Origin of the sequence: Qipengyuania algicida (assembly GCF_009828025.1) — a bacterium.
GTDB classification, from domain to species: Bacteria; Pseudomonadota; Alphaproteobacteria; order Sphingomonadales; family Sphingomonadaceae; genus Qipengyuania; species Qipengyuania algicida.
This window is the reverse complement of record NZ_WTYA01000010.1, coordinates 107,501-157,774: the sequence shown is the minus strand read 5'-3', so window position 1 is coordinate 157,774 and position 50,274 is coordinate 107,501. Positions and strand designations below refer to the sequence as shown.

41 protein-coding genes, 1 tRNA gene, 2 rRNA genes, 2 pseudogenes and 1 riboswitch (1 of these 47 running past the window's edge) are annotated in these 50,274 nt (G+C 57.0%); of the genes and pseudogenes, 13 read left to right on the top strand and 33 right to left on the bottom strand.

What is annotated here, in order from left to right; translation table 11 throughout:
* The 10 genes and pseudogenes from GRI58_RS13020 to GRI58_RS12975 form a co-directional block, all read right to left on the bottom strand.
* Positions 1 to 464: hypothetical protein (locus GRI58_RS13020; RefSeq protein ID WP_160754025.1), on the bottom strand; the 464-nt coding region annotated here is incomplete at its 3' end.
* Positions 465 to 566: 102 nt separating this feature from the next.
* Entirely contained in the window at positions 567 to 1,283 is a 717-nt protein-coding gene (locus GRI58_RS13015) for a FadR/GntR family transcriptional regulator (protein ID WP_160754024.1), read from the bottom strand.
* Between the two features lie 11 nt (positions 1,284 to 1,294).
* The gene (locus tag GRI58_RS13010) at positions 1,295 to 2,041 is read right to left on the bottom strand and encodes a helix-turn-helix transcriptional regulator (RefSeq protein ID WP_160754023.1); all 747 of its coding nucleotides are present in this window, start codon (positions 2,039 to 2,041) and stop codon (positions 1,295 to 1,297) included.
* Between the two features lie 112 nt (positions 2,042 to 2,153).
* Positions 2,154 to 3,533: an MFS transporter gene (locus GRI58_RS13005; RefSeq protein WP_237452299.1), complete on the bottom strand. Its 1,380-nt coding sequence runs from the start codon at positions 3,531 to 3,533 to the stop codon at positions 2,154 to 2,156.
* On the bottom strand, positions 3,451 to 4,389 hold the full coding sequence (locus GRI58_RS13000) for an alpha/beta hydrolase (RefSeq protein ID WP_160754022.1): 939 nt from the start codon (positions 4,387 to 4,389) through the stop codon (positions 3,451 to 3,453). Before GRI58_RS13000 ends, GRI58_RS13005 begins: the two co-directional genes overlap by 83 nt.
* A 25-nt stretch (positions 4,390 to 4,414) precedes the next feature.
* The gene (locus tag GRI58_RS12995) at positions 4,415 to 5,821 is read right to left on the bottom strand and encodes an FAD-binding oxidoreductase (protein WP_160754021.1); all 1,407 of its coding nucleotides are present in this window, start codon (positions 5,819 to 5,821) and stop codon (positions 4,415 to 4,417) included.
* A 2-nt stretch (positions 5,822 to 5,823) separates the two neighbouring features.
* A complete protein-coding gene (locus GRI58_RS12990) occupies positions 5,824 to 8,019 on the bottom strand; it encodes a TonB-dependent receptor (RefSeq protein ID WP_237452298.1) in 2,196 nt (731 codons plus the stop codon).
* A 416-nt stretch (positions 8,020 to 8,435) separates the two neighbouring features.
* Complete coding sequence (locus GRI58_RS12985; protein ID WP_160754020.1) at positions 8,436 to 9,209, bottom strand: SDR family NAD(P)-dependent oxidoreductase; 774 nt, start codon at positions 9,207 to 9,209, stop codon at positions 8,436 to 8,438.
* Positions 9,210 to 9,220: 11 nt separating this feature from the next.
* Positions 9,221 to 10,708, bottom strand: coding sequence for a carboxylesterase/lipase family protein (locus GRI58_RS12980; protein WP_160754019.1), 1,488 nt, complete (start codon positions 10,706 to 10,708; stop codon positions 9,221 to 9,223).
* Between the two features lie 278 nt (positions 10,709 to 10,986).
* Positions 10,987 to 11,967 (bottom strand): annotated as a pseudogene (locus GRI58_RS12975) (aldo/keto reductase).
* 681 nt (positions 11,968 to 12,648) lie between these two features.
* On the opposite strand from GRI58_RS12975, the gene GRI58_RS12970 reads away from it, so the two are divergent.
* The 3 genes from GRI58_RS12970 (at position 12,649) to GRI58_RS12960 (ending at position 15,621) form a co-directional block, all read left to right on the top strand.
* Positions 12,649 to 13,560, top strand: a complete 912-nt coding sequence (locus GRI58_RS12970) for a retropepsin-like aspartic protease (RefSeq protein WP_337190982.1) — start codon at positions 12,649 to 12,651, stop codon at positions 13,558 to 13,560.
* Between the two features lie 326 nt (positions 13,561 to 13,886).
* On the top strand, positions 13,887 to 14,666 hold the full coding sequence (locus GRI58_RS12965) for an alpha/beta fold hydrolase (protein ID WP_160754018.1): 780 nt from the start codon (positions 13,887 to 13,889) through the stop codon (positions 14,664 to 14,666).
* Between the two features lie 188 nt (positions 14,667 to 14,854).
* Positions 14,855 to 15,032, top strand: a riboswitch (yybP-ykoY riboswitch).
* A gap of 10 nt (positions 15,033 to 15,042) precedes the next feature.
* Complete coding sequence (locus tag GRI58_RS12960; protein ID WP_160754017.1) at positions 15,043 to 15,621, top strand: TMEM165/GDT1 family protein; 579 nt, start codon at positions 15,043 to 15,045, stop codon at positions 15,619 to 15,621.
* 91 nt (positions 15,622 to 15,712) lie between these two features.
* On the opposite strand, the pseudogene GRI58_RS12955 reads toward GRI58_RS12960, so the two are convergent.
* From GRI58_RS12955 to GRI58_RS12935, 5 genes and pseudogenes are all read right to left on the bottom strand, one after another.
* Positions 15,713 to 16,249: pseudogene (locus GRI58_RS12955) on the bottom strand (tyrosine-type recombinase/integrase); the annotation flags it as partial.
* Between the two features lie 101 nt (positions 16,250 to 16,350).
* A complete protein-coding gene (locus tag GRI58_RS12950; protein WP_160754016.1) occupies positions 16,351 to 16,995 on the bottom strand; it encodes an NrsF family protein in 645 nt (214 codons plus the stop codon).
* A gap of 2 nt (positions 16,996 to 16,997) precedes the next feature.
* Entirely contained in the window at positions 16,998 to 17,528 is a 531-nt protein-coding gene (locus tag GRI58_RS12945) for a sigma-70 family RNA polymerase sigma factor (protein ID WP_160754015.1), read from the bottom strand.
* Positions 17,525 to 17,995, bottom strand: a complete 471-nt coding sequence (locus tag GRI58_RS12940) for a DoxX family membrane protein (RefSeq protein WP_160754014.1) — start codon at positions 17,993 to 17,995, stop codon at positions 17,525 to 17,527. The genes GRI58_RS12945 and GRI58_RS12940 overlap by 4 nt, the downstream gene beginning before the upstream one ends.
* A 4-nt stretch (positions 17,996 to 17,999) precedes the next feature.
* A complete protein-coding gene (locus GRI58_RS12935; protein WP_337190981.1) occupies positions 18,000 to 18,287 on the bottom strand; it encodes a BufA1 family periplasmic bufferin-type metallophore in 288 nt (95 codons plus the stop codon).
* 159 nt (positions 18,288 to 18,446) lie between these two features.
* Here GRI58_RS12935 and bufA2 point away from each other — a divergent pair, with 159 nt between their 5' ends.
* The 3 genes from bufA2 (at position 18,447) to GRI58_RS12920 (ending at position 20,404) form a co-directional block, all read left to right on the top strand.
* On the top strand, positions 18,447 to 18,731 hold the full coding sequence (bufA2, locus tag GRI58_RS12930; protein WP_160754012.1) for a BufA2 family periplasmic bufferin-type metallophore: 285 nt from the start codon (positions 18,447 to 18,449) through the stop codon (positions 18,729 to 18,731).
* A 72-nt stretch (positions 18,732 to 18,803) separates the two neighbouring features.
* Positions 18,804 to 19,640 carry an MNIO family bufferin maturase gene (gene bufB / locus GRI58_RS12925; RefSeq protein ID WP_160754011.1) on the top strand — a complete coding sequence of 279 codons (837 nt, stop codon included), beginning with the start codon at positions 18,804 to 18,806 and terminating at the stop codon, positions 19,638 to 19,640.
* On the top strand, positions 19,637 to 20,404 hold the full coding sequence (locus GRI58_RS12920; protein ID WP_160754010.1) for an HvfC/BufC N-terminal domain-containing protein: 768 nt from the start codon (positions 19,637 to 19,639) through the stop codon (positions 20,402 to 20,404). The genes bufB and GRI58_RS12920 overlap by 4 nt, the downstream gene beginning before the upstream one ends.
* Before the next feature lie 921 nt (positions 20,405 to 21,325).
* Here GRI58_RS12920 and GRI58_RS12915 read toward each other — a convergent pair.
* The 3 genes from GRI58_RS12915 to GRI58_RS12905 form a co-directional block, all read right to left on the bottom strand.
* On the bottom strand, positions 21,326 to 24,025 hold the full coding sequence (locus GRI58_RS12915; protein ID WP_160754009.1) for an AAA family ATPase: 2,700 nt from the start codon (positions 24,023 to 24,025) through the stop codon (positions 21,326 to 21,328).
* Between the two features lie 45 nt (positions 24,026 to 24,070).
* Positions 24,071 to 25,558, bottom strand: a complete 1,488-nt coding sequence (locus tag GRI58_RS12910; RefSeq protein WP_160754008.1) for a Fic family protein — start codon at positions 25,556 to 25,558, stop codon at positions 24,071 to 24,073.
* 242 nt (positions 25,559 to 25,800) lie between these two features.
* Complete coding sequence (locus tag GRI58_RS12905; RefSeq protein ID WP_160754007.1) at positions 25,801 to 26,238, bottom strand: hypothetical protein; 438 nt, start codon at positions 26,236 to 26,238, stop codon at positions 25,801 to 25,803.
* 35 nt (positions 26,239 to 26,273) lie between these two features.
* On the opposite strand from GRI58_RS12905, the gene GRI58_RS12900 reads away from it, so the two are divergent.
* Positions 26,274 to 27,026, top strand: coding sequence for a hypothetical protein (locus GRI58_RS12900; protein WP_160754006.1), 753 nt, complete (start codon positions 26,274 to 26,276; stop codon positions 27,024 to 27,026).
* 5 nt (positions 27,027 to 27,031) lie between these two features.
* Here the strand turns inward: GRI58_RS12900 and GRI58_RS12895 are convergent, their stop codons facing one another.
* Positions 27,032 to 28,396: a relaxase/mobilization nuclease domain-containing protein gene (locus GRI58_RS12895; RefSeq protein WP_160754005.1), complete on the bottom strand. Its 1,365-nt coding sequence runs from the start codon at positions 28,394 to 28,396 to the stop codon at positions 27,032 to 27,034.
* Positions 28,393 to 28,752 (bottom strand): plasmid mobilization protein, encoded by a 360-nt coding sequence (locus GRI58_RS12890; RefSeq protein WP_160754004.1) that lies wholly within the window; start codon positions 28,750 to 28,752, stop codon positions 28,393 to 28,395. The genes GRI58_RS12895 and GRI58_RS12890 overlap by 4 nt, the downstream gene beginning before the upstream one ends.
* 308 nt (positions 28,753 to 29,060) lie before the next feature.
* Between GRI58_RS12890 and GRI58_RS12885 the strand changes: the two genes are divergently transcribed.
* The 3 genes from GRI58_RS12885 (at position 29,061) to GRI58_RS12875 (ending at position 31,757) form a co-directional block, all read left to right on the top strand.
* Positions 29,061 to 29,870: a hypothetical protein gene (locus tag GRI58_RS12885; protein WP_160754003.1), complete on the top strand. Its 810-nt coding sequence runs from the start codon at positions 29,061 to 29,063 to the stop codon at positions 29,868 to 29,870.
* Positions 29,870 to 31,372, top strand: a complete 1,503-nt coding sequence (locus GRI58_RS12880) for a type IV secretory system conjugative DNA transfer family protein (protein ID WP_160754002.1) — start codon at positions 29,870 to 29,872, stop codon at positions 31,370 to 31,372. The genes GRI58_RS12885 and GRI58_RS12880 overlap by 1 nt, the downstream gene beginning before the upstream one ends.
* Before the next feature lie 109 nt (positions 31,373 to 31,481).
* Positions 31,482 to 31,757, top strand: a complete 276-nt coding sequence (locus GRI58_RS12875) for a hypothetical protein (RefSeq protein WP_160754001.1) — start codon at positions 31,482 to 31,484, stop codon at positions 31,755 to 31,757.
* 193 nt (positions 31,758 to 31,950) lie between these two features.
* Here the strand turns inward: GRI58_RS12875 and GRI58_RS12870 are convergent, their stop codons facing one another.
* The gene (locus tag GRI58_RS12870; protein ID WP_160754000.1) at positions 31,951 to 32,382 is read right to left on the bottom strand and encodes a hypothetical protein; all 432 of its coding nucleotides are present in this window, start codon (positions 32,380 to 32,382) and stop codon (positions 31,951 to 31,953) included.
* 319 nt (positions 32,383 to 32,701) lie between these two features.
* Here GRI58_RS12870 and GRI58_RS12865 point away from each other — a divergent pair, with 319 nt between their 5' ends.
* Entirely contained in the window at positions 32,702 to 33,037 is a 336-nt protein-coding gene (locus tag GRI58_RS12865; protein WP_160753999.1) for a hypothetical protein, read from the top strand.
* Positions 33,038 to 33,071: 34 nt separating this feature from the next.
* Here GRI58_RS12865 and GRI58_RS12860 read toward each other — a convergent pair whose 3' ends face one another.
* Positions 33,072 to 33,287, bottom strand: coding sequence for a hypothetical protein (locus GRI58_RS12860; protein WP_160753998.1), 216 nt, complete (start codon positions 33,285 to 33,287; stop codon positions 33,072 to 33,074).
* A gap of 230 nt (positions 33,288 to 33,517) precedes the next feature.
* On the opposite strand from GRI58_RS12860, the gene GRI58_RS12855 reads away from it, so the two are divergent.
* The gene (locus GRI58_RS12855; protein ID WP_160753997.1) at positions 33,518 to 33,724 is read left to right on the top strand and encodes a DUF5818 domain-containing protein; all 207 of its coding nucleotides are present in this window, start codon (positions 33,518 to 33,520) and stop codon (positions 33,722 to 33,724) included.
* 7 nt (positions 33,725 to 33,731) lie between these two features.
* Here GRI58_RS12855 and GRI58_RS12850 read toward each other — a convergent pair whose 3' ends face one another.
* From GRI58_RS12850 to GRI58_RS12820, 7 genes are all read right to left on the bottom strand, one after another.
* On the bottom strand, positions 33,732 to 34,202 hold the full coding sequence (locus GRI58_RS12850; protein WP_160753996.1) for a hypothetical protein: 471 nt from the start codon (positions 34,200 to 34,202) through the stop codon (positions 33,732 to 33,734).
* 221 nt (positions 34,203 to 34,423) lie between these two features.
* Positions 34,424 to 35,329: an ArdC family protein gene (locus GRI58_RS12845; protein WP_160753995.1), complete on the bottom strand. Its 906-nt coding sequence runs from the start codon at positions 35,327 to 35,329 to the stop codon at positions 34,424 to 34,426.
* A gap of 271 nt (positions 35,330 to 35,600) precedes the next feature.
* The gene (locus GRI58_RS12840) at positions 35,601 to 39,014 is read right to left on the bottom strand and encodes a DEAD/DEAH box helicase (protein ID WP_160753994.1); all 3,414 of its coding nucleotides are present in this window, start codon (positions 39,012 to 39,014) and stop codon (positions 35,601 to 35,603) included.
* A complete protein-coding gene (locus tag GRI58_RS12835; protein ID WP_160753993.1) occupies positions 39,001 to 39,780 on the bottom strand; it encodes a Hachiman antiphage defense system protein HamA in 780 nt (259 codons plus the stop codon). The genes GRI58_RS12840 and GRI58_RS12835 overlap by 14 nt, the downstream gene beginning before the upstream one ends.
* 70 nt (positions 39,781 to 39,850) lie before the next feature.
* The gene (locus tag GRI58_RS12830; RefSeq protein ID WP_160753992.1) at positions 39,851 to 43,255 is read right to left on the bottom strand and encodes a DEAD/DEAH box helicase family protein; all 3,405 of its coding nucleotides are present in this window, start codon (positions 43,253 to 43,255) and stop codon (positions 39,851 to 39,853) included.
* 2 nt (positions 43,256 to 43,257) lie between these two features.
* Positions 43,258 to 44,430, bottom strand: coding sequence for a restriction endonuclease subunit S (locus tag GRI58_RS12825; RefSeq protein WP_160753991.1), 1,173 nt, complete (start codon positions 44,428 to 44,430; stop codon positions 43,258 to 43,260).
* Positions 44,427 to 45,968, bottom strand: a complete 1,542-nt coding sequence (locus tag GRI58_RS12820) for an N-6 DNA methylase (protein WP_160753990.1) — start codon at positions 45,966 to 45,968, stop codon at positions 44,427 to 44,429. Before GRI58_RS12820 ends, GRI58_RS12825 begins: the two co-directional genes overlap by 4 nt.
* A gap of 138 nt (positions 45,969 to 46,106) precedes the next feature.
* On the opposite strand from GRI58_RS12820, the gene GRI58_RS12815 reads away from it, so the two are divergent.
* On the top strand, positions 46,107 to 46,541 hold the full coding sequence (locus GRI58_RS12815) for a hypothetical protein (protein WP_160753989.1): 435 nt from the start codon (positions 46,107 to 46,109) through the stop codon (positions 46,539 to 46,541).
* Between the two features lie 167 nt (positions 46,542 to 46,708).
* On the opposite strand, the gene GRI58_RS12810 is transcribed toward GRI58_RS12815, so the two are convergent.
* The 4 genes from GRI58_RS12810 to GRI58_RS12795 all read right to left on the bottom strand — a co-directional run.
* A complete protein-coding gene (locus GRI58_RS12810) occupies positions 46,709 to 47,971 on the bottom strand; it encodes a tyrosine-type recombinase/integrase (protein WP_160753988.1) in 1,263 nt (420 codons plus the stop codon).
* Positions 47,972 to 48,122: 151 nt separating this feature from the next.
* Positions 48,123 to 48,199: transfer RNA gene (locus GRI58_RS12805), tRNA-Met, on the bottom strand.
* Positions 48,200 to 48,423: 224 nt separating this feature from the next.
* Positions 48,424 to 48,538: ribosomal RNA gene (gene rrf, locus GRI58_RS12800) — 5S ribosomal RNA — on the bottom strand.
* Positions 48,539 to 48,658: 120 nt separating this feature from the next.
* Positions 48,659 to 50,274, bottom strand: a 23S ribosomal RNA gene (locus GRI58_RS12795) (it continues 1,176 nt past the right edge of the window).

The window sequence follows — 50,274 nt, the reverse complement described above, 5'->3', positions numbered from 1 at the left end:
GATGCTGTCACCCGTAGAGTTCGAACGGCAGCAGATGATGAGCACCGAGGGCGTCTAGAAAACTCGGGGCTATTCAAAACGACCCTCTTGACCGCCGAGCGCACCTCAGGCTTTGCGGGAGGAATGCTCTGGTGAGAGCGTTGTTCGATGAAGACCGAGCTGAAGCCGATCCGACCACCTTCTGCATATCCAAGTTCGTTAAACCAGATGTTGTAGCGCATCGTCGACCAATGCATGGGCTCAATTTCTTGGAACGATGGCTGTTCTCCCCAACGACCGAAAGCGACAAGCTCGCCTTCTTTCAGCCGCTCGATAATGCGCGCGAACAGATCGTCTGCCAGATCATGTGGGACATCCGGGTTTCTGCCGTGACGGTCTAGCATCATCGGCTTAGGTTGCGCCTTCCAAACGAGAAAATCTGCCCATTCCTCATCGGAGGCGACCAGCCGCACAAACTCGGGCATTGTTGCTCTTTTCACCACACCAGACTACGCAACCGGGCGTAGTTCGCAATGCCAGCGCGAATGATAACGGCGATTATGCAAATGCGGCCGACGATGCTCTGGTTACAAGGATTCCAAAATTGAGCCGATCGAGCGCTCGAAGTGAGCATGCATTGCGGCGCTCGCTGCATTCGCGTCGCCAATAGCGATCATCTCGGCGAGGTGGCGATGTTGTTCAAGCACCGTCTGCCGCTGCGCCTTCGTTTCCCGTGTATGCCATGCGGCGGGGACCGCTACATGCATCAGCGGCTCGAACGAACGAATGATCTGTATCAAGAGCATGTTACCGCTGGCCTGAGAAATAGCCTGGTGCAGGCGAATGTCGTGAAATGTTACCTTCTCGAGATCCTCGCCAGCTGCCATCATCGCGTCCGCTTCTGCGATGATGGTGCGGACCTGCTCATCCGTCCTGTTGCGTGCCGCAAGTTCGGCAGTCCGCAATTCGAGTGTGCGGCGCACGTCCCATACCTCGGCCACCGTGACCTGTTTCGTCGTCACCGCGTGGCTCATCGATGCGCCCATGACTGACCCATCGATCGCTCCTACTCGCGGCCTCCGACCATTGCCGACATCGATCAGTCGAAGCGCGGCCAAGGCGCCAAAGGCCTCTCGCATAACTGCACGACTCACGCCGAGCTGCTCTGCAAAATGACCTTCACCCGGCAAGGTGTCGCCGACTTTGAGCTCATGCTTGAGCATATGCGCATTCACCGCATCGACCGCGCGCTGCACAAGCGAGGACGCACCGTCCGAATGCGCGCCATTTAGAACAAGGGCCATTTCGGGATTCCTTAAGCAGCCGAGGCGTAGCCGCGATACTCGCTCGGGCTGACGCCAAAGCGACGTCCAAAAGCACGGGTGAAGCTGGCGTTGTTGAGATAGCCACTAGCGTAACCGATTGACGACACCGGAAGATCTGTCGTGCGCAGTGCGCGCCGTGCTTCCATGAGGCGACGTTCGGAAATCGCCTCGGTCACCGTGCAATGGTAAAGCGCACGAAACCCTCTGGTCAATTTTGCCCGGTTCATACCGCTCGCGCGTGCGAGCGACTCCAAGGTCAAACGATCAGCCCATCGCTCGTCGATGATCCTGCGGACTGCTACCAGCCGACGGCTGTCCGCAGGGCTGAGGGCATTCCCAGGAACAACCGGCACGAGCCATCCTTCGCGCAAGGCACGCATTGTTTCACAAAGCAATTCTATGCTCTTGCCGACGCGGTATGTTTCCCGCGGCGGTCCATCCATTGGCGCTTCCAGGATAGCCAGGGCAATCGCCCGGAGCTCGCTCGTCAGATGAAATGGCGATTGGTCCGCCTTGTCAGGAGTCCATTCAAAAAGCCGGGCAAGAGCATCATGGGCAACGAAACAGGCCAATGCCCGCTTCTCGTGCGATGGTCCGGAGCATTCGTTCCTTGCGTGACCGGTCATGATTTCAAATGTCGCCGGAGTTTCACCGCCACCGAGCCGATAGACCAGCAGGGCGGAGTGCGCCGGGATCGGGGCGGTGCCCGGGACCTCCCCCTCGAAGACTGTCGTCATTTCCGCTGATACGGATACCCAACCTTGAGGTACTGGATCTTGATCGCCTGCTGACATTCCGGCCTCCCTTGTCGCTCGTCGTAGAGCTATCAGATAGGTAAGGCAAGGGCTATCAGATAGGTGCTCGCCGCATGGCCTGAATGAACGCAAGGAAGGATAGGGCGCTCGTCACGACGCCTACAACTGCCAAGCCTTGCCCGAGGTGCGTTTCGCCGCCCAACACTCCACTCACCACAGTGACAAGTGACGGAGCCAGACCGAAGCCGATGAGGCCGGCGACGGCAATGAACGCACCGATGCTGAGGCCACGCAATTCGTTCGGGAGCCAGACCGTCAGGGCCACAGACACCACTAGCCCCGTGATTGCGCCACACAGGACCAGGACGAAGAGGGCAGCGCCAAAAGCGAGAACATTCGGCATGACGGGAAACAGAGCAGATGGGACGCCAACCCCAGCGGCGATGACGGCTCCCACGAGCAAACCTCCGCGCACGCTGCTTTTCTGGCCGAGATCGGCTGAAGCTCCTCCGAGCATCGAGCCCAAGACCCCGGAGATGAAGACAATAGCGCCGACCCACCCTCCAAAATCTTCCGGGCTGAGCCCGTATGAGCGTTGCAGCACGGGCGACACCCAGATGCCCGCCGCCGCATCGGCCATGACCACCGCAACCTGTCCAGCGAACAGCGGTGCCAGAAATTCCCGCCTCGCCCACAGTTCAGCAGCCACCACCCGAAACGGCGAATTGGGAGCAGCCTCGACCTCGTGGCGCGGCGGTTCGCGCAATGCGAGAAGTGGTAGGCTGAGTAGGAGCCCGATGCCGGCCAGAATCGCGTGTGCACCGCGCCACGGCGCCATCGCCAGCCCGGCGGGCACGGCTCCATGGGCTAACAGTCCGAAGATCCAGCCGGTCAGCGCGAATGCGGCAGCGGTTCCCAGGCTCTTGCCGAGGTTGACAATCAGCAGAGCCCGACCGCGTTGTGCCGGACGGCAAAAATCGGCGCTCAAAGACAAGGCCGCCGTCAGCGCTCCGGTGACGCCGATACCAGTCAACATCCGGGCAGCAAACAGGGTCGAAACATCGGGCGCGGCCGCTGTGAGCGCTGTGCCGAGAGTCCACAGAAGCATCAGGCCGACAAGCAAACGCACACGGTTGTAGCGATCGACCAATATGCCGATCGGCACCGAGAAGACGACCAGTGGCACAGCCGCGCCAAGGCCTTGAAGCAACCCCAGCGCGGTATCGCTCAAATGCAGCTCGACCTTGGCGCTTTCTTGGACCATGCCGAACGAGCCCATCGCGGTAAATCCGACCGCGATCAGTAAAGCGAGGATCAGCAGTGGCCCCAGCGAAGCGGCAAAACCTGCCTCTTGCCCAGCCGATTGCGTGCTGAGATCACCGCGCGCCATGTCAGCCGAACATTGCCCGCCGCAGTGCGGCACGGCTGGCGTCGCGCGCGGCGTCGGCGATCCTCGCCCCGGGAGCAATGTCATAGCCGTGAAAGCCGCCGGGGAAGACGTGCAATTCGGTCGGGACGCCCGCCTGGATCAGGCGGCGCGCGTAGGCAATGTCCTCGTCGGCAAACAGGTCGAGCGAGCCGGTTGAGATAAAGGTCGGCGGCAACTTAGCCAGGTCATCGGCTCGTGCCGCCGCGGCGTAGGGCGAAATGCCCTCGCTGCCAGGATCAACCCCAAGCAGCGAAGCCCAGCCGAACGCGTTGCTGTCCGCGGTCCAAACGAACTCTCCGGCAAATTCACTCGGCTGTGCGACACAGGTGCGGTCGTCGATCATCGGGTAGATCAGGTGCTGAAAGGCAAGCACATGCTCGCCGCGGTCGCGCGCGAGCAGAGCTAGCGCGGCGGCAAGCCCACCACCCGCGCTCTCTCCCATGACCCCGATGCGCCGTGGATCGATCGCTAGCTCGTGAGTACGCGCGAATGTCCAGGCGAGACCGGCGTAGCAATCCTCGATCGCGCCGGGGAAGCGTGTCTCGGGGGCGAGCCGGTAATCGACGGACACTATGACGCATCCCAGTTCGCGGACCAGCGGTCGATGAATGTGCTCCAGATCCTTGGCTGCGCCGCCCACGAAGCCACCGCCATGTATGTGATAGATGCAAGGGAGCGGGCTCGAACAGTCGACGGGCCGATATATGTGCAGCCCGATGTCCGGCGCGCCAGCAGGGCCCGGAACACGGCGGCTGTCGAGCTCTGTTCCTTGCGTGTCGGCCGGAGGCAGCGGCAGTTCCCTCGCCCGCATGGCCGCCAGGTTTTCATGGGTCAGCGTCACCGTGGGCCACATGTCGAGCAGCGGCAGCAGCTCAGGATCAACGAGATGGCGGCTGGTCATTGTGATGGTCCTTTCGAGCAAAGGCTCAAAGCTGGAAAATCTTTCCGGGGTTGAGCAGATTACTCGGATCGAGCGCAAGCTTGAGAGCGCGCATCAGGTCGACCGCCTCCTCGCCGAGTTCCTTCACCAGCCAGTCCTGCTTTCCGATGCCGATCCCATGCTCGCCGGTGCAGGTGCCGTCCATCGCCAGCGCGCGCTCGACCAGCCGGGCGTTGATACGCTCGACTTCCTGCATTTCTTCCGGTGCATCCGGGTCGATCGAGAATACGACATGGAAATTCCCATCGCCCACATGACCTAGAATAGTCGCCGGGATTGCTGAGGCCTCCAGATCGCGCTTGGTCTCGCCGATGCAATCCGCGAGCCGACTGATCGGAACGCAGACGTCCGTCGCCCACCCTACCGCCCCCGGCCGCAGATTGACTGCAGCATAATAGGCTTCGTGGCGCGCTTTCCAGAGCCGATTGCGTTCCTCGGGCAAGTTTGACCAAGCGAACTCGCCACCGCCATTGTCCGAAGCAATCGCGCGAACCGTTTCGACCTGTTCTGCAACGTTTGCGGGCGAACCGTGGAATTCGAAAAACAAGGTGGTCAGCTCGGGATAATCCAGCTTCGACCAGGCATTGACGGCCTTCATCTGCACATCGTCGAGTATTTCAACGCGCGCCAGCGGCACGCCGTACTGGATCGCTTGCACGACCGTATCGACCGCTCCGCCGAGGGTATCGAATGCACAGACGGCAGACGAGATCGCTTCGGGAATGGGATGGAGCCGCAAGGTCACTTCGGTGATGATGCCCAAAGTGCCCTCGGATCCCACGAACAAGCGGGTTAGATCATAACCCGCGGCCGACTTGCGCGCTCGCGTCGCCGTCCGAAGCTGGCGTCCGTCGGCCGTCACGACACGTAGGTTGAGGACCGCCTCGCGCATCGTGCCGTACCGCACGGCGTTTGTGCCGCTCGCACGGGTCGAGGCCATCCCGCCGATGGTCGCGTTGGCACCCGGGTCTATCGGAAAGAACAGGCCCTTGTCCCGCAAATGCTCGTTGAGCTGTTCGCGGCGAACCCCCGCCTGGACGGTGCAATCGAAATCCTCGCCATTGACGGCGAGAATTTCGCTCATCTCGCTGAGGTCGACTGACACTCCCCCAACGATCGGCGCGGCATTGCCCTCGATCGACGTTCCCGCTCCGAATGGAATGATCGGCACGCCCGCCTCGCGGCACAGATTGACGAGTTCGACAACCTCTTGCGTCGAATGGGCGAATACGACGGCATCGGGCAGATATACCGGAAAATGCGCCTCGCTCGCGCCGTGCTGCCGCAGCATTGACTCACTGTGGTGGCACCGATCGCCGAAGCGAGCGGTCAGGCGCTCCAAAAATGCGGGATCGAGTGCGACCCGCACAGCGGTTGGGGGCGATGTACCCATGGTCAGAACGTGATTCGAGTGCGAACGCCGATCCGTCGACGGTCACCGACTATGCCGATGTCGCTGGGGGTGAGCCCGGCGAGAATCAGTGTCGTCTTTTCGATGTAGGATTCAAAGTATTTTTCCTGGAAAGCGTTGTCCACGAACGCCGAGACCTCGATGCCTCCATGGCGGTAAGTGACTGAGGCATTCACCAGATAATAGGGATCGAGGATGGTTGGTGTCGTTTCATTAAGCGTTGCCGCCAATCGGCTGCCCTTACCGGTGACGCCGGCGGCAAAGGTGACACTGCCGTCCCCCAGATGCACGACGTAGTCCGTATTCACGTCGAAGTTCCAGTCCGGGACGAAGGTCAGCCGGTCGGAGGAAAGTGTGCGCCCGGTGACTTGCGTATAGATGTCCGAGTTGGTCAGCCTTGCGTGCTGGTATGAAGCCCCGCCACTAATCGACCAGTCGTTTGTCAGTTGGAACGACGCCTCGACTTCGGCTCCGTAGCTGGTCACGTCGCCAGTATTAAGATCCACCGTAGTGAAGCCGCCGGTCGAAGCCGGGGCAATAGAATTCAGCCCAATATAATCCTTGTAATCGTTGTAAAAGATATCGGCAGTCAGCGATATGCGGCGGTCTGGAGAGGCATATTTGCTGCCGATCTCATAGGTCCAGACGTTGTCACCCTTATAAGTCCGGACCGCCGCAGGGGCGGTCGGCGGGTTAAACCCGCCGCCGCGAAAACCGCGAGCGATCGAAGCGTAACTCATGAAGTCGTTCGACCAATGGCGAGTGAGCGCGAGGCGCGGCGAAACATGGTCTTCCTTCAGCGATTGGTTTGAAACCGGGACGGTTGTGCCGCTCAGCACAATCGACCCCAGAGCTTCGCGCGCTTGACGGTCGTAGCGCAGTCCAGCCGACAGCTCCCAGGCATCGTCAGGTCGCCAGAAGACGTTGCCGAACACAGCCCAGGTGTCGTTGGTGGTATCGGAAATCTGGCGGTTGGTGATGTCGAGCACGCCCGGAAACAGGACCGTTGTCGTATCATTGTGGCGCGTCTCGTTGCTGTAGAACGCGCCTAGGATCGTACTCAATGTCTGCGTGAGCGTCGTGTCGGCACGAAACTCCACGCTCTTGGTCTTCAGCAAATCGGTTCCCGAGTTGCGGGCGATGTCTATCGACGAAAAGTCCAGATCGCCCTGCGGCGTGTCGGTGTCGCGCTCGTCGTAAGCCGCAATCAGGGTGATATTGGTCGCCATCGAGTCGATCGGCATCTCGAGCTTCGCGTTGGCGCGCTTGTACTTGTAATACTGGTAGTTGGTGGTGTTTAGCGTGACGTTACGCTCGTAATCGGTCGGGCCGGTCACGAAAGAATAGGGCGTGGTGCCGCCGACAACGTGATCGTAGTAGCCATTCACGGTAAGGACCACGCGATCGACCGGTTCGAAACGGATCGTGCCATTGACTGAATCGGTGTTCAGCGGATTGGCGTCGATGCCCAGGTTGGTATTCGGAATGAACCCGTCCTGCTGGCGGTGCATGTAGGCAATGCGCGCCTGCAGCACGTCGGTGACGATCGGACCGCTCAGTGATCCGCCGGCATACCAGGCGTTGTCCGGTCCAGCGTAGCTCGCCAGCACCTTGCCCTCGAAGTCGTTGCCCGGCTGGCGGGTAATGACGTTGATCGCGCCGCCCAATGTGTTCTTGCCGTATAAGGTTCCTTGCGGGCCGCGCAGTACCTCGATGCGTTCGACGTCGGTCAGCGGATTGTTGATGTAAGAGGTGTTGGGCTCGTAGATTCCGTCGAGGAAAATCCCGACCCCGGGCTGCACTGTATCGACGAGCGTGACGCCCACGCCGCGGATCGAGATAAAGGCCCGTCCAGCAGCATCGCTGTTGATGCTGAGGCCTGGGGTGAGCTGGGCGACGTCCTTAACCGAGGTAAGCCCGCGTCGCTCGATCGTGTCGCCCGAAATCGCTGTGACTGCGATCGGAACGTCAAGCAGCGTCTCCTTGCGCTTGCGGGCGGTGACCACGATTTCGACAGGGGCAGCATCCTGAGATGATGCCTGCGCTGAACCCTGCGAGCCCTGCGCGGTTTGACCGCCGGATCCCGTGGCGCTTGCGGTGGTGACATCTTCTGCGAGCGCAGCTGTCGACCACATCACGGCGATTGCGCAACCCGCTACTAGCTTGGACTTGAAGGTCATCCGTTTTGTCCTCTCCATTTGGGCCGACCGATCCATGCCGACAGCCCTTGTCAGCTCAACCTATATGATAGGACAGACCTATCTGAAAGGTTTGGCGCTTTGCCGATCGGCACGCTAGCTTAGCCGATTGGCTGCCTGCCCCACGGGTCCATTGAACCTTGCCGGAGAGCCGGAAAGACTTGCGCATGGCTCAAAAGCATCGAATTGTTGTCCGGGGTTGCTTGGCGCTTATTGCACTGTTTGTGGTTCTAGCCGTCGCTTTCACGGCTGGAGGCCGTCACGCGCGCGGCAGCAATCGAGAGCGGTGCGATCCTGGTCGACAGTCATGCGCTTAGACAAGGGCATGGCGCGTGCTCGCCGCGGCCATCGCTGGCGCCAAGGCTACGGCGTCCGCAATCCTCGCAGCTCTGGATTGATCACCAGCAAGTGTACCCGCCATCGGCGAGGACAATGCTGCCGGTCATCAGGCTGGCGGCGTCGCTGGCGAGGAAATGCACCACTGAGGCGACTTCTTCGGGCTCGCCGAGACGCCGTTGCGGAGTACCGTCGATCCAGCGGCGGTACATCTCGCCTTGCTTGTCAGCGAACGCATTGAGCGGAGTTGCGATATAGGTCGGGGCGACGGCGTTGACCCGCACCCCGCGTCCGGCCCATTCCGCGGCAAGACTCCTCGTCAGCTGGTGCACAGCGGCCTTCGAGGCGTTGTAATAGCTTTGCGGTTGCGGCCGATTAACGATGAACCCGGACATCGAACCGACATTGACGATCGCGCCAGAGCCAGCCGCAAGCATGTGCCGCCCGAATGCACGGGCACACCAGAAACTGCCGTTGAGATTGACGTCGAGCACGTTTAGCCAGTGCTCGTCGGTTACCTCTTCCGCTGCGGTTTCACTGCGGGCAATTCCGGCATTGTTGATCAAGATGTCAATTTTGCCGAGCTTGCTCACGAGACTGTCGGCAAGTTTGGTGACCAGCGTTGCGTCGGTCACGTCGAGCAACTCACCTTCGACGCGATATCCCTTGGCAGAGAGGCTCGCGATCGCTGCATCAATAGCGCCTTCGTCGCGATCGCCAATTGTCACCGTTGCACCGGCTTCGCTCAGCGCCTCGACGCAGCAATAGCCAATGCCCTGTGCGCCGCCTGTGATGAAGGCAGTTCGGCCATCAAGGCGCAATCGTTCGAGATACATGGCAATGGTCCTCAGGCTGGCAGGAACTGAGCGCAGGGCATGACTGGTTCGGACACCGTCTCCCGACGAGCGATCTTATAGACTTGGCGCGTCTCGCCATCGAACTTGGGCCAGGGCAGCGAACCGTCCTTGGCAAACTGTACCCAAAGGCCATGCATGTGATTGGCGAGCGCTTGCGGCGGATCCTCCCCAGCCAACCCGTTGGCTCCGGTTGCCGTAGCGAGCGTGTCGAACACGAAGGGCACGTCCATTGCGTGGCAGGCGCCCAGCTCTCCAGCGAAAGCGGGCGAACGCCAGTCAAATTCGTAAACATGGGTACGGCCCTGATGAGCCTCAGCAAACTGCCGCGCGGGCCAGCGAAAAACGCAATCGGACAGCGCCTCGGTCATTGCGTCGCCGGGCCGCTTGCCCTTCTGTCCCATGCCGTAAGCCCTGAGCAGGCCGCCCGCTCGGGGCATCGACTTGCCCACGAACCAGCGCGCCAGCAGTCGCCAAATCTTTGCTTTAACGCCAGTGGGTACAAAATAGAGGTTCATTTCCTCGGCGTTAGTGCCGATCAGCAGGTCGATCTCTGCACCAGCGCCCTGTCGAAGCGCTTCGATCGGCTTTTGCGGCAGGAGATCGTCGCCCCAGACCGGGATGAACCGGCTGATCCCGAACACAGGCTCGAACCCATCCGCGTCGCGCAGATCGACTTTGCCTGGCCTTGCCAGCTTGAGGATCGCATCGATCCCCCTATCCGGATCGACTTGGCCAAATCCGTCGCGATCGGGTGCAATCTTGAGCAGTTGCGCGAGCTTGCGGACCAGCCGCAGTGCAACCGGAATGTCGCGAACCATCGCGCCATGGCCGCTTTGGACGATCGCGCGGCGGAACAATCCTTTGGCGAGCGGAGACGTCAGCAGGTCGGCGATCGCCATGGCACCAGCGGACTCGCCGAAAACAGTGACGTTGTCTGCGTCACCACCAAAGGCTGCTATATTGTCCTGCACCCAGCGAAGGGCCGCCAGCATGTCGCGCAACCCGAGATTAGTTGGAATACCAGGGATTGGCAGGAATCCGTCGATCCCCATACGATAATTAATCGCCACGCAGATTATGCCGTCGCGCGCGAAGGTTCGCCCGTCGCTGACGGGGGCATCCTTGCTGCCGGCCACGAAGCCCCCCCCGTGTATCCAAACCATCACCGGCAGCTTCTGAATTTCGCCAATGGGCGACCAAACATTGAGTGTGAGATAGTCGTCCCCGGATATCCAGCCGGCGCCAATTAACGGTTCGATCGCGAGTCCTGGGACTTCGGCAAGGCGTTGCGGCGCATTTGCACCTGGATGCGTCGGCTGATGGATACCAGACCATGGTTCGGGCGCTTGCGGCGAAGCAAATCGCAAATCGCCGACAGGGGGCGCGGCATATGGAATGTCGGAAAACCGAACCGTAGTGCCGTCAACGATTCCAGACACGTTCCCGGTTTCAAGAGTCACTACGACAGAAGGGTTCATGTGACGCACTATATTTCGTCGATACCAAATAGGTGAGAAATCTATATGCTCCGGCGCGCTCGTGGTTTGCAGATTGGGGCGCACTCATCTTCTAAAGGTCGATAGCATCGCATCGGCAAGCTGTCAGATCCTGATCAGAGAGCTGCATGCTCGGTGCCGGTCTCGATATGTGATAGCGGCCTTTACGCTTACGGCCGATTGGCCACTATTCGACATTGATGCCGCTCGATTGGATTGGCATGACCTCGCCGCCATTGCGGTGGCTTCACGAACGAGTACTATCTGAAGCCCACCACGTCGTGAGGGACGTACGGCTCCTCCAGCCGGTTGATCTCGTCTTCCGTAAGCTCGATCTTGAGTGCCGCAATGGCATCATCGAGATGGGTTTCCTTCGAAGCACCGATGATCGGTCCAGATACCTCGGGCTTGGCGAGTACCCAAGCAAGGGCGATTTGAACGCGCGAAACTCCCCGCTCATCGGCGATCTTAGCGACCGCTTCGACCACTTTGCGGTCAGCCTCTTCGGTGCCGCCGAAAAGGTACTTACCGAACTGATCGGTCTGTGAGCGCTTCGTCTCATCCTGCCAATCGCGGGTGAGGCGGCCGCGCGCGAGTGGGCTCCACGGAAAAACGCCAATACCTTCCTCTGCGCAGAGAGGTAGCATTTCGCGCTATTCCTCGCGGTACATAAGGTTGAGATAGTTCTGCATTGACACGAAGCGCGTCCAGCCATTGGCTTGGGCAACATGAAGCATCTTGGCGAATTGCCATGCATACATCGACGACGCGCTGATGTAGCGCGCCTTACCGGTCTTCACGACATCGTGCAGCGCCTCAAGCGTTTCCTCCATCGGCGTGCCGTAATCGAACCTGTGGATCTGATAGAGGTCGACGTAGTCGGTGCGGAGCCGCTTAAGGCTAGCGTCGATTTCCTGCATGATTGCCTTGCGGCTGAGGCCGGCTCCATTGGGACCCGAATGCATCCGCCCGTGGACCTTGGTTGCAATCACCAGTTCCTCGCGCGGGGCGAGGTCCTTCAGGGCACGGCCAATGATTTCCTCTGAGGTACCGTCAGAATAGACATTGGCAGTATCGAAGAAATTGATTCCCGCCTCAACCGCCTTACGCAAGATGGGCCGGCTCGCTTCCTCATCGAGAGACCATTCGTGAGTTCCCCGATTTGGAATGCCAAACGTCATGCAACCCAGGCAAAGCCGCGAAATATCAAGGCCAGTCCGGCCGAGCTTCGTAAGGTTCATCGTCGTTCTCTATCCTAATATCAGGCTTTCGCTCGGGAAGTGCCCCGTCCTGATAGCAGCAAATGGTAGACTTTGGGTGCTATTACCGAAATTGGGCTTGCTGCCTGTCCGGTTCCGGACAACAGACATAGGAAAGCCGACATTCGGGCGGAACAATCGGCGGGCCCTCAGTCGCCAACATTGCTGACGTTCACGGGCCCCAACTTGGACGCCGAAACCGGCCACTCATTCAACCCGGGGATTATAGCGTCTCCTGTGCCGGTAGCTGACTGTCCAGTTCTGGCGCTGAAGTTGGGGAAGCTGACATTCGGACGAGACAAGGGCTCGGTAAGCCGCCGCCGACATAGCCGTCATTCCTGGCTTCGGATTAGCTCGCTAATAGCTGCCAGGCGCTCAGAGACTCCCTGGCAACTGCGGTTGGGCCGAACGCGGACTGCCCGCTTGAACCACCCGAGCTGCTGAGGGCGGTCGATCATTGTCGGCGCGCACTCAATCAATCGAGGCTTTGAATTCTGATCCAACAGGCTCGCTTTCATGTTCCGGCACCACATTTGCCGTGAATCTGAACTCTGGAACGCGAATCTTCGCAATCGGTGCGCTTCTGCAATGTCCCCACGATCGGTTGACAGAGTCATTAGTTGGTGTGTTATTATGATAATACACATTGACCGGAGAGTCTAAGTGAATTTCGCAATCATGCTTGCAAGCGTTGTCGCCATCTCACCCCTTGCAGCCAACGCTGCCGGAGCGACACCAACGAGAGCCTCTGGCGGCCACGAGAACTCCGCATGCGAATTGGTCAATTCAGCCAAGGCAACTGCGCAAACGAACATTCCAATTCGCGTCATTGATGGCAGAGTATATGTGCAAGCCAGCGTGAACGGCCAAGGTCCGTTCACATTTGCTGTCGATACGGGCGCAAGCGGGTTTGGTCGTGCCGACATCAAACTGGTCAGCAAGCTGCATCTGAAATTTTCTGGAGAAAGAAGTTCGTCCGACGGAGTGTCCACGTCGAGGGCCAAGGTCGTCCGAATAGAAACGCTGCGTCTTGGCCAACATGCCGTGCATGACGTGAGCGTTATGGCCCGAGATTACAGCAAGCACATGTCATCCTCGGCTCCATTTGCCGGGATCCTGGGACGCAAATTCTTTGCCGATGGCCTGCTCATAATAGACTATCCAGAACGTCGGCTGATCTTCACACGGAGCGAAGGTCTTGCTGTCACCGACAGAGACAGCTTGCCCTATGATCGACCGTTTCGAGTGAAGGTTACGATTGGCTCGGTAGAAACACGTGGCAACCTCGACACAGGTGCCAATATCTCGTTCGTCCTGCCTCAATCACTCTTTGCAACAGTTGCAGACGGACACGTCGGAAAAGCAAACCTTGGCCAACTCACCAACACGACAATCAAGACCAATGACGCAAAACTGAAGGCACCCATTCAAATCGGTCTGGCAAGATTTTCTGGCGCTGACGTGCGTGTCTCGAGTCGTTTTCCAGAATTACTGGTCGGTGCGCGCGCACTGCAGAACTACACACTCCTTATCGATCAGCGCAGTTCGCGTATTGCGCTGTGCCCACCGGCTTAAAACAAAAGGATTAGAGACGCATCGGCCTCTCAGTCCTTTCATTCAGTGCGTGGTAGTCTTCCCACAATCGCGCGGTTTTTCGAACGACATTCGTTCGCATGCAAACCGGGGAAAGTGGAGGTTTGCGGACGCGATATGAGCAGGCCACTACCGCCGACAATTACTGCCGTTCCTGCCTTTTTATTGGCTTCCCAAAAAGCCGCTATTCGTTCGGCTTGCTCGCGACGATGGGATTTGGGCCGGAAGCGGACCGTCCGCTCTTGGCCTCAGATTCGGCAATATGGACATCTACGGGCCCATAAGTCGGTGCGAGACGTTGCCGTTACATGACCATACACTACACGCGCACGGGGCGCGGAAAACCCCTCCTCCTTGTCCACGGACTGGGGGCGACCTGCGGCTCGTGGGACACGATCTCGCCTGCGCTTTCTCAAGTCAGGGAGGTAATTGCCATAGACCTGCCCGGCCATGGGCAAACACCCGAAGAGGCCGACAGCGGCACGTTTGACGGACTTGCGCGCAGTCTCGACGAATGGCTCGGCGCGGAGAATTTCACAGGTATTGATATGGTTGGCAGCTCGCTGGGAGCTCGCCTGGTGCTCGAGATGGCGCGGCGCGGCCAAGCGGGCGCGGTTGTCGCACTGGATCCGGGCGGCTTCTGGCAAGGGTGGGAGCGCACCTTCTTCAAAGCCACCTTAATGCCATCGGTTGCTCTGGTTCGCGCACTGCGACCGGCGCTTTCTGCCATCACCGGAAATGTCGCAGGCCGGACCGCGCTTTTGGCCCAGCTCTCTGCAACGCCGTGGGCGCTCGACGGGGCATTCGTCGCGCGCGAATTGAAGTCGTTGGCTGACACGCGCACCGTCAATTCGCTTGTGAAGGATCTCGCCAACGGCGCGATGCAGGAGGGTCCTGCGAAAACGGCTGCGCCTGTTGTCATCGGCTGGGGACGAAAGGATCGGCTGTGTCTACCGCAGCAGGCGGATCGCGCGATCAAGGCTTTCCCTGGAGCGACGCTGCACTGGTTCGAGCGTAGCGGACACTTCCCGATGTGGGATCGGCCAGAGGAGACTGTTCGCGTGATACTGGATGCAACGAGCATCTAGGAATCGAAATAAAATTGCCACTGGGTAATTAGCAAAATGAGGGCCTATGCAGGGGCTGGCCCCATTGCAAAGTCCTTTGTTGGGCCGTTTGCGGCCTGTCTGCTGATGGAGGTGCGGGGCAGGAAAGCAGACGTTCCGCAAACGACAACGTTGCCGACATTGCGATTGCGTCTTTGGGCTGCTAGCGAGCACGCATCATCTGGGGAGTAGCCCACAGCATTCCCATGCGGTTCCCTGCATCAACATACTTGGCCGAGAGGTCATGGTGCAGGCGGAACGGTCGAACGTTCGGGCAAGACCAATGACACCTGCTTTCGTCCGGCCGGGCGGAAGGCATGGTGTCGTTGCAGTCTAGACGCCCGGCCCGGAGATTTTCATGGAAGCCGTTCTCACATCCACCTTGGTGGTGTCGCTCGCCGAAATTGGCGACAAGACGATGCTTTTGGCTATCGTGCTTGCCACTCGATTTCGGAAACCGCTGCCGATCATCCTTGGTATATTGCTCGCGACGCTTGCCAATCACGGAATTGCCGCCTTTCTGGGCCAATCGATCGCCGGCATTCTATCCGGTCAGTGGTTCCGGTATGCGGTTGGTGTCAGCTTCATTGCCATGGCGCTGTGGACCTTGGTGCCCGACAAGCTCGATGAGTATGATGAGCACAAGCCATCGCGGTATGGTGCTTTCCTTACGACAACCTTTGCATTCTTTCTTGTCGAGATCGGTGACAAAACCCAGATCGCGACGATAGCACTGGGCGCGCAGTTCCAAAACGTGCTGACGGTTACGATCGGTACGACGCTTGGAATGATGCTGGCGAATGTCCCGGCGGTTTATCTGGGCAACTCAATTGTTGAACGGGTCTCGCTCAAGCTGGTTAGGATCATAGCCGCTACACTATTTTTCGTGGTCGGCGCTTGGGTTCTTGGAGAGGCAGCAGGTTTAAAATTCCTATGACCGCTTCCCGCGCTAATGTTGTGCGCCCGATTGCGTGAGGCAGATGCTCGAATGCGGTCGACCGAGAATCGACGACCGACCTCTCGATGAATCAGATTTCGGTACACTCTGCCAAGAGCAAAGCGTCTTCAACATCGACCCCGAGATAGCGGACTGTGTTTTCGATCTTGGGATGACCCAGAAAAATCTGGATCGCACGAATGTTGCCGGTGGCCCGATAGGGTATCGCGGCTTTTGTCCGCCGAAGCGAGTGCGTGCCGAATTCGGACTTCCGATGTCCAATCGCACTCACCCAATCGTCGACGCGACGGGCATACGGCCGCGTGCCCATGTGTTCGGCATGATCGACCCTGCTTGGGAAGAGTTAGTCGATTGTTGAGCCGCCTCGTCCTTCAAGCCATTCGAGCACGGTCGCTCGCACATAGGCGGTGAGTTCGAACTGCACCGGTCGACTGGTCTTCTGCTGAATGACGGTCGCACGTTTACGAATGTAAGGGCCAGCAACCACGTCGCCATTCTTGATCTTCACCAAATCGCAACCACGTCACTTGCTGTCGATGGCGAGATCGAAGAGCGCCTTATCCATCAATTAGCCTTCGCGATCGAGGTTAAAGCGGATCGCCCATACAGGAATGGCGATGCGTGCAAGTGTGAATGTTGCAAACGCAGCCAGCTGCCGAATCGGCAGGCCTTACAAATCATCGAATTTTCTCGTCGCGCAAATTCATTTTACCAACGGACAAGCGGCGGTAGCGCAATTCTTCCTATCAAGCCCCACAGAACGACGGGCAGAACATGCCAGATGCCCAGATGCCAAATGGAATGGTCCGGACAGAACAAGCCATTGGCGAACGAACCCATGGCGCCTGCACCCAAACCGAGGAACAATCCGGCTTTCTCCGGCAATACGGGGGCGCCCTTACGCAACCAGTAGAGCAGCACGCCAGCGGTGATAAACGCGAATAGGCTGCCCACGACAAAGCAGGTGAAATCCTGTCTTTGAGCGAAGATGAAGCCCGCGCCCGCTCGACCTGCTGTCGCAGCGCCAATGGCTGCCAGCGGGAGCAGCATGACACTTGCCAAGGCCCACTTGGGAGCATCCTGTGTGCTCCCGACACGCGGTTGAGCCATGCTCACCACCGTGAGACTGCTGACTAGGGCAAGTACCAGCAGCAATCCATTGGTCAGAACGAACATCGCCGACGCAAGATCTATGGCAGTGCCGGCGTGACGACCAAGCAGGATGAACGCCAGCAGGATCGTTCCGGCCATCGCGGTCGCCACAAGCGCCCGGCCACGCACCTGGCGAAGCCGCGATGTCGGCTGCAGATCGCCTGCAAGTTTGTCGATCAGACGATCGGTGCTCTTGTCCATATTCAGTTTGCCTTCTCGACCCGAGCCTGAAGACGCTTCAGGCCGCGATGTATGTTCACTTTCACCCAGGCTTCGCTCCGGCCGCATCTGGTCGAAGCTTCCCGGATCGTCAGCCCCTCGATCTTGACCATTTCGATTGCTTGCGACTGGTCTTTCGGCAGCATTGCGAACAAGCTCCTCAGGCTGATGCGTGCCGCCGCAACTTCCTGATCCGCTTCCTGGGCGAACTCGTGACCTTCGATCGTTGTTTCCTTGGAACGATAGGTCTGGCGCAAGGCATCGATCCAGCGATAGCGCGCGATCGCCGCGAGCCACGGCAGGAATGGCCGAGAGCAATCATAGGTGAAAAGCTTCTGGTGCACCGCCAACAAGGTTTCCTGAACCAGATCGTCGAGCTGTCCTGAGGCGATCCTACCGGCGTAATAGCGAGAAAGCCATGTCGCTGCTGTCGACAGCAACACACGGTATGCGTCTCGGTCGCCTTCCTGTGACGCGCGAGCCATGCGCGACATCGTTTCCTCGTCGGGCTTCATCCGGGAACCCCCCTACCATAGTTTCGCGCTATGGCCGCATCGAGCGAAAGCGTTCCGCCACCTCGGCTGATCAGGACCAGCGCCAGCGCCACCCACAGCGAATGCACCGGCCACCATGCGTCGGGATAGACGAAGGTCTGAATAGCCATCGTCATGGTAAAGAGCCCGAGCGCAGAAAGCCGGGTCGCAAGCCCCATGACGACTAGTATCGGCAGGAAGGTCTCTCCCCATAGCGAAAGATGCGCGGCAAGATCGGGGGGCAGCGGTACACCTGTGTATTCGGTTGCGAACAAATATCGTGTGGCATCACTCAACTGCAGCCACGTCCCCTCGACCACTTTGGTCCGGCCCGAGCGCCAAAATACGCCCGCCAGCGCCAGACGAACCATCAGAAGGGCGAGGCTTGCCGGCCACCGCGAACCGAGAAGCATCGTGATCCGATTCCAGCGATCGAGAATGGGCATCATCGCTTCAGCGCTTCACCGGGGTCAACGAACCGTTCCCCTTGGGCGTCACGATCTTCGTGCAGGTGCCGGCGGGCACGAACTTCCAAGAATTGCCCTGATAGTCGCGAACCGAAGTGCCTGCGCAACTGGTGCCCGGTCCGGCCGCGCAGTCGTTCTTGCCTGCCTTCGCGACGCCATAGCATTTTTCCATCTTCGGCGGTTGCTGTGCATAAGCCGAAGACGAAACTGCGATGACGGCGGCGGCAGCTGCGATCAACGCAGCTGTCGGAGCAAGGACTGTAGACTTGGTCACGAAGCGATCTCCTTTTCGATTGCGATATCGCTCCATTCGGCTGTGGTGCCCGCATCGTTACATGCTCACAGAATTTAGTCGTACTTGTAACCGTGTGGACATCTCCTGCGAATGAGTGATTGCCGCCCCAGAGCGCGGCGATTTCAAGGAGACTGATCGATGCGAGCGAATTTCATGGCCACCGGACTGGCAGCGAGCGCAGCGCTGTTCGCACTGGGCACAATGGCAGGCGCCACGTCACCGCCAGCGGGGAGCACCGGAAAAGCGATTGGAAAGGACGACGTAGTCCATTGCTATGGCATCAACAGCTGCAAGGGTCAGGCCGATTGCAAGACTTCACTCAACGCCTGCAAGGGTCAGAATTCGTGCAAAGGCCATGGCTTCAAGGCGCTTGCCGCAAGCAGCTGTCTCGTGAAGGGCGGCGTCATCGGCGATTTGAGCTGATCACCGTTCTTGGCCCGGCCGCCCACTTCGCGGCCGGGTCTTCCCCTTGTAATCATTCCGGGAACGTCCAGAGTGAAACAGACGCTTGCGAACTTCACCGGCTTTGGCCTCGGTCTACGCCGACCACACTATCGCGAATTCTTGGAAGTCGATGTCGCGGTCGACTTTGTCGAAGTCATCTCGGAAAATTTCATGATAGATGGCGGACAGCCGCTCGTCACGCTCGAAAAAGTCCGCGAGCGCTGGCCGGTGGCGCTGCATGGCGTCTCGATGTCGATAGGTTCCGTTCCCGGGCTCAATCCAGACCATCTTTCGCGTTTGAAACGCCTTGTCCGAAGGATCGAACCGCTGTTTGTCTCGGACCATCTGTGCTGGACGGGATTGGACGGGCACAACACCCACGACCTTCTGCCGTTGCCCTTTACCGAGGAAGCGCTGGCAGTCGTCTGTCGCAATATTGATCGGGCGCAAAAAGCGCTGGGCCGCGAGATGCTGTTCGAAAATCCTTCGAGTTATGTCAGCTTTCCGGAAAGCGCGCTTACCGAGTGGGAATTTCTCGCCGAAATGAGCCGACGCACCGGATGCGGCCTGCTGCTTGACGTGAACAATATCTATGTCAGCGCCTGCAATAACGGTTTTGATGTGGATGATTTTCTGTCCGGCATCCCCGTCCAGAGCATGTGCCAGATTCATCTCGCCGGCCACACACCGGGCGATATTCTGATCGATACCCATGACCGGGAGGTCTGCGATGCGGTTTGGTCGCTCTATGCTAGCGCCGTGCGGCGCTTCGGACCCGTCGCCACGATGATCGAGCGCGACGATAATATACCAGCTTTGGCGGAGCTGCTGGCGGAACTCGATATCGCCCGTAAGATCGCAGCCGATGTCGGAAAGCCGGTCGCATGAACCTGCTGACCTGCCAGCACCTATTCATCGACCACGTGCTGGAGGATGATGCGCCTCTCCCCTTGGCGTGGGTAAACGACCGAATGCGCACCGGTCTGGCGATCTATCGCAAAGGCTACCGCTCGCGGCTCATCGACGCTCTTGCCGAGACATTTCCCCACACTCGGCAATGGGTAGGTGATGAGAGCTTCGACAAGGCTGCAGCCCACCACTTAATCAACAATCCACCATCTCACTGGTCGCTCGATCGGGCAGGCGCGGGCTTTCCTGAATCTCTCGAGGTCCTGTTTGCGCGTGATCCCGAAGTGCCGGAGCTGGCGGCTCTGGAATGGGATATGCATTTGGCATTCGTCGCTCCGGATGCGCAACCGCTGGACGCCAATGCCTTCGCTTCTGCGACCGCCAGCTTCGGCGATGAGAACTGGGAACGGCTGAGGTTCACGCTCCATCCGACTCTGACCGTGCGTTCGATCCGCACCTCGGCCGCGGCGATCTGGCGCGCGCTGGCAGAAGAACGGACGTTGTCCGATGGATTCCTATTGGACGAACCAGGGCATATTCTTGTCTGGCGCGACGGGATGGTGCCGGTTTTCAGAACCTCTGCTGACCACGAAGCGGATTGCCTCGGTTTGCTTCGCGCAGGCTGTAATTTCGGCGATCTCTGTCTCCACCTGACGAAAATTGCGCCATGCAATGCGGCCGCCGTGGCAGGGGGGCTTCTTGCTGATTGGCTGACTGATGGGCTGATTGTCGGTTTACATTGATTGCCTAATGAATGTGAAGGCGTATATCGCTTGAAGCCGGTCCGACTGAACGGGACGTTTCGGCAAGCGGCGACCGGTCGAACGACGGCTTTCGAGCTGATCGGCGGGCAGGCTGAACGGCCGGTAATAGGGCGCGAAGCTGACTGGCCCGTTGCCCGCTAGAACGACAGCTATCGTATTTGGAGCTCCTGAAAAGAGACGGTTAGGGATTGCCCGGTATGGCCGCTTTCAGACGGTAATGACAGCGGGCGCCAGATCAGACCACCTTGCTTGCCCCCCTTGGAGTGGGCAAAATTGAATAGGGAACGCGTTCACGGAACGCGTTAGGCGCATCTGCCGGACCAGGCCGGACAAATGGCCACGTCGACCAAACAAGGCAGAAGCTCACAAACCATCGCCAGCGGAGGGCACACACATCGGCCGCAAAGCGAGCATGCGGCGGGCACCGCTACCGCAATGTGAACTGTCCAGCTGACCCCAACAGCCTACAGCACGCCGCACAGTGGATGACGCAACCAACTTGGTTTCCTCAAATCTGCTTACTATGTGCTTACAGTTGCCAACGCAAAAAGCCCCGCTGTAAGCAGCGGGGCAATTTAATTTAGTGATTTCAGTGAGATGGTGGTTGCGGGGGTTGGATTTGAACCAACGACCTTCAGGTTATGAGACGGATAAGCCAAATAATAAACAACTGATTTTATTCAGTTAAAACACTTTACCATAATTTTTGTGCGAGTTTTTGTGCGAGGCTGAGATCGCTGAAATCCAGCAAATCCGCCGATTCACTGGCGATGCTGCAATATTAGCACATCAGCCCCCGCTTCAAGCAACCTTAAAATACCTACTCAGGAGCTAATATCAGACAATGGCTAGGTGAATACTAAGCCTTGCACAGCAGGTAATCAGTTTCAGTTTAGACACTTAAGCGAACACAGGCACCATACCATCCTCGTGCTTGGGGGCCTTTTGAAGGGCCTTTTGCCGCTGGCGCGCGGCATCGCTAAATGCCTTAAGATTATCGTAGTCAGTCTCAATATCGCTGAGTTCAGGTAGTTCCTCCGGCATACCGACCGCACGATCATGACCTGAAAAGAGGGAGCAGCGGCTCATTCCTTCAAAAATTTGCGGGTAATCCGTGGTTGGATCCAAGCATGCGTCCTCCAACCTCATGGTCATTACCTCCGGACGAAAACGCTGAATGGCTCCGTTAAGCAAGACCTCTTCAACGATCCGCTCCCATGTCTCACGCATTCTGGTATAAAATCCAATGAGGCTGGATCGAAACTCCTGATTTTTTGGATCGTAACCCGCCTTCTTGAGCTCTGACAGATCAGCCGCAAGGTCACTTAGCCTCTCTGGCACCTTCTTAATCTGCCAAGGCTTTCTTGCATCATCGATGATACCGAACTGGTCATCGCCCAGACTGCTCATCCATTCTGTATGCCATGCAATGAGCGCGCGCCGGGCTTCGGTAACCATCATGTAATGGAATAGGATATTATGCGTGAAGATAATGATTTGTCGGCCTTTCGCCGCTTCCTCCGCGAGCCGCTTCGCCACTGCTTCCATTCGAGTATGATCGAGAGACGAAACAGGGTCATCGACGATGATGCCGTGGGTAGCACCTATATCGTCGGCCTCAGCTAGAAAGCACGCGAGAGCCAGCGCTCGTTGTTCGCCCTCACTGAGAATGTCGCTGTTGTTCGCTATCCTTTGCTGCGCAGTAAGCGCGACCTCGATGATGCTTTCAGCTCCCTCACCGCGGTCTGAAAGATCAATCGGCAAATGGGTCAACCTGAGTTTCGTCAATTCATCCTTTAGCTTGGTACGCAGAGAGGGTGTCAGAATTTCGCGTCGGCGGGCTGTGATGCGACGCGTGATGCCACCAAATGCGCATTCCTTACGGCAGTTTTTGATCCGGCAACGCTCTTCGAGACGATCGCGGCGCTCAATCACGACATCGATCTCAGCGTTCAGCAACTTTTGGTCGGTCAACTCGGCAAGCCGCTTTCTGAGCTTTGCCAATGCTTCCTCATCCCGCTCTGTGCCCTCAAGCGCCTCGATTTCGCTGTTCAGTCGCTCGATCTCGGCGTCAATGCTGGGGATGGGCGATACGTTTAATGGCGCAAGTCTATCAAGCGCGTCCCAATCTTCCGCGCGCAGCGCGGCTTTGACCGCCCCCAGACGTTCTCCGAGTTGATCGGCAAAAGTCGCAATCAAAGCTGCAATCGCTGCTGTTGCATCACTTTGAGCTGCGTAGCCGGACAGCATGGTTTCAACCGCGTCTTTGGCCATTACGTTCGTATCAAGCACACCGTTCTGCTTTTGCACGAAAGCATTGTGTGCGCTTTCGGCCTCCTCAGCGGCACGCCCGACGATAAAGTCATCGAATGCTTTGAGCCGAGCAGCGGCGTCATCCGCAAGTTCCTGCTGACACAAAACGCATCGCTCGCCTGTTGCAAGTTCGGGCGGATCGCGCCCTTCATAAACCCTAGCAGCAAACTCACGGGCATAGGAAAGCATCTGCCGCCAGGTTTCTGAGCCGATCTCGGAAATCGGTTGTTTTGCAAAAAGCTCTTGTGCAGCGACTTCGGCGGCCTTGCTCTTATTATTGGCGGTGACTTCTGCCTGAATGAGTTCACAAATCGCTTCGTCGCTTACGGCCGCCAGGCCATTGCTGATGTCACGCCTTACCGTCTCAAGCGCGCGCTTTGTTGCTTTACGGAGGCGAGCCTGCGCTTGCGGATCGCTCTCCAGTTGTTCGGTGACACTTGCGAGAGCCGCTTCTTCTGCCTCGCCCCAAGTCCCCAGTGCTCGAAGGGCATCCTCGTCAGGCAAGTGTTCCAAAGATGTGGCAGGCACAAGTTTTGCGATGGTCTCGTGCACCGGTGTGCCGTTTGAGTATGTCGAGGGAAGCGGAACTGCCAAGATACGGTCAATCGCAGCTTCCTCTGTCTGAAACTCGGCGTCCAGCGCTCGGCAAGCGAGGCCAAGTTTGTTCATGATATCGAGCTCAAATGGCAGAAATTCGATTTTGCGCTCTTTATCAACGTAGACGCGAGCTGAAGCCGTGTCGAAGACCGAAAGCCGGGACAGCGCTGGTGGTGGCACATCTCCATCCACCCATACGGTTTCGGTTTTTTCCTGCGTTGAGTCACCTTCTCGGTAAGCAACATGAACCCTGGGGACGCGCGAATTTGATTCGGCATAGACGTTACCTTGCAGCTCCCCCGGACTTTGTGATCGGCAAAGCTGTTTGGCGATGCGGCAATATCCGCTCTTGCCGCAAGCGTTAGCTCCGTAGATCAAGGTCACGCCGTTGACGATAAAGTTCAATGGCGGCTGCCCTTCGGCTAAGCGATCCACATCTTGTACCGGGCCAAGCGAGGCAAGCACAGTTTGCGGCTGATTTGAGTCCCCGCCGTCGTTCAGATGTTCCGCCTCTAGCGGTCTACTTTCTATATTGCCCTCTACCGGCAATCCGCAGGCTCGCTCGATCTGGTGACGTATTTCCGCGAGACTATTTGCAGTCATTTCACCTTCGAGCGCTAGACGTCGTAATGCATCCTGCTGCCATTCGGATCGCCCAGCTGACCATTCAAGTAACTCTTCAAACGCCACGGATTGCTTCCTCCCCCAAACAATTATCTATCTTTTATTGCACACTTATCTGTTTGCCACAGACCAATTAAATTTCATCTTCGCATCTTCACCCTCGGCGAATGCATTCGTCTCGCTCAGCATCTGCCGTGCGTTTTGGAGAGTACTCCAATCGATCGAATGCGTGTAGCGCTGCGCCACATCGAGCATGCGGATCAGCGGATCGGTATGGCCGTTTTGCGAGAAAGCTTTTAGCGCGCTCAGATAATCCGTCCGGTAAGCTGTCGGAATGATAATGCGCTCTTGTCCGCCCGCGACCAGTTCGGCATTCATCATGATGCGGGCGGTGCGTCCGTTACCATCGGCGAAAGGATGCACTTCGCTAACCAGCACCATCATATAGACGGCGCGCTGAAATGGCTCAGCGAGCCCTTGCAAAAATTCAAAACCTCGGGCGAGCGTGCCTCTAACCAAGTCTGGGGCAACGAAAACCGTACTACCCGCCTGATTACCTTTCATCTTGAATTCGCCGGGTCGCTTATCCGGTCGCGCTTCCATGACGCGTGCATGCCGCGTTCGAAGGAGCGCGATGAATTCGTCGAAGTCGGCAGGAAGTTTGCGGAGCTCTTGGGCGTCGGAGACAATCCTGAACGTACCGAGCACGTCATGGGCGTCCTCGGGGCGTTCCTGCGGGATCGCACCTTCGAATACGATCTCGGCGGCCTCTTCGACGCTGAACTCCGTGCCTTCAATGAAGTTTGAGAAATAGGCTTCGAAGAATGCGAGATTGGCGTTGGCCTCACCGCTTCTCTCAGGAGCGGTGCGAACCGCCGGCAAGCTTTCTCTCAGTGCAGCGAACAATGCCTCGAACAGGCGAAGGCGGTTTTGGTCATAGGCCATGCCCGCTGCTCGCGCTTTTCCGGCGGCACTTTTGGTTTCTACGTCTCGGGTGCCGAGCAAGGTTCCGATTAGGCCGTTCAGCTGTTCGAACTCATCATCAAGGCCGAGCTGAGGCGCGATTTTGCGCGCTTCGTCGCGAAGCCGGTTGACGGCCTCCGCTCCTTGGCGGCCGATCATGCTATCAAGGAGAGTTTCAATCTCCTCGCGAGAAAGGGTGCGAGACACCCGGCCTCCGCGCGCGCGCGACGGAGTCATATTTTCAAGATAGGCGCGCGCTGTTGAGGACAGCCGTGCGCCACCTACGAAGGGTCTGTCCGTGTCGAGTGCATCCGGGCCTTTGCGCGGTCGGAACACCAGGCCCGGTAGAGTCGTCTCGCGCTTTTTGTCGGAAATCAGAAAGACCGAGCCGTCCTCGCTGGGTTTGTTTTCAATGGCCGTCCGATCCGCGATGAGGGCATCGGGATAGTAGTCAGTGATGAGATAATACCAATTCCGACGCACCAGCCGTTCGGGGTCTTCAGTCAGGTTGCGTGTATAGAGGCGCGACCCCAGTTTGCGCAGCTCTCCCCGCGCCGTCGCATCGGAGACGGACTTGGAGATGTCCGTGTGAGAGACGAACACCTCTGGCATAGCTGTGACGGAAAATTCGGGCATTTAGCACTTCCTTTTTTCCATCATACCGAATTTTCGGGATTTAAGGAAGCATTTTTACGAATTTTCGGGATTTAAGACAGCTTGATCCAGAAATAAGCAGACGCCTCAAGCCCGCAAGCCGGAATTTTCGGGAGTTAAGGCATCAAAAATACGAATAAACGGGAGATAGGCTTATTTCCGGTATAACATCGCGCTCGATCACCTTGTGCCATCACAAGTGAATTGTGCTGCGCGGTTAAGGGTCAGCGTTCGCGCTCTTCGTCGCGCAGATAGCGACTGCCAAACCTGCTGTCCCGTTCCTGCTCTCGCTCTTTCTGCTTTGCGTCGCTTTGATGCTTGGCGCGGAGTTGAGCCAAGCGCTGCTGGAAGGATGGACGGTCCTTACGCGCCAGCTTTGTAAATTCCTTAGAGACCTCAGCCTCTCTTGCTGCCTCTAGAGGGCTTTCTCGTTTGGCTTCGGCCTTTATCTTCGCAGCCTCAGCATCCTTGCGCGCAACGTTTTGCGTCGCCTCCTTCACGATCTCGGCTTCAGATTTCTCGATAAATCGTTCCCGCTTGCCGCGTTCGGATGAAGGCTTGAGCGTTGGAGCCGGTCGATCCTGCTTTTTGCGGGCCTCTTGCTGCTGACGGATGAGCGCCTTTTCGCGCTCAATTCGCTCATTCCGCTCGTCTTCAGTCATTTGCCGAATCTTTCAATTCCGTGATACAATTAATGATGAAAAACATGACCTATGCCGAGGTTATAGGGATATCCGCTGAAGGCCAAATCCCGACCAGTGACACCGGTTCTCTGACAGAATTTCTAGGTAGCTTGCCGAATGGCAAGGTCGTCGAGCGCGGCATGGACGACACCTTCATGCTCGCCGATGAAACCACCTACTTTGCTGACAAGGAGATCAATTTCGGCGATGTCTTCATCGTGCTTCGTGAAATGCAGAAGGAAACCGCCCGCCGCAATCTCGATCTAGAGCAGTTCACTGCGGATGTCATGAACATCGCGATGACTTTCCGAAAGCATGATAGCGCCGATGATATCGAGTTTCGCGATTTTTGCGCGGAGCAAAGCCATGAGCTCGACATCGCGCTTGAGAAGCAACTCGGCGTCTATGAACCGGATCGGCGACCTGGGGGGCGCGACTATATCCGCGATTTCATCAACTACGATGACGAGACACGAGATCAGTTTAAGTACGGGGCGGCGATGAAACTGGCGGAAAGCACTCGCTATTTCCCGTGCAGGCCTCTTAAGTACCTCGACCTCTGCGCCGTGTTGGAAGCAATGAAAGCCGAGGCGGTCGTCAAAGGTCTCAATGCACGACGGTTCGCATACGACATTTTTCACGCCGCCGTTCTGATCCGAAGCCGCGCGGAACCTGATCCACAGGCGTTCCGCGCATTCTGCGCGGATGAAAAGCGCAAGCTGAGAGAGCATCTTGATGCCTACCTGATAGCGAGGTCTGAGGACTAAGCGGATTATCGATCCCGCTCGCGGTCGCGGTCGTTCTCACGCTCACGCTGTTTGCGCTGCTCGTCTAGCTCGCGCCGAGCTTCTTCACTCAGGCCTTCCCGCATTTTGGCTTCCCGCTCCTTGAGCGATGCACGGCGGTTTCTGGCCTTCTCCTTCTCATGCTCGGCCTTCTCCCGCGCCAGCCGTTCTGATCGGATGCCCGCAGCTTCGCGTTCCTCACGCTGCTGTTCCCTTAGCGCGTGCCAGTCTTCGGCATGACGTTCTTTCATGCCGGAGAGGTCGAGTGGACGGCGTTCCGGCAAAGCCTCGATCGTTCGATCAAAGACCTGCTCGGCAAGCTGTCGGCGAAGGCGGCGCTTTTCGAGTTCCTGATCCGCGAGAAGCTGACCAAGTTCCATCCGCTTGATGGTCAAATTGGCCTGCGCTTCGGCAGCCGATTGGCGGAACGGCAGGATCGAAAGTACTCGGCCAAGGAATGAATGAGCCTTGCGGTGATCCTTCACGGCTTTCTCAACTTCGGCCCGGCAGGCAGCGGCCTCCTGACGCTGGCGCTCAAACAGATCCCGCCAAAGGGGGCGGTTCCGCTCCCGTGCGATCTGTTTCTGATGCGCATGCTCTGTCAGGAAGACTTTTTTGTCGGCCTTGCGGCGGGCGGCGAGCTCGGCCTTTGCAAAGCCCCAATCTTCTGCCTGTTTCTTTTTGAGCGCATCGCGTTCGCTGCCCTGTCGGCGCAAAAGCTCGGCGCGCATTTTTTTCCACTCTGAACGGGACAGGCGGGTGTTGCCTTCCAGTTCTTCGGGCTTGACCGAACGTCCTTCCTCTTTGGCCTTGGCGCGCGCCTCGGCATTCTTGAGGCGGTTTGGAGCGATCTCGGTCGGATCGATGCCGTGCTCTTTGCAATACTCCAGCGCCCAGGCCTGCATTTTTCGGTAGTCGTTCGACAGCGAAAACTGCTTTCCGGTTTCGGGATCGAGGACATTCACGACAACGTGAACATGGGTTTTTCCGTTGTCATCGTGACCGACAAAAATCGCCTGCGCATTCTCAAAACCGGCTGCTTTCACAAGATCACGCGCCGCCTGTTCCTGATGGGCGTAATCGGGCGACTCTTCTTTGGGCCACGACATGACGGTATGGTAGACCGGCTTCTCGGTTGTTCGTCGCCCCCGCCCGTCCCATCCATTCTGGCGCTTGATCTCATCGGCATCCATAGCCGTCGCTGCCATCAGGCGCGCGGCCATGTAGATGTTCTCGGTGCCGATGTTCTGGGTGGCTGACCAGACCGCACGATGTTCACCCTTGTCTTGCCCGCCAAGGTAGGCGGCAAGACCCTTGAAGGATGAACCGCGCGAGACTTTCGAAACAATCATTTCGGAAGGTAGCGATCGAACAGCTCGTCGAGCTTTTCGATGGCCCTGGTCAGCTCGTCTTCCATGACGTTAGGCCGCCCAGAATTTTTCGTCCGCGCAATCTGGTTCAGATTGTTTCCAAGGTTCACGAGAGCCTTGCGATCTGCCGGCGAAAAAACGCCCTCAGGGCCAGCCAATCTTCTGGCTGGCAATGCACGGCGAAGGGCGCAATCGCGGACAAAATCGGACAGTGTGGGATAGCCCGCACTTGCCGAACGTTCGATCATCTCGATACGTTCGGCCTCGGTCAAACGGACACGCAACACCTTATTTCGGGTGTTGGCGTCGTCCTGTTTAGGCCGTCCGATTTTGCTCATGCGGCTGCGCCCTTTACGGGGGTTCAAAGGGGGAGATAATTGCCCCCCCTTGCCAGAGTTTTTGTACCTACAAAAACATATCTGGCTAACCGTTCCTTCCTTTCAATTATGCATCAGTTTGAAGAATAAGAAAAGGACCGTGCCACAAGCCCCAATTCACGGGCGATCCGCCAGGATTCTTCCGTGAATTTCGAAACAGATGATCTTCGGAAACCACCGGATTTTCGTCCGCATGCAAGGCAGCGACTTCACGACACCACGTGCACGATTGAACGCTTGGGCAAGCTGACTTGCCGATCTTGGCCGACGTGAGCATAATCGCTTCGGTCAGCTATGGGGGCATCAGGATGCTGAAAAGAATTATCGTTTTCGTCGTTGTGTTCTTTCTGGCGCAGCTACTGCTGCCAGCGATACTAGGAATATACGGCGGGATCGGGCTCTTGTTATCTCTGGCCGCTGCCGGTTTCGCTGCCTGGAAGGCGGACAGCGGAACGTTGAGGGTGAAACCCACATCAGCCGCTCAGAACGAAGTTAATCCGACCTTGTCGGATCTCCCGAAATTGAAGAGTATTGAACCCGTGCGCGGTGCATGGGAGGAAGTTTTCTGGAAGTACTGGGACCTAGGCAAAGTTTACAAGTGTACTGGCGATAAACTCCGCAGTGTCGCGATCTATATCGATTCCGACGCGCTCTTCGTATTTTCCGAAGGCAAGACGACATGGCAGGATGCACTCTCAGGCGTACTCGCGCCAAACTGCACTCTTGACACGAAAGTCTTACTCACTGACGTTCAGTCAATAGAGTTAGAGAGTACCACTCAGTTCCACGGACAAACTGCTCGCGAAGAATATGTGGAGCCAAAACTAGGTGAGACGCGCGGGTTAAAGGAAAGACATCCTTCACTGCGCTGGGACCGCCACGGCTTTTGGGACAGCAATACGCGCCAATCGATCGTTTTTCTCTTCACGAAGGACGGTGACCGCATTCGCCTTTTCCAGACCTGGGACCGCGATCTCGCCGTCAAATGGCGGACGCAGGTTTCCAACCGCATCGATGCCGCACTTCACGCCCTACCCGTTGCCGCGAAACCTAAGGACAGCCAGCCGGATTATATGTGATGTCAGGCTTCTTCCCCCCGCGCGGCGGGCATGGCTCGCAAAGCAAAGCGGCCACCCCTGTTCCGAGCGCCTATTGGCAGCCGCCCGAGCGCACAAAACAAAGCCCCTATTGGTGCTATCAGGAAGGCGCAATCTTTCTCGGTTGGCTCGATGATGTGCCAATCGGGGTGAAGAGTGACCGCCATCTGATGACGGTTGCCGGAGCGCGCGCGGGCAAGACCTCTACGCTCCTGATCCCGAATCTTCTGCTCTATCGTGGCAGTACGTTCGTGATCGATCCGAAGGGTGAGCTTGCGAGCGCTACGGCGGAACATCGATCAAAGGTACTTGGCCATGATGTCTATGTGCTCGATCCGTGGCGGAGTGCGCGAGATTGCCCGCCCGAATTGCGCGCGCAGTTCGATCCGCTCGCAGAGCTATTCGAGACTGACCCCGACAACCTCATCGATGATGCATCGCTTATGGCCGAAGCCCTGATCCTCGATCAGGGCGAAAATTCGATGCACTGGACAATGGGCGCGCGGGATTACGTGCGCTCGGTAATCCTCCACATGATCTTTGGCGGGGAGCGCGAAACTGCGAACCTCGCCCAACTACTGGAGAACATCGTCCTTTCAATGGGTGACGGCCTTTATCTCAAAGAGATGGAGGCATTCGAGCCTAGCGAAGATTGCCCGGATGATGTTGCGCAGCTCATCATTATGGGCGCGAGGGGCATGATCTCGACGCCAACGAAAGAACGTGACTCGATCTTATCGACAGCTCGCAACCAGCTCGGCTTTCTGGCCTCAACGCCGATGATCGACAGTCTCGAACAAAGCTCGCTCCGGCTTCGCGATCTCAAGCGCAAGCCGGTCACGGTCTATCTCTGTCTTCCAGCGTCGCGCATGTCCACGCACGCAAAATGGATGCGGCTCATCCTCAACATGACGATGGCGGCGCTGGAAGTCGAACAGTCGAGGCCTGAATTGCCGGTCCTCTTCATGCTCGAAGAGTTTGCGGCTCTCGGCCATATGCGCGCTATGGAACAGGGCGCGGCTTATATGGCGGGCTTCGATGTGAAGCTATTCATCGTGCTTCAAGACCTGACCCAGCTCAAACGTCATTACAAAGACGGCTGGGAGACGTTCATCGGGAATCTCGGTGTCTTCACGGCATTCGGGAATACCGATCAAACCACGCTCGAATATATCTCGAAGCGCCTTGGCGAGACGTTCAGCTACATCAGGGAAACCGTAAAACAAGGTGCGGGCGCGGCAGCATCCGGCGCTCCGGCGGTGCGCGAGAACTTTCAGAAAGTGCCCCTGCTTGCACCCCACGAGATTGCGCAGAGCTTCGGTCGCCGGAAGCAGACCTGCCTTTGCCTACCGGCTGACGGTCCGCCGATTGGCATTGAGCGCCACTTTGTCGAGGATGCGGGGCATTTTTGCGAGCAAATCGCCGCTGCTCTCAGGTCTCGAAATTCACCCCGCGAAAATGTGGTCGCATCCGAGGGCTACTAGCGAGGCCAGTCTTGATCCTCAAATCCGCCGCGTGAGCGGCGAATTTTGCGAGCAGCGGACCTGTCGGGTCTGATGCGCGGATCGCGCCTGGCAATTGGAAGTTCTGCGCATGCGCCATGAAGAGGCCGATAGCCTCGGCATGGGGCATCTCGTAGATTTCAGCAGGCTGGAATTCGGAATTCAGGCCGGTGATAACGAAAACGACGGGCGTTTTCGGCTTGAAATTCGCGGTGACAGCAATGCGCTCTTCGACCAGCTTGAGAACGTGATAGCAGTTCTCGTCGGCGAAAAGATCGCAGCTTTGCGCGATGTGGCTTGGCCTGAGCGCCGCGAATTTCGGGTGTTTCGGGTCGAGAAGGATGATCGGATCATCGAGGCAAACTGAGCCCGTGGGGAATTTATCGAGCCCGCCATCGAAGTACAGTTTGAAGATATCGAGATATCTGAATCTGCCCTTTATTGAGTACAGGCACAACCATTTGAGCTTTACTGTCAAATAATCGTCCGACATCATCCTATATTACATTTAAAAACCTAATAAAATCTGAATCTTATGTAAATCTTTTAAAGTGAAAAATTTAGAAAAGACTGAGTTGTTCACGCTCACCCTCGAAAAATGTCTCGGCTGGGCCGGTCAAAATGTAATCCTGCGCACTGTGCCGAATGCGCATGCCGTGATAGAATCCATTCGGGTCAGAACGTCCGGCTCTGCCATTTCGAACGCGCTCGCCATAGTCGAAAGTTTCTCCGGCAAACTCGGTCGGGCGGGACAAGCGGTAGGCCTCGGCGCTTTTGCCCGAGCATCCAACGCAAACCCAAAGTCCGCCAGCAAAGCGGAAAGGTTTCCGAACAGGCTTTCCCATACCGATGCGGTCGGCACTGTAGCTTGCGTGAATGTCGCCCTCACCGATCTGTCGGTTCGATTTGTGCGACCACTGACCAGCCGCAAGCCGGTCTGGATCAACGGCATGACATTTCGGGTCTGATTTAATGTCTGTTTGTTTGGTCATGTTCTCTCCTCCTTAGGGGTTTGGTTGACAGCAACTGCTGCAACCCTGCCCTTCGGCGAGAATGGGGGTGCAAGGCGCAATGGGAGGGGGGATCACCCGTCCTGCACAAGTGCAACGCGGAAGGATGGGGACACCCTTGCGCCGCGCCAGGGGCAAAGCCCCAAGCCCGCGCTAGCGATCGTCACCGGATGGCCGAGACTACAGGCTCGGTGAGCAAAGCGATTAGAGCGCGGGCCGAAGGCAGCGCAGAAATTTTAAATAAACATTTGAATAATATATTTCAATTCTGCTATCTTACGCCGTTACAGATAGGAGAAACATGTATAAGCAAAATATATTACTACTAGGCGCGGCATTAGCTTTATCAGGCTGTATGAATATGCCAACGCCCCCATCGCAGATTACTGGCGCCTATACAACGGACCTTAAATACACGAACTATAAGTGTTCAACCCTCACCGCTGAACTCGACTCTTTGGCACGTAGAGAGAATCAGCTCGTCACCGCGCAAGAGCAGCGAATTAAAGGCAGTCAGGTGCAGGCTTTCTGGTTCGGCTATGGTCAAGGTGACGGTGTAGAAGCTTCAGAGCTCGCAAATGTACGCGGTGCATCCGAAGCCGTTCGCAAAGCGATGGACAAAAAGGGCTGTAAATAGTCCCACCTCAAATCTCAAAGATATAGGAGGCACCCTAGCGGGCGCCCCCCTCGTCGTCAGCCTTACGCGGAGTGCGAAGAACGATGCGTCCGCCAATCGGCATGGCTGCAAGATTGATCGAAAGTCCGTGGCCGTCCTGATGTGCCCAGGCTGAGCCGATGCGATGCCAAAAAGCCGCGTCGCCCTCGCCCCGAACGGCATATGCCACAAAGGTCGGAGCGCTCGTGGGAGTCGTTGTTGCGGTGGTCATGGTGAAGTCCTTTCGTTTGGAGCCGGACCATTCCGGCCATGCCCCGACAAAGTCAGGCGCGCCCGACGCGCCGCACCGAAGGGAAACAGCCCACACGGGAGCGCAGCGAATGGAGCGGGCAGGTTGTTGCGGCGCGGCGAGCGTCTGACAGGGGCTCGGCAGGTCAGAGGAATGGAATCACGGCTCTACGAAGACTTGATCATCCCCTTATCACCGGCAATGATCGACCGATGGACGATCACACCACGGCAACAGGACGGCTCGAACGCGAGGGCGACGCGCTTTACCTGACAGATCGGCAGGGGAAACGCTGGCGCATCAAAGGCGATGCCCGGCTGATCGGCTTGTCAAACCATTACGTGCATCTCGCCGGAGTGCAGAAAGATGACGCCGTGCTGGAGGTCTTCCATTTCGAAGAGGTCGATCGCGAACCTTAGAAGCCGCTTATTTCGCAGTGCGTTGCCTCTGCGCCTCCTGCGCGCGGCGGCGCCTTAAACAACCGGCGGCAGTTTGCGCGAAATAGCTCCCATATTTCCAGCCCCACAGGCGATGGGGCGACAGACCTCGATCGAGGAATTCAATCTCGGTATAGTCCTTGCGATCCCAAGGGAGCATATAGGCGGGAAAGTCCCTGGGGATGCTGACGCGCTCATGCGCGAGCACCCGGACATATTCGTCGGTTTCGATCACCTCGAATGACAAGACGGTCCAATCATCTTCGCTCTTGAAGCCCACAAACCGTAGGGCAATCCAGTCGCCGGACTTACGAATTTGCCCAACGTAAGCCGGCTGACGACCGATCTTGCGGCCGCTCCCCTTTGGCGCACTATTGTCGGTGCAAGGATGCTTCGGCCATGGCGGGCCAAGCTCGTCGAAGAAAACACGGCTGCCATACAGGTTTTGGTAGAAAAACACGCGCTCACCGCAGACCGGACATGCCGCATTCGGAATGGTCACCGATTCAAAGGTCAGCCGCGGCGCTGGCTTGGGTTTCGGTGCAGGCGATCTACCGCCGCGGCGCTTCTCGCACCAGCCGCACATGCATGATGGGTAATGATTATAACCCGGCATAAGCCCCCTTCCGACCATAATGCCGGAAAAAGGTTATGTTTCAACAAAGGCGCATCGCGCCGCCCTCAAGAGAGGGCGGACGCAGCTGCCGTGCGCAGATATTCTGCGGCACGTTCGGCATGCGCTGCGGCGGTGAAAACCGCGCGCGTATCGTTGCGCAGAACCTTGAGCCAGCTTGCAATGTAGCTGGCATGATCTTCGCGCTCGGTCAGCGTGATCTTAAGATCGGCACAGAGGAATGCAGCGCCAAGCTCAGCAACCAGCTCTTCCTGCGCATAACCGGCATCGCCAAAGCGCTCGCGGCCAAAGTCGCGGTTGAGGCGAGACGCATGACGCGTCCAGTGCGTCATCTCGTGGGCAAGAGTCGCATAGTAGCTCTCGGCATCACGGAACGCTTCGAAGCTCGGCATGTGAATGCGATCGAGCGCCGGAATGTAACACGCGCCATCGCCACCATGACGAATGTCAGCGCCGGTTGCGGCAAAGAAAGCTTCTGCTGCTTCAATGCGCTGATCGGGATTGGTTTCACCTTCAGCCAAAGCGTAGAAATGCTCGGGCAAGCCTTCGATCTGATCGACGTTGAAAACGGTGTAGGCCTTGAGAAAGGGTATGGCCTGATCCTGATCTTCACCGGTCTCGGGATTGGTCTCGGTACGAACCAGAGTGTTCGCATAGACAACCGGCGAGCCTTTCTCGCCCTTGCGGACACAACCGCCAAGCTCGATGGCCTGCTTGAAGGTCATCCAGATAGGGGCGGCAAAGCCGTGCCCCATGGCCGATGCCCAGAGGCTGAGAATGTTGATCCCAGAATAAGGCTGACCATTGAAGCGCAGCGGGCGCGAGACGGCCCCGGCAGCGTGGCTGGCGTTCCAGGGCTGCATCCAGGGTTTTGTGCCCTTTTCGAGTGCTGCGATGATCTGGTTGGTGATCCGCGTATAAATGTCGGGTTTTGATGAGTTTCGATTTGTCATGTCCTTGCTCCTTTCGCTTGTCGTTGAGGACGCGAAGGAATCAGGACGGGCGGCTGAGCCGCTTGGTCATCGAGCTAATTTGCGAGAGGAACGGCCCACACGGGAGCGCAGCGAACGGAGCGGGCAGGCCGTTGACCATGCGGTGCGCCCGTCCACATTCGCGGCACCCTCAATACAAGTGGCGAAAGAGCTGTGATTGGATCAGGAGATCAGAAAGAAAAATTTAGATCAGTCATTGGCGGCTGTGCCCAAGCAGGCTTCAGTGAGAGTATCAGGCTTCTTGGGACCATGAAGCACGAGAACGACCTAATCGGCGTATAATCGCTTGGTTGCTACCTCGATTAAAGCGAGCTGTAAGAACGCTAGGGGCTCGATCTCTCAACTTACGGCGAAGTTTGACGATTTTTTGAAAGTCTGGAGTCAAAACCCAAACAGACCGATCATCTTGGTCGACTTCCACGCGGTAAAGAGCTCCCGGAACAGGATCACCGACGTAGGTTTCTGGATCAACATTCCGCCGCCATTCCTTTGACGTCCACCGCTGGTTCACGCGGCCAAGCATTTCATTTCGAAACTGTTCCCAAATCTCAGTTGTATCGGCTGTCGGCCAATCGCCATTGTCTGTCAGTGTCGCCACTTCGTTGCTTTCGAGCCAAACAACAAGATCGGTCGTGTCCACGAAGACAGGATTCTGATCTTTGACGGCAGCAATCGCGGCAACACGAGAAGGCAGTCCCGCCCTGACGAGCATGGCCATAGTAAATTTGGGCAAGCCCGTTTCAAGGCAGGCAGCAGCAGTCCCGGCAAGAAGTTCGGGCGTCCAACCAAGCGCAACGCGTCTGGTGCGCACCGCTTCGAGCGCCCAAACGAGACGATAGGTAAAAACATCCTCGATGAGTCGCATATTGTCCGGCCCAATTTCATGGACTGGTGTGCCTGCAAGCCAATCATTCAGAACCTCGTGCCAATTTGGCGGTAAGTCATCATCAGGAACGAAAGGCCGGATCGCTAAGAGCCGTTCGGCAAGCGATACGATTGATGCCTGCAATGTTTCAAGTTCGCCAGCGATCGCGGCGAGGTCGGCCTGATCGAGCGATTCAGCGAGCTCATCTGCCATATCGTCCAATACCAAGCCTGCTTCGAGGCCGACGCCCATGGCGAAATGGCCGCGCCTTTGTTCGACGGTTGTTTCCGACCAAATCAGCTGTGATCTTGCGGTGAAAAGTGAGAGCTGCCGCTGTCGTACTTCCTCGGTGCGCCGAGAAATTTGACGTGCCCAAAGCGATCCTATTAGCGCCTCATCTATCAGTCGTGGCAGGTCTTCGGCATCAGCATCTAGCGCCTCGACCAAGCCGAGCACGGCATGGTCGAGCTTCTCTAAGAGAAGTTCAAGCGGCTCATCTCCTTCTTCATCAACATCGATATGCCAGGCAGGTCTTTGATTGGCCAAATACTCGAAGGCATCGTCACGAGCGAGAATCCCACCGCGCGCCAAGCGCTGGAGGATTTCGTTTGCGATTAGGACCAAGCCACTTTCAAGGGTTCGGGTACGCGCAGAATTTACGAGGTCGCGCCAATTACGCCTTCGCCAGCCGCTCGGCTCATACATCACATGAATGACAAGGCCTTCAAGATCGACAAAAGCTCGACCTGCTCTGCCAGCCACATTCGCAAACTCTTCACCTGTCAATGGAATGCCAGCACGAACCAGGTTAGGTACGAGCAACACCGCAGCATTGAGGTTCAACCCTTGAGCTAATGTGGGCGATGCCACGGTGACAGTGAGAACACCGGCATTCAGCAAGGCCTCCACTTCCCGCAGGAATGGATTGGGCAGCCTCGCGTGATGAATAGCGACGCCTGCGCTTAGGCATTGAACGGCCGGATGGTCTGCGCCTAGCCACTCAGCGCCAACGGACTTTGCACGTTCGATAGCTTCATTGTTGTCGAGAAGTGACGGTAAAAATCCACGCCGCACTAAATCGACGACAGCTTTCGCATATCCCTCAACATGATCCCGCTGCGTGCAGAAGATCAGAGTCTTCTTCCCTTCATCAGAGAATTTCCAAGCAGCAGCCAGTGTGAGCTCCCGATTGTCGCGCGGAAACGGGGTGCGCCGAGGAGCAATCGCGGGCTGTTGCCCGATAAATTGCGGAATAAACGGGCCATCGTCGTCGAGATCGAATGTCAAACGAGCATTGTGTCCGTTCCAAGCCAAAGTGCCAAACCTTTGACGCGTAGGACGCCAGTTCGATTTGATTGGGTCTCCATCCACGTCATTGCGTATCCAGGCTGTCAGGTCATCGAGCTGTTCGCCATCGGGTAAAATTGCCGAAAGGCAGACGATTCGCCTACTGTCCGCGTCTTCTCGGCTTAGTAGCCGTTGAACGAGAATCTCGTACCGAAGCTCCCGTTCGCTTGGGCCGATCAAATGGCCTTCGTCGAGAACGATGAGGCCGATATCGTCGATTAGTTCTGCGTCACTTCGCAGCGCAAAATCGAGCTTCTCAGGTGTAGCAATGACAATCGCGCGGGTACGAAGCGCGTCCTCGTCACCTGGCATAGTCCCGCTCGCCCCGTAGAGTGAAGAAACGGAAAACCCTAGAGGGCCGAACGTATTTCGGAATGAGCGTTCCGTTTGGGCTGACAAAGCCCTGAGCGGAGTCACGAGAAGCACTCGTTTTGCAGCGCTCAAGGAAACGAGTGCACACAGCTCGGCGACACGAGTTTTCCCAGCGCTAGTTGGCAAGGCAACGACCAAATCGTCGGTCAAGTCAGTTGCTCGCCTTGCAGCCTCGATTTGAGATGGCCAGAGCTCAACCTCGGACGCCTTTCTCGCGTATAGTGATGCGAGAAGCATTTCGCGAAGTTCGGTGTATCTATCAGCACCCTCAGGTCCGTTCGACGGTACGATGCGATGGAGGCTGTTTGACCATTGGTCGTCGATTAGATGCAAGGCAACGCGAATAATCCACCACAGTGTCACGGCACCCACGGCTGACGCCACTTTTAGGGAACTCCGCAAGATCCCGATGGCGCGCTCGTGTGCGCCCGGCGAGCCGCTAAGCAACGCAAACTCGAAATAAGCAAAGGCTCGGTAGACCGAAGTCGTAAGTATGGCGGCGTAGGCTTCGTCGGTATCTGAATCCTCATCTTCCAACCTCGCGGCGATAGCAACATCGCTATGAGCGACATCGGTCAGCCATGCCTCGGCTTGGGCACGCAACGATTGGAGATCGTTGAGAATGAGACTAACGACCGCAAGCTCTGCAGGAGCAAAATTCGGTTCGCTATCCCGTTGTGCCATTAAGGAGAAAGCCATCGCCGAATATCCGGCGAGGTGGTAACTTGCGGCACCCATCGTGCGCAAAAATCCATGACCTATGTCCCCCGGTGATCCGTTGCGAATCAGTGCTTCGAAGGCGTTTCCAGCATGCAGGAAACCGTCGCGCCATACTTTCGGATCACCCTGTTGCTCACGGAGAGCGAGCGAAGCGCGCAAGAGCGAAAGGCCATATTCGGAAAGGTCTGTATCGAGTGTCGCAGCGAATACAGGTGACTCGGGCGGCAATTCGCCCCCGCGCCGAGTTATTGCACGCGCTTCACCACGCGCAAGAAGCCGGCCGCGAACATTTGGTTGCGCAACAGCGTCAATAAATTCCTCAAGTTCTTCAATCGTCTCCAAGGTTTGAAACCTCTTGGTAAAGCCAAGCTATGAAGTCGGCGTGATCGTCGATCCTGAGGTTGACCGATAGATGAGGGCGTAACTCATCGGCATTCTCGATATCGGATTCCAGGTGATCCAAAGGGTCATTTCCTGTGAGCGTAAAGATGCAATGCGTGATACGGTCTGGGCGTAGACTTCGACGCCCCATCTCGTTTCGTATTCGTCTGCCTAAAGCTCTATCCGTTCCAGTCGCTTCGAGCAGGCGGTCGATGACGAATAGCAGAGAAATCGGCGTAGGCCTGCCATGGTCAGCTGTTAGCCGATTGCGAGCTTCTTCTATGACACCGCCGCCCATATACTGGCCGCTTTTCGCTTCTCCTTTCAGGAGAAGCAGACGGTCATCATCGTCTTCAAACACGCCAAGAAAATCATCGCCGCGCAACGCCATGTTTCGCCCATCCTTATAGCGAAGTCTGCGGACTGGGACCCGAAACTCGGTCTGATACTCAATAAACTCTGTGGCTAAGACCTCTCCGATTTCTCCAGATCGGGCTCTAGGGCTCGTGGGCAATCGCTCTGCTAGAAGCGCTCCGGCAGCAGGAAAACCGAGGTCTGTGATATCATCCGCGATATTGCGAGGGTCATCATAGTGAGATCTAATGCATTCGATCAGCTCATCTTCGATCCAGTCCCGTCCCCCATCGATTTCAGAAAGCGCAAACAAGCTCTTCAGCTCGCTGAGCTCTTCTTCTTCAATTTTAAGCCAATCCTCTAAGTCCATCATCGAGGCCGACTCTCATTTAGGGAATCGGTCATGTTCAAGACACTGTTTCGCTGATTTTTAGAGGACTTTGTCACGCAGCAGCCCTCCCACTCACATCTTTAAGCACCTGGACGATCCGCTGCACCTCCGCCTGCGGAAATACGCCGCTGATCCCCTGATCATCGAGATCGGTGAACGGGCTTTCGTACAGCCTGCGCGGGTCCATTGCCCCGCGTTCCGTCAGATAGTCGATGATCAAGTTGATGAACTCGATCTGGTTCGCGTTCAGATTTTGACCTGCTAGAACTTCGGCGAAGGCATCCTTTGCCGCATCGCGATCGAGGCCGATCAGTGATCGAATAAATAGGCCCAAGCCGCCCTCGCTTGTGATGACTGCTATGTCCTCATCACGGGCATCCGTTTCTTCGCGCAAAATGCGTTCCAGCTCGACCAAGTCTTGGGGGGTCAGCTGTTCGTTGCGATGGAGCTTCTGAATTGTGATGTGGTCAGCATGCGCCTTCAGGAAATGGCGCACTTTCATAAGGAAGCGCGGTTTATCGGTTCCGATTCCGGCGTGTGGCAAATCGATAGGTGTTGCCTCACCCATCTCGTCTTCGAAGTCGGTGTAGATAATCACCGCTTCTTCGCCTTCGATCAGCTTGATGAGCGCACGAAGGCGACGACGCATTTGTTCTAGCGTCCACGCGTCAATGTCGATCCAGTAATCAGGCGTTTGGACTTCGAGGATCAGGTCCATTTGCGCTGCCACCATCGGCACATTCCCCAGCTCTTCGAGCTTGGACGCAAGAGCGATCACCTTCTCCTGGCACTGCACGAAAGACGTGTCGTTCTGAAGCAACGCGAGCTGGCCTTTGAGCACGATGTAATCAAACTGCTTGGCAGCTATGTCGGTGTCCTCATATGCCGATGGCAGGCCGGCGATTTCATTAGTAAGCACTTCACGTTCGTTGGGGCCAATCTCATTCCAAGCATCTCGTTGCTGGAATTCTTCAACCTCCTTGCGCCTTGCGCGCACAAGGAAATTGTCGAGGTTCATCGCGCTAACTTCTTCGAAGAGGCGCTCGCGAGTGTCGCTGTCGAGCTGATCTAGCTCCTGCCCGCGCTCTTCACCGGAAAGACCTGCCAACTGCATCGCCAACTCGACGCGCGTTGCAAACAGCTTCTCGGTAAGTGAGGGCGATTGCTTGCCCTCCTTCAGATTCGGGTTCTGATTGAAGAACTCAAAATTCTGGCAGTAGTCGAAGATAAGGAACTCGATCTTGTTGCGGCCGGGGCCGAACAGGTCTTCGCAGAGGCGCGTGCCTCGCCCGATCATCTGCCAGAACTTGGTTTTCGATCGCACGACTTTGAAAAATACCAGATTGAGAACCTCGGGCACGTCGATGCCCGTGTCGAGCATGTCGACCGAGATGGCGATGTGCGGCGGTTTCTCGGCAATCGAGAAATCGTCGATCAGCGATTGCGGATACTCGACCGAGTAATCGATCACGCGCGCAAACGAGCCCTTCAGATGGGGGTAGTTGGCGTCAAAGCGTTCGGCGATGAATTGGGCGTGCTTGTGGTTCTTCGCGAAAATGATCGTCTTACCCAGCCGGTCACCCTCGGCGACCTTGAGGCCATTGACCATCAGATGCTCCAGCACCTTGTCGACGGTGTCCTCATTGAACAGCCATTTGTTGAGCGCGGCCGGATCGACATCGCCCTTGGGCAACTGACCTTCCCATTCGAGAAGATCCCACTTCTCCTTGTCCTCGTCAGAAAGCTGTTCGTATTTGATCCCCTCGCGCATGAAACGCGTCGGCACAGAGATCGGCGTCGGCGGCACAAGAAAGCCATCAGCTACCGCTTCCTCAAGATCATAGCTGTCGGTGGGTACGCCGCGCTCCAGCTCGAAGAGCGAATAGGTGTCGCGGTCAATCTCGTCACGGGGCGTGGCGGTGAGCCCGACCAGTAGGCTGTCGAAATAGTCGAAGATTGCGCGGTATTTCCGGTACACCGAGCGGTGTGCCTCATCGATCACGATCAGATCGAAATGCCCTGGACCATAGCGCTTTTGTCCGTTTTGCATCTCATCGATCAGCCCCATCATCGTGGGGTAAGTCGCCACGCACACGCGCGCGCCATTATGATCGTTTTTTTTGGCGTCGTGCTTCTCGATCAGATTGGCGCTTGGTGTTGTCGGGATGTGCGCCTTGAAGGCGTTATGCGCCTGCTTCACCAGCGCGACGCGGTCCGCCAGAAACAGCACGCGCTTGCACCAATTAGCGCGCATGAGCTGATCGACCAGCGCGATGACGGTACGGGTCTTGCCCGAGCCTGTTGCCATAACGAGCAAGGCCTTGCGCTGCCGGTCTTTCTCGAAAGCCTCATCAATTCGTCTAATGGCGCGTGTCTGGTAGTAGCGCCCGGCGATTCTTTCATCGATCTTAGTGGTGGCGATAGCGCGGCGGGCCGCCTTGCGTTGGCGCCAGAGTTCCAGCTCGTCCTTCTTGTAGAAGCCATGCACCTCGCGGGGCGGATAGGCTTCGTCATCCCAGAGCCAGTGTTTGTAGCCGTTGGTGTAGAAAATCAGCGGACGAACCCCGAACTGCTTCTCAAGGCAATCAGCATAAAGCTTGGCCTGCTGCTGTCCTTCACGCGGATCGCGCTTGGTGCGCTTGGCTTCGATCACCGCGAGCGGCTTGCCGTCGTCGCCCCACAGCACATAGTCGACAAAGCCCTCGCCGGACGTGCTCGGCATGCCGGTGACGGGATATTCGCGGTCGCGCTCCTGGTCGAGCGGCCAACCCGCCTCGGCAAGCAAGCGGTCGATCCAGATGTCGCGGGTTTCGGCTTCGTTGTAGTCGTGGGTATCTTCGACCTTGGCATTCTCGGCCTTGATCGACTCGATCTGCTCCTGAAGCTCCTTTATTTGGGCATCGAGCGCGGCGCGGTCTTCCTCGCTCTTGATGCGGGCGGCCTGCTCTTCGGCAAGCGCGGCGGCGGCCTCCTCATGCTCCTTGGCGATCGCCTGCAATTTCTTAAGCGTCGAGGCTTCGACCTGAACTGCGCGCGGCAAGGCAGCGATGGAGAACTGCACAACGGGATCGGGCTTAGCCCCGCGCGCATAGGTGCGGACCAGCCAGTAGCAGAAATCGAAGAGCTGCTTCAGGCTGTCAGTCGCGGACTTCTCCGGAACGGGCCGTGTTTCGTGCACCGCGACATTGCCCAGGTCTTTGATGATCCGCGCCTTGGTGACGAGTGCATTGCCGACCAGCGAGCGGAAAGAGCCCTCATGGATCAGCGCGGAGAGCGTCGTGTCGTATGGTGAATGCAGGTTGCGGTCGTGCCCGTACATCCACTTAACTGCGCTTTCGAGCGCAAGGCGAGCATGAAAGCAGCTCCCACGCGGATCGGACAGGGCGAGCGTCTCCGCCTTCCTCGCGAGGCCATAGACCTCGGCAAACTCAGATTGAAGGAAGGCGAACTGCGACATGGTTACAGCTCTCCTTGAAAGGCGCGGTGTTGGAGGGACGAAAAAAGCGCTTCGCTACCTTCTTCCGCTGCGCGAAAAGTAGCTTTCCGTGTCTCGATCACACCGATCAGCTTCTGAAATTCGTCTTGTAACGCTCTAGCTGGCATCGGAATCGGTAGCTCTCGAAGGATCGCAAGATTTATGTTTTTTTGCGCAGACTGTGGCGCGATCTCTTCAAGGCGCTTTTGGACGCGTGACATCCAAAATTGCACGTATTCTGCGTTCGTGTCCGTACCCGGCGTGAAACCCACGACGCTATCAGGAAAGCAAGCGTCGATGTTCAATATCGCAGTCTTGCCGATATTGGCGGCGATCGTGATGCAAAGTGTCCCAGATGGCCACTTGCGCGACTGCTTCAGCCCGAGATCGGAATATGTGCTTGTGAAATTTCGAATATAGCCATCGGCATTGGCCACATCACCAGTTTGGATGAGCGGATGCTCGCCACCAAGCAGTGCAGGATCATTTCTCGGGCGGTGCTTTGAAACGCCTCGATCCAATATTCCGACCTCTCCCAGCTTCTTGATTAGGAAACCCTTAGGATTGGTGACAGGATCACCAAACATCTCGTGAAAGATGGCTTGGCCGAGTTGGTTGAGGCGGTCGATGGCGCGCTGGCGCTTGCGGCGGAGTTCGTCCGCCTGATCAAGGATCCCCGCAATCCGCTTCTGCTCGTCGAGCGTGGGAAGCGGGATCTCGATCTCGTCGATATGTTCGTTCTTCAAGTTGTTGATGTTCGCGCCTGCTGCCAGCGCGGACATTCTCCTGCGGTAATCCCGCGTCTTGAAAAAGTGGCCGATGTAGCGGGCGTGCACCTTAGGTGATGGACGCACTACTTTGCAGAAAGCACCGAAACCCATGCCGAGGTCGTGCTCAGCTTGGGCCGCTTTCCCAACAACGGAGATGCTTCCACTTGAGGCGGCGATCACGATATCACCCGATCGAACTTGCTGTTTCGCAGATACCTTTTCGGCACGGACATAAACCAAGTCATCAAAGCTCAAACCGTCGTCCGTAATATTGTTCGCGCGCAGCACAGGCAAAAAGCCTTCGGCAGGACGGTCGACAACGTCCGCTTTGGCGTAAGAAACGCCACGAATTTGATCTGCAATTTCGGCTAACGCAATGACGGTCATCCCAGCATCGCCTCCAGCTTGGTGAGGCCATCGCTGATTTCCCGCTCCAGCATGCGCAGTTCTTTGATGATGTCGGCGGGCTTGTCGTGCGTCACTTCCTCGTGCTCGACCTCCTTGTAGCGGTTGAGCGAGAGGTCATAGGTGCCGGTGGCGATAATCTCGTCCTTGAGCACGGTGAAGCTCTGCGCCGTGCGCGGGTTCTCGCGTTCCTCAGTATCGCGCTTGCCCCAGCGGATTAGCGCATCGGGCAGGTTGTTCTTGGCATGCTCATCGGCCGTTAGCGGCGAAGTGAATTGCAGCCCCAGTTTATCATCAGGCAGCAGCGCATTGCGCTTGTCGTCCAGCGAGTATCCGTCGGCCTGCATGTCGTAGAACCAGACATGATCCGTGCCGCCCACGCCGGTCTTGGTGAAGAACAACACGGCGGTGGACACGCCCGCATAGGGCCGGAATACGCCGGAGGGCAGTTTCAGCACGCCTTCGAGCTTGTGCTTTTCAACCAGCAGCTCGCGTAATTTCTGGTGCGCCTTGGATGATCCGAACAGCACGCCGTCCGGTACGACCACAGCCGCGCGTCCGCCTGTTTTCAGCAAGCGTAGAAACAGAGCGATAAAGAGCAGCTCGGTCTTCTTGGTCTTGACGATCTGCTGGAGGTCCTTGGCGGTCGCATCGTAATCGAGCGAACCGGCAAAGGGTGGGTTGGCGAGGATCAGGCTGTACTTGCCCGCATCACTATCATGCTCCTGCGCCAGGCTGTCGCGGTAGCTGATATCGGGATTGTCCACGCCGTGGAGCGTCATATTCATGCTGCCGATGCGGAGCATGGTAGGGTCGAAGTCGAAGCCGTGGAACATCTGCTCGTGGAAGTGCTTGCGCAGCTTCTCGTCGCGGAACAGCTGCGGGTGATTGTTGCGCAGATATTCGCCGGCCGCGACCAGAAAGCCGCACGTGCCAGCGGCCGGGTCGCAGATCACATCCTGCGGCGTCGGCCGGGTCATTTCGACCATCAGCTGGATGATGTGACGCGGGGTGCGGAACTGACCATTCGTGCCCGCGCTGGCGATCTTGCTAAGCATGTATTCGTAGAGATCGCCTTTGGTGTCGCGATCATCCATCGGGATTTTGTCGAGCATATCGACGGCCTTGGCGAGCAACGCGGCGTTGCTGAAACCCAGCCGCGCCTCTTTCATATGCTCGCCGTAGCTTGAGCCCTCTTCCCCCAGCTGGCGCAGAAATGGGAAAACGCGCTCGGCGACGACATCCATCATCTCGCGCGCTTCGAAGTTTTTGAAACGCGACCAGCGCAGGTCGGAATAGGCGCGCCCCTGATCGTCATAGCCATCAGGGAAAATCCGACGCTCCATCGGAATGCCAAGGTTCGAAGCCTTGCTTTCCTCTAGCGTTTGTAAGTCATCCAGTCGCTTAATAAATAGCAGGTAGGTGATCTGCTCGATCACCGACAGAGGGTTTGAAACACCTCCCGACCAGAAGGCATTCCAGATTTGATCGACTTGATTGCGAATTTCGCCAGTTAGCACGTTTCAGCCTCCTCCCGCTGAATTAGCTTGTTTTTCTTACTGATCTCGAAGTTACCCGACTCGCGAGAAATTTCCAAGCATTTTCAGGTAATTATGAATCTTCTGAAGTGACCGCCACGGCTGCCCACAAAGTAAAAGATGAGCGTCGAGCCTTATGTGACCTGGCATTCCTTCCTCTCAGGCGTTCTCCGTTTCGCAACCGAGCCCTTCTATATCGGCGTTTTCGCACAGATGTCTCTGCAACATGCAACAGGCGGCGCTGTCCTTCTCTTTGTTTCGGCCCCAGGGTGCATGCGATCCAACGGTGCACTGCCTTCCAGACGAAAGGCCTCGATCGGCGAGGCTTCAACGATGGAGGGAACGATGCCTTATCAATTCGACACGCAAGCGCTCATGGCTTTGACATTGCCGGAGCTTATGGCGCTTTACCAAACGCTGAAATCGGAAATTGCTGAAATGCCTGCGGGAAGTCCGGCTGCGACTCGCACTGCCGATCTGATTGACAGGATTTGCTCGGTTATTCAGCAGAAGCGTCACGCAAGCGCTATGCGCATTTGGGGGCCGCGCCTTTAGGCGCGCTCCCTATATCGATGGCCGATAGACTGCTCTGTCGGCTCATTGGAAACACTCAATAGCAATCACCGAAGATTGCTTTGCTTCGAGCGTAGAGCATTGGCTCCCTCTCAAGCGCCAGCGGCTGGAGGAAGCGCAGCATTGCACCATCGTGCGGAGCTTCAATGCTATAGCTTTGGACGATCCCCACCCCTGCCCGACGGATCGGCTGTCTGGGTCTGCGCTTTTGAGTTTTTCGATGGCTTTGGCCGACGAACGTTCACAAGCGACGTGTCTATCATGTCCTTCAGGTGCGCCGCGTAGTGCTTCTCGATCATCTCGACGCTGGTGCGACAGTTTTTCGCGACCTGATAAATGTCCGCGCCTTCGAGAAGGCGGAAGCATATGTAGCTGTGGCGGAGGCTGTAAGCCGTCCGTGCTTTTCCGTTTCGATCGAACTTCAAATTGTTGTCCGCAAGGATGCGGTTGAACATTTTCTTGAATTCGTTGGGGAAGAGCCGATCGGTTGGTAGCGTCTCACGCTCCTCGGCATCGTCCTCCCCAGAGAGACGTTTGCGATCGCGGAGCCGCTCGAAAGGACGAACGGCGCCGGGCATACTCTTACAATATCCCACGCCGCGCTTCCCTCGCACTTCGATCTCGAGGATGTGTTCTCCGGAATAGTCGTCATCCACGATTTCGACGTCTCGGAATTCGAGCTGCTTAAGCTCATCGGGCCTTAGGCCGGTATTAGCAGCGAAGAGAACGAAGTCGTGAAGCTGCTCAGCGTGCCATTTAAAATGCGGCCGTGTTGGCTCCGCCGCATTGGCACGGGTGGACTGATAAAGGAGCTTGTATTCGTTGGGCGTAAACCAGGGTCGATGTTCAACCTTGGTCTGCCTTCGGTACGGATCTGATAGATCGGGTACGTGCTCGATCCATCCATGGCGGTATGCAGTTTTGAGCACCATGCTCAGCGTAACAATCTCGTTGTGGAGCGTGTTGCGAGCCGGTGGCCTCCATACCCTTTCGTCATCGTTCCAGTCTGCCGGCTTCGTCATTCTCTGTACGCGGTACTCCTGTGCCGCGCCGGAGGTGATAGACTGAACGGACATCTTGCCGAAATACGGCAGCAGATGGAGGCGGATGCGATCCTTGTGGCCTTGCACCCATTTGGGACTGCGACGGCCTTGGGTAATGGCCTCATATTCTTTTTCGAATTGAAGGGCGACCTGGGCGAAGGTCTTACCGGATTGGAGTTCGCCGAACCTCTTCTTGGCACAGAGCTCAAGGTACCAATCTTCTGCGACATCCTTGGCGAGAGCGAGGCTGCGCTCCTTGGTACTCCTGCGCCACTCTTTGCCATCAAGACAGGTATAGCAATGCCACTTACCGCCTTCAGCGCGGCGGTAGAGCGATACTTTTCCTCCTAATATGCGATGTCTCTCCATGCGATTCTCGGCCAGATTCAGATTTGTGCGATTTTGTGCGAACTTTGTGCGACACATTTTATTGTATCACAGGCCGATTCCGAGCGTCAAATTAGGCGATTGGGCAAAGAAAAAGCCCCTGTAAAAACAGGGGCTTATGAATTTCTTGAGTTGGTTGCGGGGGTAGGATTTGAACCTACGACCTTCAGGTTATGAGCCTGACGAGCTACCGGACTGCTCCACCCCGCGGCACCTTCGTGTTACGCCTCATTAGCCAATGATCGCTTTAGCGACCCTGTCTATCGCACGAACCGCGCGACAGCCGGACTATCTTGCGAAGCCCTGACAGACTTCGACGGCGCACCATCTCAAAACATATAGCCTTGAGACGAAAAAGCCGCCGCTCGGTTTAACCGGCAGCGGCCTTTTGAAACACGTGAATGGGCCTTCCGCGCAAACCCGCCGGCTACAATGCCTGGCGACGACCTACTCTTCCAATGCTTGAGCATTAGTACCATCGGCGCGGTCCGGTTTCACGGCCGAGTTCGAGATGGGATCGGGTGGGTCACAGACGCTATGGTCACCAAGCAATGAAGCAGGCGGGTGTGCGGGTTTTAAATCGATACTATTGAGCTTTTGAGGGCTTATCCGGCTTCGAGTTTCCTCCACTCTCGGACAGCTACAAAGCTGTCGTTGATGGTGGGATCCTACAAGCGCGAAAAGAACTATTAGGACCGGTTAGCTCCACACATTACTGCGCTTCCACACCCGGCCTATCAACGTCATGGTCTATGACGGTTCGAAGATTGCTTATCTTAAGGGAGGCTTCCCGCTTAGATGCTTTCAGCGGTTATCCCGTCCATACATAGCTACCCTGCGGCACCCTTGGCAGGATGACAGGTACACCAGAGGTATGTTCACCCCGGTCCTCTCGTACTAGGGGCAACTCCTTTCAACAATCGACGCCCACGGCAGATAGGGACCAAACTGTCTCGCGACGTTCTGAACCCAGCTCACGTACCACTTTAATTGGCGAACAGCCAAACCCTTGGGACCTGCTCCAGCCCCAGGATGTGATGAGCCGACATCGAGGTGCCAAACGATTCCGTCGATATGAGCTCTTGGGAATCATCAGCCTGTTATCCCCGGCGTACCTTTTATCCGTTGAGCGATGGCCCTTCCACGAGGGACCACCGGATCACTATGACCGACTTTCGTCTCTGCTCGACCTGTCGGTCTCGCAGTCAGGCAGGCTTATGCCATTGCACTCTTGCAGACGGTTTCCAACCGTCCTGAGCCTACCATCGCGCGCCTCCGTTACTCTTTAGGAGGCGACCGCCCCAGTCAAACTACCCGCCACAGAGGGTCCCTACACCGGCTAACGGTGCGAGGTTAGACATCAGAAAACAGCAGGGTGGTATTTCACCTATGGCTCCACTTGGACTGGCGCCCAAGTTTCAAAGCCTCCCACCTATGCTACACAACTCTTTCCTAATGCCACTCTGAAGCTGCAGTAAAGGTGCACGGGGTCTTTCCGTCTAACCGCGGGTACTCCGCATCTTCACGGAGAATTCAATTTCGCTGAGCATATCCTGGAGACAGTGGGGAAGTCGTTACGCCATTCGTGCAGGTCGGAACTTACCCGACAAGGAATTTCGCTACCTTAGGACCGTTATAGTTACGGCCGCCGTTTACTCGGGCTTCAATTCGGAGCTTGCACTCCTCCTCTTAACCTTCGAGCACCGGGCAGGCGTCAGACCCTATACGTCGTCTTGAAGCCGACTTAGCAGAGTCCTGTGTTTTTGCTAAACAGTCGCTACCCCCTGGCCTGTGCCCCCCACAAAGACTTGCGTCGATATGGGGCCTCCTTCTTCCGAAGGTACGGAGGCAATTTGCCGAGTTCCTTCAGGATACTTCTCTCAAGCGCCTTGGTATACTCTACCTGACCACCTGTGTCGGTTTCGGGTACGGTCTATACGGAGAGGCTATTTCCTGGAACTGCTTGGCTGCCCGTTCAATCCAATAAGAACGAACAACTTCCACAATCCGTCACACATCTCCAGGCCCACGAATATTAACGTGGTTCCCATCGACTACCCCCTTCGGGCTCGTCTTAGGGGCCGGCTCACCCTGCGCCGATTAGCGTTGCGCAGGAACCCTTGGTCTTTCGGCGAGAGGGCATCTCACCCTCTTTGTCGCTACTCATGTCAGCATTCGCACTTCCGATACGTCCACCGTCGGTTACCCTTCGGCTTCACTCGCTTACGGAACGCTCCGCTACCGCTCAGAATTAATTCTGAACCCTAAGCTTCGGTGCATCACTT

Excerpts from the sequence above, each read along its gene's own strand:
- GRI58_RS12860 (WP_160753998.1), bottom strand. The coding sequence starts at position 33,287 with ATGACCACCGCAACAACGACTCCCACGAGCGCTCCGACCTTTGTGGCA.
- GRI58_RS13005 (WP_237452299.1), bottom strand. The coding sequence starts at position 3,533 with ATGACATTGCTCCCGGGGCGAGGATCGCCGACGCCGCGCGCGACGCCA.
- GRI58_RS12810 (WP_160753988.1), bottom strand. The coding sequence starts at position 47,971 with ATGGAGAGACATCGCATATTAGGAGGAAAAGTATCGCTCTACCGCCGC.
- GRI58_RS12985 (WP_160754020.1), bottom strand. The coding sequence starts at position 9,209 with ATGTATCTCGAACGATTGCGCCTTGATGGCCGAACTGCCTTCATCACA.
- GRI58_RS13010 (WP_160754023.1), bottom strand. The coding sequence starts at position 2,041 with ATGACGACAGTCTTCGAGGGGGAGGTCCCGGGCACCGCCCCGATCCCG.
- GRI58_RS12965 (WP_160754018.1), top strand. The coding sequence starts at position 13,887 with ATGACCATACACTACACGCGCACGGGGCGCGGAAAACCCCTCCTCCTT.
- GRI58_RS12950 (WP_160754016.1), bottom strand. The coding sequence starts at position 16,995 with ATGGACAAGAGCACCGATCGTCTGATCGACAAACTTGCAGGCGATCTG.
- GRI58_RS12900 (WP_160754006.1), top strand. The coding sequence starts at position 26,274 with ATGAAAAACATGACCTATGCCGAGGTTATAGGGATATCCGCTGAAGGC.
- GRI58_RS12960 (WP_160754017.1), top strand. The coding sequence starts at position 15,043 with ATGGAAGCCGTTCTCACATCCACCTTGGTGGTGTCGCTCGCCGAAATT.
- GRI58_RS12845 (WP_160753995.1), bottom strand. The coding sequence starts at position 35,329 with ATGACAAATCGAAACTCATCAAAACCCGACATTTATACGCGGATCACC.
- GRI58_RS12905 (WP_160754007.1), bottom strand. The coding sequence starts at position 26,238 with ATGACTGAAGACGAGCGGAATGAGCGAATTGAGCGCGAAAAGGCGCTC.
- GRI58_RS12855 (WP_160753997.1), top strand. The coding sequence starts at position 33,518 with ATGGACGATCACACCACGGCAACAGGACGGCTCGAACGCGAGGGCGAC.
- GRI58_RS12910 (WP_160754008.1), bottom strand. The coding sequence starts at position 25,558 with ATGCCCGAATTTTCCGTCACAGCTATGCCAGAGGTGTTCGTCTCTCAC.
- GRI58_RS12825 (WP_160753991.1), bottom strand. The coding sequence starts at position 44,430 with ATGACCGTCATTGCGTTAGCCGAAATTGCAGATCAAATTCGTGGCGTT.
- GRI58_RS12875 (WP_160754001.1), top strand. The coding sequence starts at position 31,482 with ATGCGCCATGAAGAGGCCGATAGCCTCGGCATGGGGCATCTCGTAGAT.
- bufA2 (WP_160754012.1), top strand. The coding sequence starts at position 18,447 with ATGCGAGCGAATTTCATGGCCACCGGACTGGCAGCGAGCGCAGCGCTG.
- GRI58_RS12945 (WP_160754015.1), bottom strand. The coding sequence starts at position 17,528 with ATGAAGCCCGACGAGGAAACGATGTCGCGCATGGCTCGCGCGTCACAG.
- GRI58_RS12870 (WP_160754000.1), bottom strand. The coding sequence starts at position 32,382 with ATGACCAAACAAACAGACATTAAATCAGACCCGAAATGTCATGCCGTT.
- GRI58_RS12865 (WP_160753999.1), top strand. The coding sequence starts at position 32,702 with ATGTATAAGCAAAATATATTACTACTAGGCGCGGCATTAGCTTTATCA.
- GRI58_RS12895 (WP_160754005.1), bottom strand. The coding sequence starts at position 28,396 with ATGATTGTTTCGAAAGTCTCGCGCGGTTCATCCTTCAAGGGTCTTGCC.
- GRI58_RS13000 (WP_160754022.1), bottom strand. The coding sequence starts at position 4,389 with ATGACCAGCCGCCATCTCGTTGATCCTGAGCTGCTGCCGCTGCTCGAC.
- GRI58_RS12835 (WP_160753993.1), bottom strand. The coding sequence starts at position 39,780 with ATGATGGACTTAGAGGATTGGCTTAAAATTGAAGAAGAAGAGCTCAGC.
- GRI58_RS13015 (WP_160754024.1), bottom strand. The coding sequence starts at position 1,283 with ATGGCCCTTGTTCTAAATGGCGCGCATTCGGACGGTGCGTCCTCGCTT.
- GRI58_RS12815 (WP_160753989.1), top strand. The coding sequence starts at position 46,107 with ATGAGCGTCGAGCCTTATGTGACCTGGCATTCCTTCCTCTCAGGCGTT.
- GRI58_RS12940 (WP_160754014.1), bottom strand. The coding sequence starts at position 17,995 with ATGATGCCCATTCTCGATCGCTGGAATCGGATCACGATGCTTCTCGGT.
- GRI58_RS12920 (WP_160754010.1), top strand. The coding sequence starts at position 19,637 with ATGAACCTGCTGACCTGCCAGCACCTATTCATCGACCACGTGCTGGAG.
- GRI58_RS12980 (WP_160754019.1), bottom strand. The coding sequence starts at position 10,708 with ATGAACCCTTCTGTCGTAGTGACTCTTGAAACCGGGAACGTGTCTGGA.
- GRI58_RS12830 (WP_160753992.1), bottom strand. The coding sequence starts at position 43,255 with ATGTCGCAGTTCGCCTTCCTTCAATCTGAGTTTGCCGAGGTCTATGGC.
- GRI58_RS12880 (WP_160754002.1), top strand. The coding sequence starts at position 29,870 with ATGTCAGGCTTCTTCCCCCCGCGCGGCGGGCATGGCTCGCAAAGCAAA.
- GRI58_RS12890 (WP_160754004.1), bottom strand. The coding sequence starts at position 28,752 with ATGAGCAAAATCGGACGGCCTAAACAGGACGACGCCAACACCCGAAAT.
- GRI58_RS12990 (WP_237452298.1), bottom strand. The coding sequence starts at position 8,019 with ATGACCTTCAAGTCCAAGCTAGTAGCGGGTTGCGCAATCGCCGTGATG.
- GRI58_RS12995 (WP_160754021.1), bottom strand. The coding sequence starts at position 5,821 with ATGGGTACATCGCCCCCAACCGCTGTGCGGGTCGCACTCGATCCCGCA.